The following is a 55,830-nucleotide window of genomic DNA, read 5'->3' on the forward strand; positions in this document are numbered from 1 at the left end:
AACTCCGATCCCTGCGCCTTGTGCACGGTCATCGCGAACGCGCCGGTATGCGCGGGCAGCGACGCTGGATGGAAACCACGCACGCCCTCGGGCCCACCCGCGAACCAGGCCACGGGAATGCCCGCATCGTCGTGCTGGCAGACGCCGATGTCGCCGTTGAACAGGCCGTGGCGGTAGCTGTTCTCGGTGACCAGCACCAGGCGGCCATGAAAATACGGATCGCGCTGCGCGCCGGCGAGCGCTTCCTCGATGCGCTGGTTCAACGACGACGCGCCCTGCGCGCCATCGCGCAATGCGGTGAGAACGCGCAGCTTCGCGGCGTGCTTCAGCGCCACATCGGGATCACGCAGCGCCGACAGTGCGCGCCACGGCGCCAGCAACGTCTCGCGCGCAGCGCCGGCAAGCGGGTCGGCCACGTCTTCGTGGAAGCGCACGCCGGCCGGGCCTTCGCGCAACAGATGCAGCACCGTGTCGGCATCGCCGGCCCGCATCGCATCGGCGAGCGGCGCGAGGTCGAGCGAACGCGCCTGCCGATAACCGCGCTGCAACTGCACGCGATGACCGGACAGCGGCGCAAGCGCGGATTCCGGCAAGGACGGCACCTCTCCCAGCAACGGCGACAGCGCGCTCGACAGCGACGCGGGCAAAGCATCACCGTCGCCAGCGGCATCGGTGATCGCGGCCAGCACGTCACCGGCTTCCACCGACGGCAGCTGGTCGCGATCGCCGAGCAGGATCAACCGCGCACCCGGCGCGACCGCTTCGACCAGCTTGCACATAAGCGGCAGGTCGACCATCGATGCTTCGTCGACGACGATCGCATCGAACGGCAGCGGATGATCCGCGTCGTGACGGAACCGCGTGCTGTCGGGAATCGTGCCGAGCAGTCGATGCACGGTGCTGGCCGAATCGGGCAAGGCATCGCACCACGCTGCATCGATGCCGTCGCAGGTGCGCAGACCTGCGGTCGCGGCGCGCAGGCTTTCGGCCATGCGTTCGGCGGCGCGGCCAGTCGGCGCGGCCAGCGCGATACGCGGCGCTGCGTGGCCAGCCATGCGCGCCTGCGCGATCAGCAGCAGCAGGACGCGCGTGATGGTGGTGGTCTTGCCGGTGCCAGGTCCGCCGGTCACCAGCAGTAGCGAGCGCAGCAGTGCGAGCGCCGCGGCACGCGCCTGGCGGTCGCCTTCGCGCGCGGCCGGGAACAACGTCGCGAACAACGGTGCCAGCACGTGCAGGTCGCCGACGTCGGCCGGCGCCTCGGCGATGCGGCGCAGACCCGAAGCGAGGCGGCGTTCGTACTCGCGATAGCGGCGCAGGTAGAGCATCCCCCGCTCGATCGCGAGCGGAGCCTGCACGCTCACGGTGGCGGCGTCGGGTTGCGCGACCCAGTGCGAGGCGCGCAGCACGGTTTCCCATTCGTCGGCGCTCGGCCACTCGACCGCCGCGTCGCACACGCGCTGCGGCTGTGCGAGTTCGACACCGGCATGACCCTGCGCGACCGCCGACGACGCCAGCGCGGCTGCGACCAGCACGCGGTCGTCGACCTCACCACCGTCGAGCCGGCGCAGGCTCTGCGCGAGCGCATGGTCGATCGGGCGCAGCGCGCCTTGCCGCAGCAATGCATCCAGCAGGCTCATGCCGTTGCCTCCGTCCGCGCATGCGCGCCGTGGCTCATGAGCGCATCGAGTTCATCGATCAGCGTGCGTGGCGGACACCACGCGTGCACGCCCGGCGCTTCTTCGTCGGAGGGGTCGAGGCCGCGACAGAACAGGTAGCGCACGCCACCGAAGTGCGTGTCGTAGTCGTACTCGTCGCCCATCCGGAAGCGCAGCCACCGGTGCAGCGCGAGCGCGTACAGCAACGCCTGCAGCGTGTATTCGCTGTCCTCCATCGCCTGCGAAAGCGCATCGTGTTCGTAGCGCGGCAGGCGATTGGACTTGTAGTCGAGCACGTGGAAGCGACCGTCGTGCGCGTACACGAGGTCGATCTTGCCGGTCATCAGTCCTTCCAGCCGTTGCCGCGCGCCGAAGCCTTGGCGCTCGGTCAGTACGTCGTGGCGGTGCAGTAGCGAGAGCAGGTCCTGCGTGGATGTCGCACGCAGCGCGAAGTGGAACTCCATCTCCGCCAGGCGCGCATCGTGCGGTACGTCGCATAGACGCGCGCCCTCGGGCAACGGAACGGCGAGGGTGTTGCCAATCAGCGGCACGAGCACGTCGACGCCATCGGCGATGTCTTCGTCGCCGTAGCCTTCTGCATGGAGCGCGGCGCGCAGGTGCGTGAGCTCGCGTTCGTCCGGCGCTGCGTTCGGCCATCCGGCCCATGCCGAGAAGTCCACGCGCTCCAGCGCTCCGTGCAGCACGTTGCCGAAGCGACTTCCGGCAAAACGCGGATCGCCGTCGGGCACCACGGGCGCGGGCTCGTCGCGTGCGCCGCCCTCTTCCGCGATCGCGCGCGGCGCGGCTTCGACCGTACCCGGCGCTTCATTGGCGAGCTGGGTGAAGCTGTACACCCACCAGTCGCGCGACACGGTTCGCGCAGCGGCGCGCGCCGCCGCGACCCGCGCGTCGTTATCGGGCGGCAGCGATTCCGGCAACGTCAGCGGCCACGCAATGCGCCGAAGCTCGAACGCGTCGTCGAGCGCGTCCGTCAAAACATCGGTGTCGTCGAGCATCGCCGCAAGCGGGCTCAGCTCAGCCTGCGCGAACGGGCCGGTCGCCAGCCACAACGTATGACGCGCACGGGTCAGTCCGACGTAGAGCAGGCGCGCGTCCTCGCCGCGCTCCTCCTCGTCCTGTTGCACCTTCGCGTTGCTCCATGCCGCGCTGTGTTCCGGCGTGGCCTCGCTGCGCAGCTGCAACACGCGACCATTGCCGTCGTGGTATTCGCACAGCGCACCGTTGCGGCTGTCCCGGCCGATGGCCGCGAACGGGAGGAACACGAACGGATACTCCAGGCCCTTGCTCTTGTGCAGGGTCAGGATCTGAACGCACTGCGCATCGGATTCCAGACGCAGCTGTTGCGCTTCGTCGCTGTCGTCGGCCTCGGCGATCTGCACGCGCAGCCAGTCGACCAGGCCGTGCTCGCCGACCGCGCGCATGTCGGCTTCCTGCAAGACTTCGGCGAGTTGGAGCGTGTTGGTCAGGCGACGCTCTCCGTCGACCAGCGCGAGCACGCGCGGCGCCTGTTCGGCGCAGACGTCGTTGAGCATCGCCAGCGGTCCATGCCGCTGCCAGCGATCGCGCCATGCGAGCGCGCGCAGCTGCCAATGGCGATGCAGCGCCGGATCGTCGTCGAAGCGCGCGAGCGTTGCGGCGTCGAGGCCCACCAGTTGCGTGGCGAGCGCGCCGCGCAGGCGCGCATCGTCGTCGGGTCGCAGCAGCGCCTCGAGTAACACGAGCGTGTCGCTGGCCTGTTCGGTCGAGAACAGGCTGCGCCGACCCGCGGCGACGGCAGGCACGCCGGCCTGTGCCAGCGCCTCGCGCATCAGCGTGGCTTCAGTGTGGTTGCGCACGAGCACGGCGATGTCGCCCGCGCACGGTGCGCGCTCGCGCCCCTTCTCGCGCATGACGGCGCGGCCTTCGCGCGCATCCAGCAGCAAGGCATGGATCGAGGCGACGCAAGCCAGCGCGGCGAGCTGGCGCGCTTCGCCGACGCGCCATTGCGCGCGCGCGCGGCCGTCGTCGGGCGGCGGCAGCGTGCACACGGTGAGTGCGGGCGCGGTACGGTCGTCGCGGCGGAAATCGTCGTCGGCGACCTGTCCGCCCGGCTCGACGTCGCGGAAACGTATGCGCGCATCGACGAAGGCCTGTTCTCCGGCGCGTTCGTACAGTGCGGCGATGGCGCGCAACAAAGACGGCCGCGAACGGAAATTTCGATCGAGTGCAGGCGCCGCCTGTGCGCGTGAGGCCGCATCGAGGTAGGTGTGCACGTCGCCGCCGCGGAAGCGGTAGATCGCCTGCTTCGGATCGCCGATCAGGAACAGCGACGGCTCACCTCCCTCACCGTCGCCGAACACGCGGTCGAAGATGCCCCACTGGCGCGGATCGGTGTCCTGGAATTCGTCCACCAGCGCGAATGCGTACTGCGCACGAAGGCGCTCGACCAGGCGTGCACCGTGCGGGCCGTCGAGCGCGTTGGCGAGATCGGCGATGAGGTCGTCGAAGGTCTGCTCGCGGCGCAGGCGCTTGAGCGAAGCGAGACGACGCGCGGCATCCTCGCGGACGCGGTGCACCAGCGCGATGCGATGCCCGGCCAGCCAGCGTTCGCGCGCCTGCGCGGCGTCGATGTAGTCGGCGACCGCCGCGAACAACGGCGATTCCGGGGCCTTCAACGGCGCACCCTTCTTCGGCTTGTTGGTCTTGTCCGCAAGGACGTGTGGCGTCAGGCGATCCAGCCGGTCGTGGATCGGCGCGGTCGCATCGCCGTGCTCGCACCACTGCGCGAGCGCCCGCGTCACGTCCGCAGGCAAACCCTTGCGATACACGGTGCCGTTGAGGATCTTCGCTTCGATCGCCGCGTCGAGCGCGGCGCAGGCGTCGTCGCCATGCACATGGAATGCGGCGCGCAGGGCATCGGCCGCTTCGTGCAGTCGCGGGGTCGGATCGGGCGAATCCGCGGGTGGTGGCGGTGCGAGACGCGGGACGTACAACAGCTTGTACAGATCGCCGGCGAGTTCCTCCGGCGTGCGCCATTGCGACTGCAGCAGTTCGGCGTCGCGCGCGTCCGCGCCGAGCGAGCGCCACAGGTCGGTGGCGACGGCATCAATCAGTTCGCGTTCGCTGCCGATCAGCTCGGGCGCGAGCAGCGGTTGGCCCGCTTCGACCGCGTGCTCGGCCAGCGCACGCGCGCAGAATCCATGAATGGTGAAAACCGACGCGAGATCCATCTCGCGCGCAGCCTGGCGCAGGCGACGCGCGAGCGCGACCGGATCCTCATGTCGCGCCTGGCGCTCGATCAGAGCGCGCGTGACCGCGGCCTCGCCATCGTCGTCGAGCGTGGTCGGCATCAGCGCGACTTCGTTCGCCACGCGGGCGGCGAGATCGAGGCGCAGGCGCAGGCGTTCGCGCAGTTCCTGGGTCGCCGCCTCGGTGTAGGTGACGGCGAGGATCTGGCCGACGCGCAGACCGCGTTCGATCACCAGTCGCGTGACCAGCGTCGCCAGCGTGAAGGTCTTGCCGGTACCGGCGCTCGCCTCGATCAGACGCACGCCGTCCAGCGGCAGGTCCAGGAATCCATTCACAGGTGCGTTCACGCGTCGCCTCCGCTGCGTGCGTGCACGACGGCGTCGAACAGGCGCGTGGCGAGGTCACGGAAACGAGCGCCGTCCGCATCGTCGAGGAAGGGATCGCGCCCGCGCAGGGCGAGCTGCACGGCGGCGTTGTTCACTTCGCCCCAGCGTCGATCATCGCCGAACCATTGCTGCCGCGCGGCCTTCCACGCCGCGTGTTCGGCCGCATCGTCGCCGCGCGGCGCGGAGTACCACAGCCATGCCGAGCGCGCCTGCACCGGCAACGGTTCGCGCAGCCCCTCGCGTCGCAACGCGAGCAGCGCGCGCAATGCAGCGCGCGCGCGCTCGGGCGACGCCGCTTCGCGCAAACGCACCGCGGCGCCCTCCTCCCATTGGGCGAGCTGCGCCAGCGGACGCGCATCGCCCAGCGCGGACAGCACCAGCCAGTCTAGGCCGTGCGCGATCTGCGCGGGGCCGTGCAGGGCGTCGAGGCGCGTGCGCAGCGCGCCGTGCGGGTACAGGCGGTCGAGGTGCCCGTACAGGCGCACGCCGTCGAGGTCGAGTTCGAACGCGCGCGTCTGCGCTTCGCCTTCGCGCCAGCGTCGCAGCGCGGCGGCGTAGGGCTGCACTTCCGAGACCAGTGCCGCCAACTGGCGCTCGCCCAGCGGGCCGGACGGCAGCAGCGCGCGCGCACGAAGCCGCCGTGCGAGCGCGTCGGTGTCGCCCTCCACGCACGCATCGAACACGACCTGCTGCAAACGCCAGCGGTCCAGTCCGCGCGCGGGCGCGGTCAATGGATCGAGGTCGTCGCCGGCTTCGATCTCGTCGGGCAGGCGCAGGCCCATGCGCGTGCGCAGGAAGTGGCCGGCCGGATCGACGAGGAAACGCCGCAGCGCGACGAGCGCCAGTTCGCTTTCCGGTTCGGCCTGAGTCAGGACGTCGCTGAACCACGGACCGGGCTCTTCGCGCGGACGACGCAGTGCGTCGGCGGCGGGATGCCATTGGCCCTGGTAGCTGAAGTGGCGTGGATCGTCGCCGTCGCTGAAGGCGCGCGGCGAGAACGGCTGCAGCGGATGCTGCACCACGAGGTCGCGACGTGCGTCGGCATCGTGATGGCACGCAGCCGCGGCATCGAGCAGCTCCGACACCAGCACCGACGGTTCGCGCGCACTGCCGTCACGCGGATCGGCGCCGAGCCAGCTCAGGTGGAACACCTCGCCCGCCGACGTGAACAGCTGCAGGAACAGGAAGCGGTCGTCCTCGCGCAGCGAGCGGTCGCCGTAGCGGCGCGACGGCGTCGCCAGTTCCTGCGCCATGCGGTTGAGCCCACCGTCGGGATCGCGTCGTGGATAGTCGCCGTCGTTCATGCCGACCACGCAGATCACCCGGAACGGGATCAAGCGCATCGGCACCATGCGCGCGAAGCTGACGCCGCCGGTGAGAAGCGGCGCGCGCGTGTCCGATTCCGACAACGCCTGCTGGAAATGCGCACGCACGACGTCCGGCGGCACCGGCTTGTCGAAGCCGGCCTCCTCGGCGCTGGTCGCGAAGGTGTCGATGTGGCGGCGCAGGCGATCGAGCGCGCGCTGGTCGGCGATCGCGCGCGGATGTTCCGGCAGCAGAGCGTCGAGCAGCGCGAACAGGACGTCGCGCCACTGCGCGGGCGGCATCGCCCGACCAAGCACGCGCTCGTGGCGTGCGAACACGCGCAACACGCGGATCAGTGCATCGAGCGCGTCGAGCGCGCTGCCTTCCAGTTCGGTCCACGGCGCGACACCGGCGATGTCCTCGTCGTCGCCGCTGGCGTGGCCGAGCAATAGACGGTCGAGGGCGAAGCGCCACGTGTAGGCGTCGTCGGCCGGTGCGTCGTGGCGCGCGCGATGGTCGGGGTCCAGGCCCCAGCGCGCGCCGGCCTCGTGCAGCCAGCCGCGCAGGCGTTCGATGCCGGGCGCGTCCAGGCCGGCGGCCTCGGCGAGCGCGGGCGTCGCCAGCAAGTCGAGGACTTCGCCCACGCCGAAGCGCGCGATCGGCAGCGACAGCAGGCGCAGGAAGACTTCCGCGAGCGGTTCGCCGGCGAGCGGACTCAGATCGGCCAGCGCATAGGGAATGTAGTCGCGACGTCCGCCGAGTCCACCGAAAACCGCTTCGATGTGCGGACGGTACGGATCGATGTCGGGCGCTAGCACCGCGATCTCGCGCGCCTGCAATGGCGGGTCGAAGCGACGGCCTTCCGGCAGCGCGTTGTCGAGCAGCGCGCGCAGCCGATCGTGCAGCACCTGCACTTCGCGCAGGCGCGTGTGGCACGCGTGGACCTGCAGGCTGGGGTCGTCGCGATCGACGCGCGCGCGCCACGGCCGTGGCGCACGACGGTGCAGCAGGTCGCGCTGCAGGCGGCCGAGCAGGCTGTCGCGTTCGGGCTCGTCGTCGTCCAGCGCCTCGGGATCGGCATAGCGTTCGACTTCGAGCGAGGGATGCACCACCTCGTAGCTGCCGAGCACCGCCATGAAGTCGCGACCCGCCGCGCCCCAGTTGGCCAGCAGCGGGTTTTCGTCGTCGCCGGCGGTCGGGTCGTCGCGCAGGCGCTGGCCCCAGGTCGGCAGGTCGCCCCAATAGCGGCGCGACGGTGTGGGCACATAGAAATGCAGCGTGCCGGCGCGGGCCTGGGTCGAGATCACGCGCAGCACGTCGGGCGAGATGTTGAGCGTGGCGAAGGCGAACAGCCGCTTCGGCATGCCGGCCGGCAACGGGCCGGCCGGCGCGCCGAAGCGCGCGAGGTAGTCGTCGATGCGGCGCGCGCGATGGCGCCGGCCGGCGGCCACGCGTCGCCACAAGGCCGCCTGCGCGTCGTCGCCGTCGCGCGCGCTTTCCCACGACAGCAGCCAGTCGCGGCGCCAGGCCTGGTACTTCTCGAAGATCGAGGCGAGTTCGCCCGACAGCGCCCACGGCTTGAGCGGATCGCCGCCGCGCAGGTACTCGCGCAACGGCGCGAAGGCGCGTCCGCCAAGTGCGGCCGGATCCGACAACTGCGCGTACAGACGCCATTGCAGCGCGGCCGCATCGAGGTCGTCGCTGGCGCCGGTGACGTTGGCATCGAGCGCCTCGCGCACGAATTCGCCCGGGGTGAGGAAGCGCAGGTTCGCCGCCACGCCCTGCCGCTGCGCCAGGGTCGACTGCAGCCAGCGCCGCATCGCGACCTGCGGGATCAGCACCACGTCGGGCGCCAGCAGCGGCCGTCCGGGCACCGGCTCGCGCAGGTGTACCGCCAGCAGCTCGGCCAGCACGTCCAGTGCGTTGGAATGGTAGAGACGGAAGTCGGGGCGGCCGGGCATCGCGGCTATCTTGCCGGAGCGCCGTCGCGATAGCCGAGACGGGGCGTGGGCACGATTAAGACCGCCCCAAAATCCGCGCCCGAGAATCCCCCGGGAAATCGGCGAGTTGCTCGACGTTCGGCGCGGATGCCGGCGAAGGTCGAGCCAACTCGCCGAACCTGCCACAATGTCGTCTTCCGGTTCCCGTTCAGCCACCTCCGGCCAAGCTGCCGCACTTCGTTCCGGCAGCCCGGTTGCCTACGTCCAGCGCGCATGACCCAAGAAGGTCCCATCGTCCGGCTCAGCCAACTCCGCCTCGATCGTGGCGGACGCACCGTGCTGCGCGACATCAACCTGGACGTGCCACGCGGAAGCATCGTCGCGGTGCTCGGTCCGTCGGGCAGCGGCAAGTCCACCCTGCTCTCGGCGCTGACCGGTGAACTCACGCCGGCGTCGGGCACGGTCGAAGTGCTCGGCCAGCCGGTGCCGCAGGGCCGTCGCGCGCTGCTCGAACTGCGCAAGGGGATCGGCGTGCTGCTGCAGGGCAACGGCCTGCTGACCGACCTCACCGCGGCCGAGAACGTCGCCCTGCCCCTGCGCGCGCACACGAACCTGCCCGACGCGGTGATCCGCCGGCTGGTGCTGATGAAGCTGCACGCGGTCGGCCTGCGCGCCGCCGCGGACGCTTTCCCGCGCGAGCTGTCCGGCGGCATGGCCCGTCGCGTCGCGCTGGCGCGCGCGCTGGCACTGGATCCGCCGCTGATGATCTACGACGAGCCGCTCACCGGCCTGGACCCGATCGCCTCCGGCGTGGTGATGGACCTGGTGCGCCGCCTCAACGACACCCTCGGCCTGACCAGCATCGTGGTGACCCACCACGTGCACGAAACCCTGCCCGTCGCCGACCACGCCATCGTGATCGCCAATGGCGCGATCGTCTTTTCCGGCACGCCGGCTCAGCTGGAAACCAGCGACGATCCGCTGGTGCGCCAGTTCCTCAAGGGCGAACCGGACGGTCCCATCGCATTCGATGCCGCACCGCGCACTCCGGAGGCCGCCTGATGCCTTTCGTCGCCGCCACCCGTTCGCTGGGCCGCGCCGGCCTGTTCTCGCTGTCGGTCCTGCGCGCCTCCAGGCCGACCGCCGACTTCTGGCGTGAGCTGATCCGCGAGATCTACAAGATCGGTGCACGTTCGCTTCCGATCATCGCTGTTGGCGGCGCCTTCGTCGGCCTTTCGGTGACGCTGCTGGGCTATCGCGCGCTCGAAACGTACGGCGCGACGGCCCAGGTCAGCGCCCTGCTCGGCCTGGGTCTTTACCGCGAACTCGGCCCGGTCCTGACCGCCCTGCTCTTCATCGGCCGCGCCGGCAGCTCGATCGCCGCCGAACTGGGCCTGATGCGCGCCACCGACCAGATCACCGCGCTGGGCCTGATGGCCATCGACCCGGTCGGCAAGGCCGTCGCGCCGCGCTTCTGGGCGGCGGTGCTGTGCGTGCCGCTGCTGACCGGTTTCTTCTGCAGCCTCGCGATCACCGCCAGCTACTTCGAATCGGTCCACGTGATCGGCCTGGACAACGGCACGTTCTGGCAGGTGCTGCGCGACAGCGTCGATTTCGTCGACGACTTCGTGATGGCCTTCGTGAAGTCGGCGGTGTTCGGCGGCACGGCGGCGCTGGTGGCGGCCTACGTGGGCTTCCACGCCGAGCCGACCATCGAGGGCACGTCGGTCGCGACGACCCGCGCCGTGGTCAACGCTTCGCTGCTGGTGCTGATGTTCAACTTCGTCATGTCCGCTTTCCTGTTCCAGTAAGACTGATCAGTAAGGCGACTTCCAGGAATCCCCGCATGAGTTCCCGCGCTCCCCGTATCGAATTCGCCGTCGGCGCCTTCCTCCTGCTGGCGCTCGCCTCCCTCCTCGTACTCGCGCTGGCCTCCACCAACGGGCGCTGGGGCATGGGTGGCGATACCTACGAATTGACCGCACGTTTCTCGACGATCGGCGCACTTCGACCCAACGCCCCGATCAAGATCGGTGGCGTGTCGATCGGACATGTCGCCCGGATCGACGTAGATCCCGTCAAGTTCGACACCGTTGTGACCCTGGCCGTGAACAAGCGCTACGACAAGCTGCCCGCCGACACCGCGGCCAGCATCCTGACCAGCGGCCTGCTCGGCGAGAGCTACCTGAACCTGGCGCCGGGCGGCGACCCGGAGAACCTGAAGCCGGGCGACGAGATCTACCTGACCCAGTCGGCCGTGGACCTGATCCAGCTGGTGGGCAAGTACATGTTCAGCGGCGGTGGCGCCAAGCCTGCCGACAATGCCGCGCAGGGCGCCGGCCAGGCCGATGTTCCCGACTACCTCCAGGGCGAAGCCGCCCCCAAGGACGAGACCAAGTAACCATGACGCGTACTCCCCACCGTTCGCTGACCCTCCTGATCGCCGCCGCGCTGGCCGTGGCCGCCCCGGCCGCCGTGCTCGCGCAGACCGCGCCCGCCGCCGCCGCGACCACCGCCCCGGCCGGCTCGCCGAGCCAGCTGGTGCTGAGCAACAGCACCCGCATCCTGGCGACGCTGGAGTCGCGCCGCGCCGAGTTCACCCAGAACCGGGCCGCGCTGCGCGAGTTCGTCGCCAGCGAGTTCAACAACATGTTCGACCGCGACTACTCCGCGCGCATGGTGCTGGGCGTGCACGCTCGCGGCGCGTCGGACGCCGACGTGAAGGTCTTCGCCGATGCGCTGGCCGACAGCCTGATGCAGCGCTACGGCTCCTCGCTGCTGGACCTCAACAGCAAGCTCAAGGTCCGGGTGAAGTCTGAAACCCCGCTGCGCGGTGGCGCGATCGTGAAGGTGTCCAGCGAATACCTGCGCCAGGGCAACGAGCCGGTGCCGGTCGACTACCTGATGCGCAAGGTCGGCACGCAGTGGAAGGTGTTCGACGTGATGGTGGAAGGCGTCAGCTTCGTGCAGACCTTCCGCAACCAGTTCGATGCACCGCTGAAGCAGAAGTCGATTCCGCAGGTCGCGGCCGACATCAAGGCCGGCAAGCTGCAGGCCGAAGCGGCCAGCAACTGATCATGGCCACGGTACGCCAGGACGGCGACACCCTCGCCTTCGCAGGCGCGCTCGATCGCGCCTGTGTCGTCGCGCTGTGGCCGCAGGTCCGCAACGCGTCGGCGCGCCGGCTCGACCTGACCGCCGTGGACACCGTCGACAGCGCCGGCCTGGCCCTGCTGGCCGAGTTGTGCGAACGCCTGGGCATCGCCGAAGTCGTCGGCGAGCCTTCCGGCCTGGCCGAACTGCGTACCGCATACCGCCTCGACCGCAATCTCGCGTTCGCCGGCTGATCCTGGCGACACTCCGTTCCGGTCGTGGCCGCATGCGGCGCGGCCGGGCGCCCCCCGAGCCCCTTACACTGCGACCATGCGCCCCCACGCACCCCTACTCGCGTTCGTGCTCGCCAGCGTGCCGCTGATCGGCGACGCGCAGATCCTCGTTCGTCCGTTGTCGGGCCAGCAGCGCGAGGCCTTCGAGCGCTGCATGAAGGAAGCCGGGCAGGACGCGGCCAAGGTGCGCGAGTGCGCGAAGATGACGTTGGACGGCGAGACCACGCCGCGTACGCCGGAAACGCCCACGACGACGCAGCCCACGCCTGAAACGCCGGTTGCGCCGCCCCCGGAACAGCCGACGCCGGTCGAACCGCTGCCGCCCGATGCGCCGCGGCCGACCGATATCCCGCCGACGCCAGTGCCGCCGACGGAGCCCGAACCGAGCCCGCCTGCGCCGCCGGAAGACACGCGCACGCAGGCCGAGCGCGACTACGACGCGATCTACGGCGCCGAGCAGGACTACGGCGATCCGAACCTGCCCGAGCCCGTGTCGACGCCCAAGAGCTACGACCCCTGGGAGCGCTACAACCGGCAGATGCACCGCTTCAACAACGCGGTCGACCGCACCGTCGCGCGACCGCTCGCGCGCGGCTACGTGAAGGTCGTGCCGCGTCCGTTCCGCCTGGGTGTGAGCAACTTCTTCAACAACCTCGGCCAGCCGGTCTCGGCGATCAACGCGCTGCTGCAGGGCAAGCCCAAGCAGGCCGGGCAGTCGATGGGCCGCTTCCTGCTCAATTCGACGCTGGGTATCGGCGGCATCTTCGATCCGGCCTCCGACGCCAAGCTGCCGAACAAGAGCGAGGACTTCGGCCAGACGCTCGGCACGTGGGGCTGGAAGAAGTCACGTTACTTCGAGTTGCCATTGTTCGGCCCGCGCACGCTGCGCGACACCTTCGGCATGGTCGGCGATGCGCCGCTGAGTCCGATCCGCCAGATCGAGGCCGACAAGACGCGCATCCCGCTGCAGGGTCTGCAGCTGGTCGACGTGCGCTCGCAGCTGCTCGCCACCGACAGCTTCCGCGAAGGTGCGGAGGACGATTACGCACTGGTGCGCGATGCATGGATCCAGCGCCGCGATTACCAGATCTTCGGCGACCGCATGAAGGAAGACGACGACTCGCTGCCGGATTACCTGCGCGACGACACCAATCCGCAGGTGCCGGTCGACGCGATGCCGGTGATGCCGACCGACGGCGGTTGAGCGCTACGAACGAGTAACGAAAAAGCCCCGGCAATGCCGGGGCTTTTTTTATCGCTGCGTTCCGGGGCAGGGCGCCCGCGGATCAGTCGTTCGAGGCCGGCCGCTCCAGCGGCAGCGGCAACTCCGGCTCGTCCGGTGTCAGTTCCGCCGAAAGCACCTTCTTTCCCTTCACGCCCAGCTCGACCAGTCGCTGCGCGCGCGGGATGACCGCGTGCTTGGACTCGGACAGCTTGCTGCGCGCATCGGTGAACGCGGTATGCGCATCGGTGAGCTTGCGACCGACCACGTCGAACTCCGTCACGAAGCTCTGCAGCGCATCCAGGACCAGTCCGCCGGCCTTGCTGATCTCGATGGCCTGGCGCTGGACCTTGTCGCGCGTCCACAAGCGCTCGATCACGCGCAACACCGCCATCAGCGTATTGGGCGAGGCGAACACGATGCCGCGCGCGAACGCATCGGTCTGCAGTTGCGCATCGGAACCCAGCGCGGCCGACAGCGCGCCTTCGATCGGCACGAAAGCGACGGTGACCTCCAGCGCGGAATCGCCGACGGCGCGCGGGTAGTTCTTGTCAGCCAGGTCCTTCATGTGCTGGCGCAGCGCGACCGCGTGGCGACGCAGCGCGTCTTCGTGCTCTTCCGGCGTCTCGGCGTTCATCGCCTGCTGCCAGTCGATCAGGTTGACCTTGCTGTCGACCACGATGCGGCGATCGCCCGGCAGGCGCACCACCACGTCCGGGCGCAGCTTACGGCCTTCGTCGTCCTCGCTGGTGGCCTGTCGTTCGTAGTGCGTGCCTTCTTCCAGCCCGGAACCGCGCAACACGCTTTCCAGCATCAGTTCGCCCCAGTCGCCACGGACCTTGGCGCTGCCCTTGAGCGCGCGCGACAGGGCAGAGGCCTGCGTCGCCATGTCCTGGTTCAACGTCTTCAGCTCGTTCACCGCGCCGGCCAGCGCCGCACGCTCCTTCGCTTCTTCGCCGTACACCGTGTCGACGCGGGAGCGGAATGCGTTGAGCTGGTCCGCGAACGGCTTGAGCAGTGTTTCGATGTCGGACTTCGACTGCTGCGTCGCGGTGCGCACGTTGCTCTCGAACTGCGCACCACGCTCCTCGAAGGTCTTGCCGGCGAGTTCGGCGAACGTCGCCGAGAGCTTCGACTGCGCGTGTTCGAGGAAGCCCTTGACCTCGGCCTTTGCCTGTTCCGCGTGGACCAGGTTCGCTTCGGTCTGGGCCTGGCGTTCGCGCAACTGCAGCAGCTCGCTGCGCATGCGCGCCAGTTCGTCGCGATCGGCAGCGAGGCGCGACTGCGCATCGAGCAGCTCGGCGTCCTTCGCGCGCAGTCCGGCCGACAGTTCGGCGCTGGCCGTGGTGTGTCGTTCGGCCCGCAACTGGGCTTGTTCGAGTTCGCCGTTGAGGCGCGCGACCTCGCGCGCGCTGGCGTCGAGGCCGGCCTCGCGCTCGGACAGGCGCACGCGCAGCGCGCCGAGTTCGATCGCCTTCTCGCGTTCCATCTCGCGCAGGCTGGCCAGCTCGGCGTGCGGAGTGTCGCCGCCCTGTCGGCCGCCCAGGCGCAGCAGCAACCAGCCGACCCAGGCCAGCATGAGCACGATGGCGGCTGCCGCCACGTAGATCGCTGTGTCCAAGGATGCCGCCTCTATTCGCCGTTGATGCTGGCGTCCAGTGTATCGACACGCGTCTCAGGTGGTGAGACGCGTGCGTGCTGGAGAGTGCGAACGTGCCGCGCGCTCAGTCGAGCACGCGGCAGAACACCGCCTTGAGGTAGCGAGATTCCTGCACCTGCGCCAGCCACGGATGATCGGCGCCGGCGCCGGACACCTTCAGCACCTGCACGGTGCGGCCGGCGTAGTAGGCGGCGCGGCGCAGCATGTCGAGGAACTGTTCCTCGCTGACCAGACCGGTGCACGAGAACGTCGCGAACAGTCCGCCCGGCTTGACCACGCCGAGCGCGAGCTTGTTCATGTCCAGGTACTTCTTCAGCGCCGGGATGATCTGCTCGCGGTCGCGCGTCATCTTGGCCGGGTCGAGGATCACCACGTCGTACTGGTCGCCGCGGATGCCAGCGTCGCGCAGCCACGGGAAGATGTCGGCCTGCACGAAGCGCGGGCGCACGTTGTTGAGCTTCGCGTTGGCCTTGGCGATCTCGATCACGTCCGCGTCGATGTCCACGCCGATGACCTCGTCGGCGCCGCGCACGGACGAATACACGGCGAAACCGCCGGTGTTGCAGCACAGGTCGAGCACGCGCTTGCCTTCGACCTGCTGCGACAGCCATTCGCGGTTCTCGCGCTGGTCGGCGAAGAAGCCGGTCTTGTGCGCGCCGGCCGGATCGGCGCGGAACTTCACGCCGTACTCGGTGATGACCGCCGGCTGCACCGGTTCGCTGCCGCGGAAATCGAAGCTTTCCTGCTTCTGCACGTGTTCGTCGGCGAAGCTGTAGAAACGGCAGCCCGGGAACTGCTGCTTGAGTGCGTCGTAGATCCACTCGCGATGGCGGAACATGCCGGCGCTGAAGAACTCGACCACCAGCAGATCGCCGTAGCGGTCCACGACCAGGCCGGACAGGCCGTCGCCTTCGCTGTGCACCACGCGCCAAGCATCGCTGATCGCATCGAGCTTGAGCACGTCGCGACGCAGCGACACAGCCGCGGCGATCTTGCGCGCGAACCAGCCGGCGTCGACCTCGACCTCGGGATCGGTTTCGAGGATGCGCACGGCGATGCGCGAGTGGCCGTTGTAGAAACCACGGCCGATCCAGTCGCCTTCGACGCCGTAGACGTCGACGATGGCGCCGGGCTTGGGCCGCTGGGCAGGTTTGTCGACGAGGCGCTGGAAGATCCAGGGGTGGGTGGATTTCCAGGCGTTCTTGAGGCGTACGGCGGGGAGGGGGGCGTTCATCGCGACATTTTACGTGCGATGGCCCGCCAGCCGCGGAAGCCCACCATTGGGACATTCAGGCCCGCGCCGGGCGGCTTGTTTTCGCGCGGGGAGGGCGCAATCTGCCTCTCATGCACCTGCCCACGCCCGAAGCCGTACCCGATACCCCGGCCCAGCGCTCGGCCGACAAACGCCGCTGGCTGCGCGCGTTCAACCTCAGCCTGGCCTTCGTGCTGCTGCTGGTGGCCGTATTCAGCGCGCAAGGGCACTTCGACGTGAGCCCGTGGACCGTGCAGCCGTGGTCCGTCGAAGGGCTGCTCGGCGTGCTGACCGCGCCGCTGCTGCACGGCTCGTTCGAGCACGTCGCCGCCAATTCGATCGCGCTACTGATGCTGGGCACGCTGGCGCTGGGGCTCTACCCGCGCGCGACCGTGCGGGCGCTGCCGCTGCTGTGGCTGGGCTCGGGCCTGGGCGCGTGGCTGCTCGGCGATCCGGGCACCCGCCATCTGGGCGCCAGCGGCATCACCCACGGGCTGATGTTCCTGGTGTTCGTCTTGGGCCTGCTTCGCCGCGACCGCGCCAGCATCGCCGCCGCGATGCTCGCCTTCATGTTCTACGGCGGCATGCTGCTGACGATCCTGCCGCGCGAGCCGGGCGTGTCCTGGCAGGCGCACCTGGGCGGTGCGGTCGCGGGCGTGGTCGCCGCGTGGCTGCTGCGCCGCACCGACCCGCTGCCGCCCCGCAAGCGCTACAGCTGGGAGGACGAGGAGGAGTCGATGGTCCCGCTCAACGCGGAGTTGGAGCACGACCAGTTCGAGCCCCCGCGCCCGCGCGATGTGCCGGTGCTGTGGAACCGCCCAGAGCGCGCGCGTGGCGTGGTGGTGCGCTTCCCGCCCCGTGACGAGCGCTGACGGCCCCACCAACGACACTGGCAGCGGCCGCCAACAGTGCTAGCGTCCCGGCTTTCGACCGAGCCGGGACCACCCATGCGCCACCTGACGCTGCTCAGCCTTGCCCTCCTGCTGGCCGCCTGCCAGCGCGAAGCGCCGCCGACCGCCGCCACACCGGCAAAGGAAACCTACGACGCCAGCGCCAGCGCCGACGCGCGCCGTATCGAATCCGACGTGCGCTTCCTCGCCGACGACCTGCTCGAAGGCCGTGAGGCCGGCACGCGCGGCTACGACCTGGCCTCGCTGTACGTGGCCCAGCGCTTCCGCGCGACGGGCCTGGCGCCGGCCGGCGACGACGGCAGCTATTTCCAGCGCGTGCCGATGCTGCGTGGCGTGACCCAGGCCGAAGGCAACGAACTGGCAGTGACGCGCGACGGCAAGACCCGCACGCTCGCGTTCCGCGACGAGTTCCTGCCCGGCACCAACTTCAACGAAGCCGACGCCCGCGTCGAAGCGCCGGCGGTGTTCGTGGGGCAGGGCGTGCATGCGCCGGAACTCGGCCATGACGATTTCGCCGGTGTCGACGTGAAGGGCAAGATCGCGGTCGCCTTCAACGGCGCGCCGGCGAAGTTCGACAACGACCGCCGTGCGTTCTATTCCTCGCGCCGGACCAAGGCCGAGGAGCTGGTGCGGCGCGGCGCGATCGGCCTGGTCATGATCCAGACCGACGACGACGAGAAGCAGTCGCCGTGGGCGCGCGGCGCGCGCAACTGGAACCGCCCGGCGATGCGCCTGCGTGGCGAAGACGGCAAGGGCATCGATACCTGGCCGCAGCTGCGCGCGAGCGCGTTCGTCAGCGCCGCCAGCGCCGGCGCGCTGCTCGACGTGCCGGGCCATGACGCCAAGCAGCTGTTCCAGGCCATGCGCGACGGCAAACTGCGCGCGTTCGACCTGCCCGGTACGGTGCGCCTGGCCGCGCGTACGGCGATCACACCGGTGGAATCGCGCAACGTCGTCGCGCGGCTCGACGGCGGCGACGCGGCGAAGAAGAACGAGTTCGTCATATTCAGCGCGCACCTGGACCACGTCGGCATCGGTACGCCGGTGAACGGCGACGCGATCTACAACGGCGCGCTCGACAACGCACTCGGCATCGCGGTGATGCTGGAGGCCGCCAACCGCCTCGCCCACGACCCGGCGCCGACGCAGCGCTCGCTGCTGTTCGTGGCGGTGACCGCGGAGGAGAAGGGCCTGCTCGGCGCGGAGTGGTTCGCGCGCAATCCGACGGTGCCGCGCGAGGCGATGGTCGCAAACGTCAACATGGACATGCCGATGCTGCTGGCGCCGACGAAGGACGTCGTGCCGATCGGCCTGGAGCATTCGAGCCTGCAGCCGCTGGTCGCGCAGGCGGCGAAGGAGATCGGCGTCGAGCTGTCGCCGGATCCGTCGCCGGAGGAAGTGGTGTTCGTGCGCAGCGACCAGTACGCCTTCATCCGCGCGGGCGTGCCGGCGGTGTATCTCGATGGCGGCTACAAGGGCGTGGACGGCGACGCGAAGGCGATCCAGGACGAGTTCCTGGGCCAGCGCTACCACCAGCCGGGCGACGACCTCAGCCAGCCGATCCACTACGGCGACGCCGCGCGACTGGCGAAGCTCAACGCGCGCATCGGACGGCTGATCGCCGATGCTCCGCAGCGTCCTCAGTGGAATGCAGGCGATTTCTTCGGCGAGAAGTTCGGCCGCAAGCCGGCGAGCCAGTAAGGGCCGGATGCTCCGGTTGAGCCTGCCCGCGCTGCATCCGTGGTTCGACCAGCGCGGGCGCACGTTGCTGCGGTCGCGGCCTTCCGTGCGCGAGGGCGCGGCGTGGGTGGCGGCGCTGTGCGGCGTCGCAGCCCTGCTGTCGCTGACCGGCACGGCGTCCGCGCTGCTGCGCGTGGCCGCGGCGTTGCCGGGCCCGAGTGCGGTGCTCATCGCACTGATCGTCGGCACGCTCGCTTCGCGGCGGTTGTTGTTGCTCGCGGCGGAACTGCGCACGGGCTGGTTCGCGGCGTTGCCGATCTCAACGACGCGCGCGCGTGGCACGCTCTTCGTGGTCGCGCTTGGTCATCTGCTGGCGGGTATTGCCGTCTGGTGCGCGATTGTGGCGTTCGCGTGGTTCGATTCCCGCGCGTTCGTGTCCGGATCGTTCGTGCCGTGCGCGACCGGCGTCGGCGCCGGGATGGCGCTGGCGCTGTGGCGCGCGCTGCGCCCTGCACGCGCGCTTCCCGAGCAGCGGGCAGGTCGGCGCGAACCCGCCTTCACGCTCAACACGTCGGCGCCGCTGTCGGCGGTGTTGCAGTGGCAGCGCCGCGCCGTCGTGCTGCAGTGGCGGCTGGGGCAGGGCGGGCATTTCTGGCTGGTCGGCGCGATGCTGGTGCTGTTGCCGGACCGGATGGGACTGATGCTCGCGGCGGGCGTGCTGCTGATGGTCGTGCCGTGGCTGTGGGCGAGTCTCGCGTTGCGCGTCTCCCTGCAAGCCGCAGTCGAGGCGCTCCAGTTGCTGCGCGCGACGCCGATGGACGCGTCGGCCGCGCGCAAGGCCCTGCTGCGCTACCCGCTGATCGCGCTCGCATGCGCGACGGCGACTGCATTCGTCGGAAATCTGCTGCTCGGGTTCTCATGGATTCGCCTGCTGGCGTGGGCAATCGCGCTCGCGGTCGTGTGCGCGCCATCGGCATGGCGGATGTCGCATGCATTGAGGAACCCCCACGCATGAAAGCGCTGCATGTCGAAGGCCTGCATTACAGCGTAGATCGCCAGCCGATCCTGCGCGGCGTCGAGCTGTCCCTGGCGCCGGGCGAGTTCGCGGCGCTGATCGGACCCAACGGCGCGGGAAAGACGACGCTGCTGCACTGCCTCGCCGGCGTGGTCGCGGCCGACAGCGGCCGCATCCTCGTCGGTGATGCGGACCTGCGGATCGAGCCACTGCGCGCCAGGCATCGGCTCGGCCTGTCGATCGATCCATCCCGCCTGCCGGCGCTGCTCAGCGTGCGCGAGTGCATGAAGCTCTTTACCGATGCGCGCGGCCTGCCCGCGATTCCGCCGTCCACGCTCGCACTGTGCGACGCGCTGGCACTGACGCCTGTGCTGGATCGGTGGGTCGGCCAGTGTTCGCTCGGGACGCGACAGAAGGTCGGCATCGTGCTCGGGCTGCTCGGCGAGCCCCCATTGCTGATCCTCGACGAACCGCTCAACGGCCTCGATCCGCTCAGTGCGTACGCACTCAAGGAACACCTGCGCCGCCTGTGCGGCGAGCACGGCGCGACGGTGCTGCTGGCGACCCATTCGCTGGACATCGCGGAACGCTTCATCGACCGTGCGATGCTGATGGTCGACGGCCGCATCCGTCGCGACTGGTCGCGGCACGACCTGGACGCGATCCGCGCGCATCCGGATCGTTCGCTGGAGCGGGCGATGATCGAGGCGATGGCCTGAGGAGTTCGCCATGAAGACGCTGGGCCTGATCGGTGGCATGAGCTGGGAATCCACGGTTCCGTACTACCGGCTGATCAACCAGACGGTGAAGGAACAGCTCGGCGGGCTGCACTCGGCGCGCCTGCTTCTGTACAGCGTCGATTTCGCGCAGATCGAAAGGCTGCAGCACGCCGGCGACTGGGATGCGGCCGGCGAAGTGCTCGCCGGCGCGGCGCGCGCACTCAAGGCCGGCGGCGCGGAGCTGCTGGTGATCTGCACCAACACCATGCACAAGGTTGCCGGCGCAGTGGAAGGCGCGAGCGGCCTGCCGTTGCTGCACATCGCCGATCCCACCGGCGAGGAGATTCGTCGCGCGGGTCTGCAGCGCGTCGGCCTGCTCGGCACACGTTTCACGATGGAGCAGGATTTCTACCGCCAGCGCCTCGCCGAACGGCACGGGCTGGAGGTGCTGGTTCCCGATGCCAGCGAACGCGACATCGTGCATCGCGTGATCTACGACGAACTGTGCTTGGGTGTCATCCGCGAGGAATCGCGCGAGCAGTACCGGCGCATCATCGCCTCGCTCGTCGCACGCGGCGCGCAGGGCGTGATCCTGGGCTGCACGGAGATCGGCCTGCTGATCGGCGATGGCGATGCGGACGTGCCGCTGTTCGACACGACGACACTGCATGCGCGCCACGCGGCGCTGGCGGCGCTGGCGTAAGCACGCGGGATCAGCGCTTCGGTCGTCCGTCGCGGCAGAGTGCGGCGGTATCGCCGCGGGTGAAATCGGCGGTCCAGTTGGTCTCCCACGTGCGGCCGTCGTAGGAGAACGCCTGTTCCCAGCGCGCGTGGTCGGCATCGCGCTTGTCCCAGCGGTAGCGCACCTTCACTGGTCGATCGCCGTCGCGGTCCTCGCCATAGAACTCACCGCGGGTACCGTCGAAGCCGCCCACCACTGGCGGTTCGAGCACACCGCGCTCGCTGCTCACCCAGTAGATCGACCACTGCCGCTTCGCACGATCGAAGGTCCGTACGGTCAGACCCGCCCAGCCCTTGGTCGGGAAGTACAGCTCGTCCACCGTCGCCACGCCATCCAGGTGCGGCTGCATGCACAGCGTTGCGGGGAATTCCTCCCACGCGTCGCTGCCCACGCCGCGCGCCTTGAGGCGCCGCTGGTGCGTGGTCCATGCGCCGGCGAAGTAATCGAAATCGCCGACGTTGCCGGTGCGCGCGGTGCTGTAACCGGGGGGCAGGGCGGTCGACGATGGCGCGGCGGCGGCGATGCCGTGCGCGACGAGCAGTATCACGAGAACAGCGCAGCCGGTCCGCATGGGGCCTCCACGGTGGTGTCCGTCGCGGCAGTACAGCGCGCGGTGACCGGGCGCGGCAGTGCCAAACCTCATGGACGCGTGCGCGCCAATGACCTCCAGCCGATGCGGTGCCACGCACCGTCGTTACACTCGCGGGCTCGACCCCACGCAGGACCTCGCCATGACCCAGTGGTACTTCGTTTCCGCCGGCAACTCGCAGCGCGTCGGACCGCTCGACCCCGAGGCCGCGCAGACGTACGCGCGCCAGCATCCCGACCACCTGTGCTGGCGCGAAGGCCTGTCCGGCTGGCAGGCGGTGAAGTCGCAGCCCGAATTCGCCGAGGCCAGCGGTGCGGCGCAGATGCACACGCCGCCACCGCCGCCGAGCGGGCGCAGCCGCAGCGACGACATCGATTACCGCATCGTCGGCAACGACATGCAGTTCGTCGAAGTGGAACTCGATCCCGGCGAAAGCGCGATCGCCGAAGCCGGCGCGATGATGTACAAGGACGCCGCGATCCAGATGGACACCGTGTTCGGCGACGGACGCCACACGGGGCAGGGCGGCGGCCTGATGGACAAGATCTTCTCCGCCGGCAAGCGCGTGCTCACCGGCGAGAGCCTGTTCACGACGATGTTCACCCACACCGGCAGCGGCAAGGCGCGCGTCGCGTTCGCCGCACCGTATCCGGGCACGGTGATGGCGATGAAGCTGGACGAGCACGGCGGTCGCCTGATCTGCCAGAAGGACAGCTTCCTGGCCGGTGCGCGCGGCGTGTCGGTCGGCATCTTCCTGCAGCGCAAGATCCTCACCGGCCTGTTCGGCGGCGAAGGCTTCATCATGCAGAAGCTCGAAGGCGACGGCTGGGTATTCGTGCACGCCGGCGGCACGGTGATCGAGCGCGAACTGCGCGCGGGCGAACGCCTGGACGTCGACACCGGCTGCGTGATGGCCTTCCACGACAGCGTGTCGATGGACGTGCGCCCGGTCGGCGGCATCAAGAGCATGCTGTTCGGCGGCGAAGGCGTGTTCCTCGCGACGCTGACCGGCCCGGGCAAGGTGTGGCTGCAGTCGCTGCCGTTCTCGCGCATGGCCGGCCGCATGCTGGCCGCGGCGCCGCAAGGTGGTGGACAGGCGCGTGGCGAAGGTTCGGTGCTCGGCGGCCTGGGTCGCATCCTCGACGGCGACAACAGCTTCTGATCGCACGATGAGCGGCTACTCCGGCACGCCGCTGGCGAAGAAGCTCGGCCTGCGCGAGGGGATGACCGTGTGGACGCTGGCGGCGCCGGCGCATTACGCGGACATCCTCGCGCCGCTTCCGCGCGGTTTACGCTTCGCGCCGCGCTTGATGGGCGCGGTGGACCTGGTGCATCTGTTCTGCCGCGACCGCGCGACGCTGGCCGTGGCCCTGGCCGACTGCCGCCGCGTACTGGCGGCGGATGCGGTGGTCTGGGTGTCCTGGCCGAAGAAGTCGGCGAAGGTCCCCACCGACATCACCGAGGACACCGTCCGCGAAATCGCCCTTCCGCTGGGCTTTGTCGACGTGAAAGTGTGCGCGGTGGACGAGGTGTGGTCAGGTCTCAAGCTCGTGGTACGCAAGGCCCTGCGTGGGCCCTCTCCCGCCGGATGAACGCCGCCGAAGCCGCGCGATGGTCCGCGATGGCGCGCCGCAACCGGCGCTCCGGGCGCGTGTATGCTGCGCCGCTGATCGACCACCACTCCATCGCGTCCCGCCGACCATGACATCGCTTCGTTCGCTCCGCCCCCTGCTCCTGGCTTCGCTCGCCGTTGCGCTGGCCGCCTGTGGCGGCGAAGCCGTCAAGCCGACCTTGCCGACGACGACCGTGGTGACACCGCCGGTGGCGGCGCCGAAGGTGCGCATCGGCATCGCACTGGGCGGCGGCGCGGCGAAGGGCTTCGCCCACATCGGCGTGATCAAGATGCTGGAGGCCAACGGCTTCCAGCCGGAGGTCGTGTCGGGCACCAGCGCCGGCAGCGTGGTCGGTGCGCTGTATGCCAGCGGCATGGATTCGTTCGCGATGCAGAAGCAGGCGTTCGCGCTGGACGAAGCGTCGATCCGCGACGTCAGCCTGTTTTCTGGCGGCCTCGTTAAGGGCCAGAAGCTGCAGGACTATGTGAACCAGCTCGTCGGCGGCAAGTCGATCGAGCGCATGCGCCGGCCGTTCGCGGCGGTCGCCACCCAGCTGGAAACCGGCGAACGCACGGTGTTCGTGCGCGGCAACACCGGCCAGGCGGTGCGTGCGTCGAGCAGCATCCCGGGCGTGTTCGAGGCGGTGCCGATCGGCAAGTACCACTACGTCGACGGCGGCGTGGTCAGTCCGGTGCCGGTCGACGCGGCGCGCCAGCTCGGCGCGGACATCGTCATCGCCGTGGACATCTCCAGCAAGGCCAGCGGGAAGAACCCCGGCAGCGTGCTTGGCAACATCAACCAGTCGATCACCATCATGGGCCAGAAGCTCGGCGCGCTCGAACTTGCGCGTGCGGACGTGGTGATCCGGCCGAGCGTCAACGAGATCGGCCCGGCCGATTTCGAGCAGCGCAACAACGCGATCATGGAAGGCGAGCGCGCCGCACTGGCGGCGATGCCGCAGATCCGTGCGAAGGTCGCGCAGTGGCAGAAGGCACGTGTCGACGAGGCTGTGGCTGCGCGCCGCGCCGCCGATCGCGCCGCCGAACAGGCGAAGCTGCAGGCGCAGTGCGCCGAGTCCGACAAGAAGTGGATGTCGAAGCTGCGCCGCGATCCGCAGTGCGAGGCGCTGGCCAACCAGGGCGCCATCGCGACGCCCTGATCGTCAGGCGGTCACGTCCGTAGCCCGGGTAAGCGCAGCGCACCCGGGTTGATGGCTCGACAGCTCCCGGGTGCGGCCTTCGGCCTTACCCGGGCTACCGATCCGGATCACGCCGCGTCGGAGCTCAGCACCAGCGGCGCCGTCTTGCGCGGACGGCTCGGGAACGCGTGGCGCAGGATGCGCCAGATCACCTGGCCGAACTGCTTCGGCAACGAACCGGTGTTGTAGTGCTGGCCGTAGCGCGCACAGATGTCGCGCACTTCCGGTGCCATCTGCGCGTAGCGGTTGGCCGGCACGTCCGGATAGAAGTGGTGCTCGATCTGATGGCTCAGGTTGCCCGAGAGCACGTCGATCAGGCGGCCGCCGCCGATGTTGGACGAACCGCGCAGTTGGCGCAGGTACCAGTGGCCGCGCGACTCGTTGCGCACCGATTCCTTCGGGAACGTCTCCACGTCCGCGGTGAAATGTCCGCAGAAGATGATCATGTACGTCCACAGGTTGCGCAGGATGTTCGCAACCACGTTGCCCAGCAGCACCGGCAGGAAGAACGGACCGGCCAGGAGCGGGAACACCACGTAGTCCTTCACGATCTGCCGCGCCATCTTGCGGCCGACCGGCACGAACTTGCGCCACATCTGCCTGTGCGTGGTCTTGCCCGCGATCCAGCGGCCGAGCTTGAGGTCCTGGATCGCCACGCCCCACTCGAACAGGATCGCGAAGACCACCGCGATCACCGGCTGCGCCAGATAGAACGGACGCCAGCGCTGCTCCGGGAAGATGCGCAGCAGGCCATAGCCGATGTCGTCGTCCATGCCGCGCACGTTGGTGTACGTGTGGTGCTTGTAGTTGTGCGTCCTGCGCCACGCATCGGCGGTGCCGACGATGTCCCACTCGTAGGTCTTGCCGTCCAGGTGCGGGTCGCGCATCCAGTCGTACTGGCCGTGGATGACGTTGTGGCCCAGTTCCATGTTCTCGAGGATCTTGGACAGGCCCAGCACCAGCGCGCCGAGCGCGCACAGCGGCCACAGCAGCGCCGGCGCGAACAGCAGCGAGAACGCGCCGACATACAGCAGCACGCGACCGGCGACTTCGGTCCAGCGCACCCACGCGACGATTCGGCGGATGTAGTTGGCGTCGCGCTGGCCGAGGGTGGCGACCGTGCGCGCGCGCAGGGCGTCGAGTTCCTCGCCGAAACGGTCGAGTTCGGCCGGCGTCAGTGCACGATTGCGGATGCGGGAGCTCATTGCGGGGTTCACAGGTCCAGTACAAGGTCGGAAGCGGCGGCACTCACGCACAGGCGCAGCGCGGACACCGGCTCCGCCGTGGACTCGCCGGTGTGCACGTGCCGGCTGGTGCCGGAGGACTTGCCGCAGGCGCAGGTGTTGCAGATGCCCATGCGGCAACCGGAGGCCGGTTTGATTCCCTGCTCCTCCAGCGCAGTCAGCAGCGACTGACCGCGCGGCACGGTCAGCGTGCGGCCGCTGCGTTGCAGGGTGATGATCGCTTCGCCGCTGTCGTCCAGACGGCTCGGCGGCGGCGTGAACGCTTCGGCATGGAAGCCGCGCGCCTGGCCGTCGACCAGCGCGCGCGCCGCTTCGACGAAACCGCCGGGACCGCAGGCGTAGACGCGACGCGATGCGAGATCGGGCACGTGCGATGCGAGCTGCGCGGCGTCGATGCGGCCATCCGGCGCCGCGCCGTCGGAAACCTCGCGGGTGAGCATGCAGTGCACGCTGAAGTTCGGGTGCGCATCGGACAACGCCAACAGTTCGTCGGCGAAGCACAGTTCCTGCCGCGTGCGCGCCCAGTACAGCAGCGTCAGCGGTGTCGGCATGCCGCGTGCAGCGTGTTCGCGCACCAGCGCCATCAGCGGCGTGATGCCGCTGCCGGCGGCGAGGAACAGCCATGCGCCGTCGTCCTGCGTCCACGTCATGTCGCCGAAGGCCTGCCCGATCGCGAGCACGTCGCCGACGCAGGCGCGCTGGAACAGGTGATTGCTGAAGCGGCCGCCCTCGATGCGCTTGACCGTGATCGCCAGACGCCCGTCCGCGCGCGGTGCATCGCTCAGGCTGTAGCTGCGCGTGACCGCGCCGCCGTCGATCTCGACGCTGAGGTTGAGGTGCTGGCCGGCGCGGAAGCCGCGCCAGTGGCGGTTGGGCTGCAGCACGAGGGTGATCGCGTCGGCCGATTCGGCTCGGCGTTCGACGATGCGCGCCAGCGGCCGCTCCCAGGACCACATGGGGTCCACCTTGGCGGCCCAGAAGTCGAAGACATCCGGCGCGATGCAGGAGCGGAGCAGGCGTTTGAAGCCGCGAGGGGGCGCGGCACGGACTACGGCGTTCATGGTCGCTACTATACAGGCATCCGCACAGTCGTCTATACGACTGTATAGTAATTATGACAGCGACCCCGATATGATGCCCACCCGACCCGCCGCCATTCCGTGCCCGCGCCCGTGAGCCCCAGCCCCGATATCCATGCAGACGCCGAGCACGCGGTAGGCCGCAAGGCCACGATCTCGCGTGAAGATCTGCTGGCGGCCGCGCTCAAGCTGATCGGCCCGCATCGCAGCGTGTCGACGCTGAGTCTGCGCGAGGTCGCCCGCGAGGCCGGCATCGCGCCGAACAGCTTCTATCGCCAGTTCCGCGACATGGACGAACTGGCCGTGGCCCTGATCGACCTGGCCGGCCGCTCGCTGCGCAAGATCGTCGGCGAGGCGCGCCAGCGCGCGACCACCGACCGCAGCATCATCCGCGGCTCGGTCGAGGCGTTCATGGAGCAGGTCCGCGCCGACGACAAACTGCTGCATGTGCTGCTTCGCGAAGGCACGGTGGGTTCGGACGCCTTCAAGCAGGCGGTCGACCGCGAACTGAGCTTCTTCGAAGAGGAGCTGCGGGTGGACCTGATCCGCCTCAACGCGTCCCAGGGCATCGCCCTGCGCGAACCGGCGCTGGTGGCCAAGGCGATCACCCGACTGGTCTTCGCGATGGGCGCGACCGCAATGGACCTGCCGCCGGAAAAGGACCCGGACCTGATCCGGCAGCTCACTCTGATGGTGCGCATGATCATTGCAGGTTCGCGGACGTTGGCCGGAGAACCGGCGATTTCACCTGATTCCAGGAGCTAGCGCACCGGCAGCGGCATCCCCCGAGACGCCTTCACCGTGCGCAGCACGAAACTCGAATTCACGTCCGCCACGCCGGCCTGGTTGAGCAGGCGATCGAGCAGGAACCGCGAGAAGTGGTCCAGGTCCTGGACCACGATCTGCAGCAGGTAGTCCATGTCGCCGGTCAGGGCGTGGCAGGCAACGACCTCATCCCAGGCATTCACGAAGTCGCCAAAAGCAGCGATCGCGTCGGCATCGTGCCGGGAAAGCTGCACGCGGACGAAGGCCTGGAGTCCGAGACCCAGACGTTCGGGATCGACCTCGGCGCGATAGCCGGCGATCACGCCTTCCCGCTCGAGCCGCTGGACGCGTCGCAGGCAGGCCGAGGCGGACAGATGGATACGCTCGGCCAGCTCGGCATTGGTCAGGCGACCATTGCGCTGCAACTCGGCGAGCAGGGACAGGTCAGTACGATCCAGCTCCACGGCGGCCATTGATTGCGTCCTTTCTGACTTTTACGCAAGAAGATTGCGCCACTCCGCCACCAGCGCGCAACAACGCAAGCCTATTGCGCGATTCGGCCGCTAGAGTCGAGATCCGACACTGGAGTCCGTCCCCCCATGAACCTCGGCACCCCCAACCGCGTGGAACACCAGCTCACCGACAAGGGATATGTGCCGGTGTACACGACCGCGGTCGTGGACCAACCCTGGAGCAGCTATACCTCCACCGACCACGACGTCTGGGCGACCCTGTTCAAGCGCCAGCGCGAGATCCTCGTGGGCCGCGCCAGCGACGAGTTCCTGCGCACGCAGGAAGCGATGGGCATGGCGGCCGACCGTATCCCGAAGTTCGACGAGCTCAACCGCACCCTGCGCCGCGAGACCGGCTGGGAACTGGTCGGCGTCGAAGGCCTGCTGCCCGAACTCACCTTCTTCGACCACCTCGCCAACCGCCGCTTCCCGGTGACGTGGTGGATCCGCAAGCCCGAGCAGCTGGATTACCTGGCCGAACCGGACCTGTTCCACGATCTGTTCGGCCACGTGCCGCTGCTGATGAACCCCGTCTTCGCCGACTACATGCAGGCCTACGGCCGCGGCGGCGTGAAGGCGCACGGCATCGGCCCGGAAGCGCTGGTCAACCTGACGCGCCTGTACTGGTACACGGTCGAGTTCGGCCTGATCAAACAGGACGACGGCCTGCGCATCTATGGCAGCGGCATCGTCTCGTCCAAGGGCGAATCGATCCATTGCCTGGAAAGCGCCGCGCCAAACCGCATCGGGTTCGACCTGGAGCGCATCATGCGCACGCGCTACCGCATCGATACGTACCAGAAGACGTATTTCGTCATCGACAGCTACGAACAGCTGATGGAAGCGACGCGCCCGGACTTCACGCCGATCTACGCGAAGCTTGCGCAGCAGGATTCGATCCCGGCCGGCTCGGTGCTCGCCACCGACACCGTGTTCAACCGCGGCACCGGCGAAGGCTGGGCGACCGACGGGGACGTGTGAGGCGAGGGCGGCTTCGCCAACCTCGCCACCTGACGCGCGATACCGCAACACTCACGGCCGCGCCAGCGCCTCCATTCCGCGCAGGATATCCGCACTCGCCCGTCGCTCCTGCGTGAGCAGCTGCTTCGCCAGCGCGCGCGCGGCGACGCGCAGTTCGGGCACCGCGGTGATTTCCCACAACTGTGCACGCAGCAACGGCCCGAGCGCATACAGCCCGCGCACCGGCGATCCCGCGCCGTCGAGCGCTTCGAAACGCGGTGAGGCCTCGATGCCCAAACCCAGCGGATCGGCGGTGATCAATCCCGAATCCCGCAGCTGCGCGATCAGCGGATGGCTGGTGCGATCCACGTCGGTGTCGAAACCGGTCGCGCGCACCACGACGTCGTAGTTTTCGCGGCTCGCATGGGCGAAACCACGATCACGGATCAACACCTCGACCGATTCGCCGGCCCAGCGCGCGCGCAGCAGCCGTCCCGCACGCACGCGCAGGCGTCCGCGCGTGCGCAGTTCTTCCAGCTCGCGCGACAGCGGCGGCGCCACGCGATGACGCAGGACTTCCCAATGCGAACGCAGGTGGCGCAGGAACTGAGCGCGGCTGGGCTGCGACAGCCCGCGCCAGAAGCCTTGCAGGTACGGGCGCAGCGCATCGATCAGGCTGCGCCAGTCCGGCACGATGGGCGTGAGCGCGCGCAATGCGCGTACCAGCTCGCGGAGATCATGGGTGTTGAGCGCATGCAGCACCGTCGGTGGCAACGCGATCGGGTCGGAAGGCTCCTCCACGTGCGACTGCGGCAACAGCCCGTGGCGCGACAGCGCGGTGATCGCACCGCGATGGCCGCGCCGGTGCAGCGTCGTCACCACATCGGCCATCGTCAGGCCGGTGCCGATGATCAGCACGCGCTGGCTCGGCTCGATGCGGTCGATGGCGCCGATGCCATCCAGTCCGTTCTGCCACGGCCAGGCGACGTAGCCCGGATGCACCGCCAGGCGGGGGCCGATGCCGGCCAGTGGCTGCGGCGGCAACGCACCGACCGCCAGCACCACGCGATCGCTGATGAAATCCGAGCCGTCGGCCAGGTGCACGCGGAACGCCGGACCTTCGCGATCGATCGCGATGGCTTCCTGCTCGATCCGGTTGAGCGCGGCCAGCGACAGCTGCGACGCCGCGACCAGTCGCGAATGCAGGTACTCGCCGTACACCAGACGCGGCAGGAATGTGGTGCGCGCGCGTTCGGTGAGGTTGAGCCAGTCGGCGAACTCGCCGGGATGGTCCGAGGTCGCGCCGAGATCGCGCGCACGCACGTTCAGCAGGTGCTCCGGTCGCGCCTCGCCATAGGCAACGCCGCGACCGTAGGTGTCGGACACGCCGACCAGCTGGATGTCCACGCCCTCCGGCGCCGCGCGCGCCAGTTCCGTGGCCAGGGCACAACCGCTGAAACCGGCGCCGATGATGCTGATCCGCATGTCGTCCACTCCCGCGTCGTCGTGCGCCTATTCGTAGGCGATGACGCGAGCGCGGAAGTAAACGGCCGGTTACGCGGCGGCGTTTTCCACGCAACGGATCGTCAGTGCGACATAACCGATCGGCATGTGGTTCACGCCACGCGCGCACGGGCGGGCGAGGGCACGCTCGGGGCCGACGGCGTCTTCGGCTTCCAGCGCCGGTCGAGCAGCACCTTGGCGACCACCGCCGCGCCGAGCGGTCCGAACCACGCCAGGTAATGCAGCACCGATCCGTCCACGCCCGGCAGCAGGCGCGGCAGACCGATACCGAGGAAGGCGATGTGCGTGGCGATGCCATTGCCGATCATCGCGGTGTAGTGCTCGACCATCCACCAGCGCGGCGGCGCCTCGTTGCGCACGTAGCGCCGACGACGGCGCAGCATGTCCGCGCCGGTGAGCAGGCCGACCGCCGAGAAGCCCATCAGCAACGGCGCGCCCACGCGCACGCCGAGCGCGAGGACGCCCGCTCCCGCGAGCAGCGACGACACCGCCAGCGCGACATACACCGGCCCCGCGAAGCGCACCGGCGCGGCCTTGTCGCGTACCGCCCGCCATGACGTCCACACGCCGGTGGCGGTGATGACGACGAGGTAGCCGAGGAACGCACCGGTCACCGGATGTCCGTCGACCACGCGCACGATCGCCATCGGCGCGCCCGTGACGACGATGCCTAGCATCGCCAGCAGATAGACCCGCCCGGTGGTGCGGTGCGCGGGCGTGCCCTTGCGCAGCCATGCGGCGGTCCAGAACGTGACCAGCGCGACCGCTCCGACCAGCACGTGGACGACAACCAGCAGCTTGTAGGCACTCATGGCACGGCTCCTGAGGACGTGCTGCCAGACTGCGTCGCGCGCCCGGCGGCTCGCAGTGCCCGCGGTCATCGCCGCGACCTGCCGGAAGTCACTTTCTGCGTCCGCGCCATTGCGGCGCCGCGCCCATCGCCGCAGCATGGCTGCATGCACGAACGTGTCCGCCAGGCGCTCCAGCCCCTCAACCTTGCGGCAGCCTTCACGCTGGCTGCGATCGGCTTCGGCCTGCGCTACGAAATCCCGGCGCAGCAGCAGCCTCTGGCATGGACGTTGATCGGCACGACCCTGCTGTCGGTCCTTGCACTGGACTGGCTACCGCGGCGGCCAGCGGCACGCGCGGCGCTGTACGCGTTGCAGGCCGTATGCGGCTTCGTGCTGATCTCGATGGCCCCGCGCACCGGCATCGCACCGGTGGTGCTGGTGATCCTCATCGCCGAGCTGGCGATGGAGTACCGTCCGCGCGTGGTGCTCGTGCTGGCGGTAGTACTCAACGCAGTGCTGTACGCATTGCTGGCGCGCGGCGGCCACAGCGCACCGCACGTCCAGATCGCGCTGTACATCGGCTTCCAGGCGTTCGCCGCGCTGACCACGCACTACGCGCGCACCGCGGAGGAAGCACGCGATCGCCTCGCCCGGGTCAATGCCGATCTGCTGGCGACGCGTGCCTTGTTGGCCGACAGCGCGCGCGACAACGAACGCCTGCGCGTGGCGCGCGAGCTGCACGATGTCGCCGGCCACAAGCTCACCGCGATGACGCTGAATCTGCGCGCGCTCGCCGCCGATCCCGCGTTCGCCGGACGGCAGGAGATCGCGCTGGCGCAGCAGCTGTCGAGCGAGCTGCTCACCGACATCCGCGGCATCGTGCAGGCGATGCGCCACGATCGCGGGCTCGACCTCGGTACGGCGCTGCGCGCGCTGGCCGCGCCGATGCCGCGTCCGGCCCTGCAGCTGCACATCGCCGAGTCGGTGCACGTCACCGATCCCGCCGTCGCCGAAGCCGTGTTGCGCCTGGTGCAGGAAGCGCTGACCAACAGCGCGCGCCATGCCGACGCCGACGTCGTACAGGTGTGGCTGGACTGTGCGGACCGGCGTCTGCACATCCGCGTCGAGGACGACGGCCACGTGCGCGGCGCGCTGCGCGAGGGCAACGGCCTGTCGGGCATGCGCGAACGCGTCGCCGGTGCGGGCGGCGAGCTGGCGCTGAGCACGTCCGAGCGCGGCGCCCTGCGCATCGATGCGAGCCTGCCTGCATGAGCGACGCGCCGCTTCGCATCGCACTGGCCGATGACCAGGCCATCGTGCGCGCTGGCCTGCGCGCGCTGCTCGAGCGCCACGGCATCGTCGTCGCGCTGGAGGCCGACGACGGTGCGCAGTTGTTGGAACGCCTCGCGCAGACGCCGGTGGACGTGATCCTGAGCGACATCCGCATGGCCGGCATGGACGGCATCGAGGCGCTGCGCCAGCTGCGCGAACGCGGCGACGCCACACCGGTGCTGCTTCTCACCACCTTCGATGAAAGCGAACTTCTGCTGCGCGCGCGCGAAGCCGGAGCGCAGGGGTTCCTACTCAAGGACGCCGCGCCGGAGGACCTGCGCGATGCCATCGCGCGCGTGGCCGCGGGCGAGACGCTGCTGCAGCCGGTGAGCACCGAACCGGTGCGCGCGCGCTACCAGTACCACGCGCAGGAGGCGCCGCGCGAAACCTTCACCGAGCGCGAGGTCGCGATCCTGCGCCTGCTCGCCGGCGGCTATTCGAACAAGGAGATTGCGCGCGCGATGTTCCTCGCCGAAGGCACGGTGAAGAACTACGTGTCGGTGATCCTGGAGAAGCTCGGCACGCGCGACCGCACGCGTGCGGTGCTGAAGGCCATCACGCTGCGGGTGATCTGATCACGATGCCAGCGCACGCACGGTCATCAGGCCGAGCACGGTCATCGCCAGCGAACCGAGCAGGTGCAGCGCGATGATCGCGAACGCCCAGGCGTAGTCCTGGCGTTGCAGCAGGGCGACCGTTTCCGCCGAGAACGTCGAGAAGGTGGTGAGTCCGCCGAGCAGGCCGGTGATCACGAACAGCCGCCATTCCGGCGCCAGTCCCGACCATTGCCCGAAACCGGCCACGGCCAGTCCAACCAGGTAGCCGCCGACCAGATTGGCCGCGAGCGTACCCATCGGCACCGCGTGATGCACGTGGTTGAGCGCCAGGCTCAAGCCCCAGCGGGCCCAGGCGCCGAGCGTGGCGCCGGCGGCGATGGCCAGCAGCGAATAGAACATGGGATGCCTCCGTCAGCTGCCGTCAGGGTAATCCAGGCGCGCGCGCACGGACCGCCAGCCGGCGCAAAGCAGATTCCGTGGTAGCGAGAATCCCCTTCATCACGTGGAGGACTAGACTGCGGTTCTCCCCCAAGCGTCGCCCCCCGCCATGAGTGACCGTATCCGCCACGCCGGCCTGCGCGAGAAGCGCATGAGCGCCGAGCAGGCCGCTGCCCTGATCCATCCCGGCATGACCGTCGCGATGAGCGGCTTTACCGGCGCCGGCTATCCCAAGGCCGTGCCGCAGGCGCTGGCCGCGCGCATCGACGAAGCCCACGCACGCGGCGAAGCCTTCCGCATCAACGTCATGACCGGCGCCTCCACCGCGCCGGAGCTGGACGGCGCGCTCGCTCGCGCGCACGGCATCGAACTGCGCCTGCCTTACCAGTCCGACCCGAACCTGCGCGAGCGCATCAACGCCGGCGAGCTCAACTACATCGACATGCACCTCAGTCATGTCGCGCAGTACACATGGTTCGGCTATTTCGGCGCGGTCGATGTGGCCGTGGTCGAAGTGACGGCGATCGACGAGGCCGGCCATCTGGTGCCTTCGTCGTCGGTCGGCAACAACAAGACCTGGCTGGAGCAGGCCGACAAGGTGATCCTCGAGGTCAACCACTGGCAGCCGGACGCGCTCGACGGCATGCACGACGTGTACTACGGCACCGCGCTGCCGCCGAACCGCAAACCCATCCCGCTGGTCCATCCGGACGACCGCATCGGCGAGCCTTACCTTCGCTGCGATCCCGACAAGGTGATCGCGGTGGTCGAGACCAGCGCGCCGGACCGCAATTCGCCGTTCACGCCGCCCGACGCGGCGTCGAAGCAGATCGCCACGCACCTGCTCGACTTCCTCGCCCACGAAGTCCGACGCGGCCGACTCACGCCGCAGCTGCTGCCGTTGCAGTCGGGCGTGGGCAACATCACCAACGCCGTGCTCGCCGGTCTGGGCGAAGCCGGCTACCGCGACCTCACCGCGTTCACCGAGGTCATCCAGGACGGCATGCTCGACCTGCTCAAGCGCGGCGTGCTGCGCATGGCGTCGGCGACGTCGTTCTCGCTCAGCCCCGAGGGGATCGACGAGTTCCTGGCAAACGTCGATTTCTACCGCGACCGCATCGTCCTGCGCACGCAGGAGATGTCGAACCATCCGGAGCTGGTGCGCCGACTGGGCTGCATCGCGATGAACGGGATGATCGAGGTCGACCTCTACGGCAACGTCAACTCGACCCACGTCGCCGGCACGAAGATCATGAACGGCATCGGCGGCAGCGGCGATTTCGCACGCAATGCGTACCTGTCGGTGTTCATGTCGCCGAGCACGGCGAAGAACGGCGCGATCTCGTCGATCGTGCCGATGGCCAGCCACGTCGACCACACCGAACACGACGTGATGGTGATCGTCACCGAACAGGGTCTCGCCGACCTGCGCGGCCTGGCCCCGCGCCAGCGTGCGCAGCGGATCATCGACCAGTGCGCGCATCCGGATTTCCGCCCGATGCTGCAGGACTACTTCGATCGCGCCTGCCGCGAGAGTTTCGGCAAGCACACGCCGCACCTGCTCGGCGAGGCGCTGTCGTGGCACCAGAGGTTCGTGGAGACCGGCTCGATGCGGATGTGAGTTGGCTGCGGCATCAGCCCCTCACCTGTCGTTCTGCTTTTTTGCCTTTCCTTCTCCCCTTGCGGCGACCGGAGGGAGTGCAGAGCTGAGAAGGTGCCCGAAGGACGGAAGAGGGGTCGCGCGTAGCGCGCTCAGGCACGAGCAGGCGCCACACCCCTCTCCCTGGCGCTTCGCGCCTGTCCCTCTCAGCTCTGCACTCCCTGCGGTCGCCGCAAGGGGAGAGGGGCCGAACGCTACGAGCCACTCACCGCTTTCATGTAGGCCTCGAGACCACGTTCGCGCGTTTCGATGAACGTCTCGCCGGTCGGCGCGTAGTCGACGATCCGGTCCGGGCGGAAGTTGCGGAAGTCCTTGCGCAACCGGCACCACGCGCCGAGCGTCCAACTGCCGCCCCAGAACGCCAGGCACAGCGGTTCGATCTCGCGCTCGGTCGGACGCGCGTCGTTGTCGCGATAGCTCATCCGCAGCACCTGCGCCGTGGTCACCGCCGCGTGCAGGTCATCGATCAGCCCGCTGTTCTCCAGCCGGTCGACCTCGGGCGCGAAGATGCGTGTGCGCGAGCTGCGTTCGCGCAGTTCCTGCGGCAGCACCGCTTCGATCTTGAGCAGCGCCGCCGCCGCTTCGCGTCCCAGCCGCTTGCCGCCGAAGGCGCGCACGAACCGCGTGCCGACGACCAGGGCTTCGAGCTCGTCGGGCGTGAACATCAGCGGCGGGATGTCCGATCCCTTGCGCAGCAGATAGCCGACGCCGGCTTCGCCCTCGATCGGAACGCCCGAGCGTTGCAGGTCGGAGACGTCGCGATACACGGTGCGCAACGACACGCCGAGCGTATCGGCGAGGCTTTGCGCGGTGAGGGCGGAACGGCGTCCACGCAGGGCATGGATCAGGAGGAAGAGGCGGTCGGCGCGGCGCATGCGACATGATCGCGCGGCGCGGCGGCGCGCTCAATCCGCACGCCGACGAACGGAGCGGTCATGCGCGCAGCTCCGAACGTGCCGTCGGCGACAGGCGCATGCGCTGCGGCGGTTGCTTCAATCCATGCAGCAGCGCCTGCGCGACCGCGGTACGCCATGCGCCGTCGCCGAGCAGCGCGACTTCATAGCGGTGATGCGCATCGGTATCGTCGAAACGCGCGAACCACACCAGCATCGGCTCGCCCTCGCGCACTGGAAGGCGCGGGAACGTGTTCTCGCTGGGATCGGTGATGTACACGCCGATCAGCTCGGCGCCGGCGGCGCGCAGGCGCGGCGCGAGCTGCGCTTCGAAGCGTTCGATGAAGCCGTCTTCAGCGGGCGCATCGAGCGCGCACAGACCGGCTTCGATCAGGCCGCCCTCCGGCGGCACAACGCCGACGGCCGCGCGCGTTCGCGACGCGGCAGGGAAACCGGTGTCGTCGCGCGCGGGGCGCAACAGCAGCACGTTGTCGCTGTCGATCATCGTCGCGTTGGCGGCGTTGCGATGCTCTTGCCAGGTCGGTCCGGTGTAGAAGCCCGCCAGCGATTCGGCGCGCGCGGCCATGTTCGGGAATCCACGCATCCACACGAAGCGATCGGGTGCGTCGAGATCGCGGAACTGGCCGATCACGTGCATGCCGACGGATTCCTGCGGTTCGACGAACTCGCGATCGAACAGCTCGATCAGCTCGTCGCGACGACCGGGCTGCATCGCGTACTGGCGCAGTTCGATCACGCCGTCGTCGTGCAGCAGCGTGCCGTCCTCGCCGGTGCGGCGGAACCACATGTGCCAGTTGGTTTCCCAGCTCTCCCCGCCGTCGATGGAGAATGCCTGTTGCCAATGTGCGGTGTTAGCGCTCGCGTGCGTCCACTGGAAGCGTACCTGCACCGGGCGGCCGTCGTGTTCGAGCGTCCCGAGGAATGTGCCGATGCCGTCCGCGAACGCGCCGGTCATCGGCGCTTCGAGCACGCCGTCGTGGTTGCCGGCCCAGTAGATGTTCCACTGCCGCGACTCGGTCTGGAACAGGCGCAGCGTCATGCCGATGAAGCGCTCGCTCGCGCCCGGACGCGTCCACTCGCTGATGAACTCGTCGATGTTGCCCATCCCGCCGAGCAACGGCTGGCAGAACTGGGTCGCGCCGAAGACCTCCCAGTCGGTTGCGCCGACGAGACGCTGCTTGAGCCGCTCGCTGCGGATGCGCCAGTGGCCGTGCAGGAAATCGAAATCGTGTCGGCCGTCGTGGCCGGTCGCTGCGTTCATCGCGGTCGTTCCTTCGTGGGGGCGGGCGCGCGCGTTCGCGCGCCACGGCAGCAGCCAGGCGGTCTGCGCGACGCCGGCCCATTGCAGGAGCAATCGGCGCTGGCGCTGCCAGGCGGGTTTCAGGACGGTATCGAGCGGTGTGCCCATGACAGGGGTCTGCGAACGTGCCGATCGCACGCTCGCAGGATGCGCACCCGCTCCTGACAGGGTCCTGTCAGCAGCCCGCGTCAGGCGGCGGGGAAGAACACCGTCACCGCCAGCCCGCGGCCGTCGAGGCCGTCGGAAACGTCGATCCGCGCGTGGTGCGTGCGGGCGATCCGCGCCACGAGCGACAGCCCGATGCCGCTGCCACGCTCGGCACCACCGTTGGCGCGATAGAAGCGGTGGAAGATGCGTTCGCGGTCTTCGTGCGGCACGCCCGGGCCATCGTCGGCGACGCACAGCGCCATTCCCGCCAGGCCATCACGCAGCTCGGGCTTGCACGTCACGGCGATGCGTCCGCCTTCGCCGGCGTAGCGCACCGCGTTGTCGAGCAGGTTGCGGATCAGGATGCCGAGCTGGTCCACGTCGCCGAGGATGCGTCCGTCTTCCGTGCACAGACTGATGCGCTGGCCGCGCTCGCGCGCGAGCGTCTCGAAGTCGCGCACCACGATCACCAGTAGCGGCGCCGGCTCCACGGGCACCAGTGCGGGCGAGGTCGCGTCGGCATCGAGGCGGGCGAGGTCGAGCAACTGTTCCGACAATCGCGCGGCGCGTTGCACGCCGGCGCTCAGGCGGCGCAGCGCGGCGTCGCGTTCCTCGCCGGTTGCCGCACGACGGGCGAGGTCGGCGTGCGCGCTCAGCACCGCAAGCGGCGTGCGCAGTTCGTGCGCCGCGTCCGCGATGAAGCGGCGTTCGTTCTGCAACGCCTGATCGACGCGGTCGAGCTGGTCGTTGAACGCGCCGACCAGCGGCGTGAACTCGCTCGGCAGGCGCGGCGCGTGCAGCGGCGTGAGATCCAGCGGCGGCCGCGCCTGCAGCGTCTGGCGCAGCGCGGTGAGCGGACGCAGAGAACGTCCGATCACCACCCACACGGTGAGCATGAACAGGCCCAGGATCAGCCCCGCCGCGAGCAGGCTCATGCCGATCCAGGTGCGCAGTTCGTTGGCGATCATCTGCTTGGATCGACCGACCTGCACCACCAGGTTCCGGCGTGGATCGGACAGGCTGTAGACGTGCCACGCCTCGCTGCCGATCTCGCGTCGCGCGAAGCCGTCCTGGAAATCCGGCTTGAGCGGTACGTCGGGCGCGGCTGCCGAATACACCACGTTGCGTCCGTTGGCCCAGACCTGCCAGCTCATCTTGTGGTCGCGCAGGTGTTCGGTGCCCGGCGCGCGCGGGCGCGACGGCAGCCGGTCGAGGCCGTCGGGCATCGAGGCGAGGATCTGCGCGGCGATCTCGCGCTGCGACTCGTCCCAGAAACCGTAATGCGAGCGCGACAGTTGCCAGATCTGGCAGCCCAGCCACACCAGCCACGCGACCAGCACGCATTTCACCGACGTCCAGGTCAGGCGCCAGCGCATCGAGCGTGTCCTCACGGCGACGCTCCGTTGATGCGATAGCCCTGCCCGTGCACGGTGACGATCAGTTGTTCGCCGAGCTTGCGCCGCAGTTGGTGCACGTACACGGCGATGGTGTTGCTCTCGATCGTGCCGGAGCTTCCGTACACCGCTTCTTCCAGCTGTTCGCGCGTGACCACGCGACCCTGGCGTTCCATCAGCATCAGCAGCGTGCGGAACTCGTGCGCGCTCAGCGCGACCGCGGTGCCGTCGCGCGTGACTTCGCGCCGCGCGGGATCGAGCACCACACCGTGATGGCTCAGCACCGGCGAAACGCGGCCCTGGCTGCGCCGCATTACCGCGCGCAGGCGCGCGTAGAGCTCGTCGGGCTGGAACGGTTTGACGATGTAGTCGTCGGCGCCCGCGTCGAGTCCGGCGATGCGATCGCTGAGTTTGTCGCGCGCGGTGATGATCAGCACCGGCGTGGCGTCGTAGCGACCGCGCACGAACGACAGCACGCTCAGGCCGGAACTGCCCGGCAGGCCGAGGTCGAGCAGCACCGCGTCGAAGTCGTGGTCCACGAGCGCGGTACGGGCCCGCGCCGCATCGCCCGCGGTGTCGACTTCGAAGCCATGTTGGCGCATGCCCGCGCACAGGGCTTCGGCCAGCATCGTGTCGTCTTCCACCAGCAGCAGCTTCATCGCCGGGTCCGTTGCATTTTCGTCATGTGGCCAGTGTCGCCCGCCACGTTTAAAAACTTCTTAAAGACGGGCGCTCAGCCTGTGTCCACGGTGGCGTGTCCTCGTCGACGCCATCGTACCGGCGACTCCCCCACGGCGCCGGCCCGCTGCGGCGGTCCGGCGCTTCCTTCGTCCCGCGGTGAATCCATGAACGCCAACCCGCTCGCCCTGCGCATCTCGCCGGTCGCCCCGTTCCCGACGGTGGCCGCGGTGACCCGCGCCGATGCCGACCTGCTGCTGCAGTTGTGCCGAGAACAGGCCGCACTCGACGGCCGCGGCACGCCGTCGCGGAGCCTGCTCGAGTTCCACGAAGCCCTGTTCGAGCCGCCGCTGCGCGCGTGGGCATGGCTCGGCCATATCGACGGCGAACTGGCCGGCTATGCGGCCGCGACGGTGGGCTTTTCGTGGCCCGACCAGGGTTACCGCTTCCAGCTCGATGCGCTGTACGTGCGTGCGCCGTGGCGCGAATGCGGCGTCGAACGGGCGCTGTTCGGCGAAGTCCGCGCGATGGCGCAGCGACTGGGCTGCGTCCAGCTGCAATGGAACGCGGGTGCCCTGGACGCAGCGGCCCATCGCTTCGATCGCGACGCGCACGCGACCGACTGCGTCCGCTACACGCTCCCGCTGCCGGCGAAGGCCGGCTGAATCCATGTCGCGCCGCCTCCTGGTTCCCACCCTGATGACTACCGGTTTGCTCGCTGCCTGCAGCACGTCGCCCTACGAACAGTCGCCGCAGTTCCGCGACGGCGGTTTCCGCAACGCGGTCGCGCCCAAGCAGGCGGGCTGGAAGGAATTGCCGCGCATGCTGTGGCGGTTCGCCTTCGACAAACCCGACGACGCTTCGCCGGATGCCGCCGTGCCCGTGCAGTCGCTCACGCGCGCGCAACTGCTCGCCGCGCCGGATGGAACGCTGTTCCGGCTCGGTCATTCGACCGTGCTGTTCAAGCTCGCGGGCGGCTTCTGGCTGACCGACCCGGTGTTCTCCGAACGCGCTTCGCCGGTGCAATGGGCGGGGCCGCGGCGTTTCCATGCACCACCGATCTCGCTGGACGCGCTCCCGCCGATCGAAGGCGTGATCCTCTCGCACGATCACTACGACCATCTCGACCGCGCGGCGGTACTCGCGCTCGCACGGAAGACGCGTTACTTCGTCGCACCGCTGGGCGTGGGCGACCTGCTCATCGAGTGGGGCGTGGATCCGGTGAAGGTGCACCAGTTCGACTGGTGGCAGGAAGCGCAGCTCGGCGGCCTGCGTCTGGTCGCGACGCCGGCGCAGCATTTCTCCGGACGCGCGCCGTTCGCCGACAACCCGACGCTGTGGGCGTCGTGGGTGATCGAGGCCGACGGCCTGCGCGTGTTCTTCAGCGGTGACAGCGGTTACTTCGACGGCTTCAAGGCGATCGGCGACCGCTACGGGCCGTTCGACCTGACCCTGGTGGAATGCGGCGCCTACAACGAGATGTGGAGCGGCGTGCACATGCTGCCGGAGCAGACCGTGCAGGCGCACCTGGACCTGCGTGGCCGCTGGCTTCTGCCGGTCCACAACGGGACGTTCGACCTGGCGCTGCACGGTTGGCAGGAACCGTTTACACGGGTCGGTCGCGCGGCCGAAGCGCAGGGTGTGCAGCTCACCACGCCCGGCTTCGGTGAACCGGTGGCCATCGCGAACCCGCCGTTTTCGCAGTCGTGGTGGCTGCCGAAGCCGTAGCCATCGGCGACAATGGCGGCCCCGTTCCACAGCGCGGCGCCGCCCATGACGAATACATCGCAGTCGATCTCCCTCACCCGTTACCTGATCGAGGAGCAGCGCGAAGGCCGCATCAACGCCGACCTGCGCCTGCTGATCGAGGTGGTCGCGCGCGCGTGCAAGACCATCTCCATCGCGGTCGGCAAGGGCGCGCTCGGCGGCGTGCTGGGCGATGCCGGCACCGGCAACATCCAGGGCGAGGCACAGAAGAAGCTCGACGTGCTCAGCAACGAGATCCTGCTCGAAGCCAACGCCTGGGGCGGTCATCTCGCCGGCCTGGCATCGGAGGAAATGGACACCTCGCAGCCGATCCCCGACGTCTATCCGCGCGGCAACTACCTGCTGCTGTTCGATCCCCTCGACGGTTCGTCGAACATCGACGTCAACATTTCCGTCGGCACCATCTTCTCCGTGCTGCACGCGCCCGACGGCGTGGTCCAGGCCAAGGACGAGGATTTCCTGCAGCCGGGCACGGCGCAGGTTGCGGCCGGTTACTGCACCTACGGGCCGAGCACGATGCTCGTGCTCACCGTCGGCAACGGCACCCACGCGTTCACGCTCGACCGCGAGATCGGCAGCTTCGTGCTCACCACACGCGGCATGCGCATTCCCGAGGAAACGAAGGAGTTCGCGGTCAACATGTCGAACCAGCGTTTCTGGGAGGCGCCGATGCAGCGCTACGTCGGCGACCTCCTCGCCGGCAAGGAAGGTCCGCGCGGCAAGGACTTCAACATGCGCTGGGTCGCATCGATGGTCGCCGACGTGCACCGCATCCTCACCCGCGGCGGCATCTTCAGCTATCCGCTCGACAGCAAGTGCGTCGCGAAGGGCGGCAAGCTGCGCCTGATGTACGAAGCCAATCCGATGAGCCTGCTGGTCGAACAGGCCGGTGGCGCGGCGAGCACCGGTCGGCAGCGCATGCTCGAAGTGCAGCCCGATGGCCTGCACATGCGCGTTCCGGTGTTCATGGGCTCCAAGAGCGAAGTCGAGGCCGCGGTGCGTTACCACCAGGAGCACGATCGTTTGGAGCGCGACTCGGCCGCGTGATGCCATCGCTCGCGTTTTCATGATTGAGGCGCGAGCGAACCTCCATCACGAAGGTGAATCGCGTTGGCGCGTTTCATGTACCGTGCCGCGCGCAGCCCTCCCACGTACTTCGTTCGTTTTTGACCGCTCATCGTCGGACGGCCCGTTGAATACACTGCGTAACTCCTCGCAGTGGCAGCATCGGCTGCCTCGGACACGTCGGGGTCGAAGATGCCGATCGATGGAACGCAGGAAGCGGACGTCGCGAACGTCGACGCCCGTGAGCTGATCTACGTGACCCGAGGCGGCGCCGGCCGGGTGCTGGCGCTGGGCGGTCTGCAGCAGCTCGGCTGGAACCTGCGCCGCGCACCCGACGCACGCAGCGTGCTGCGCATCCTGCAGCGCGAACCGCGTCGTCCGCACGCGGCGCTGCTCGATCTGCGCGAAGGATTCACCCAGCAGGACCTGGCCGAGTTCGGCAGCGCGCTGTCGGCCGGCAACGTGGGCTGGGTCGCGGGCATCGATGCACGCCAGCTCGACGACGCGCCGGTGCGCGACCTCATCCGCGACTACTGCTACGACTACCTCACCCTGCCGTGCCCGGAGGCCGTGTTGAACACGGTGATCGGCCACGCGCACGGCATGGCGGGTCTGGCCTGCGAACGCGGCGACGCGACCAGCGAGGCCGGTTTCGACGGAATGATCGGTGAGAGCCCGTCGATGCGCACGTTGTGCCGCACGCTGCGCAAGGCCGCGCTGACTGAAGCGCCGGTGTTCATCGCCGGCGAAACGGGCACGGGCAAGGAGCTCGCGGCGATGGCCGTGCATCGCCATTCGCGCCGACACGCGCATCCGTTCGTGGCGATCAACTGCGGCGCGATCCCGCACAGCCTGATCCAGTCGGAACTGTTCGGTTACGAGCGTGGTGCGTTCACCGGTGCGCAGCAGCGCAAGCTCGGCCGCATCGAGATGGCCAACAGCGGCACGCTGTTCCTCGACGAGATCGGCGATCTTCCGCTGGAGAGCCAGGCCTCGCTGCTGCGCTTCCTGCAGCAGGGCAGCATCGAACGCCTCGGTGGACACGAGCAGATCCCCGTCGACGTGCGCATCATCTCGGCCACACACCACGATCTCGATGTCGCCGTCGCCGAAGGACGCTTCCGCGCGGATCTCTACCATCGCCTGTGCGTTCTGCGACTTCAGCAGCCGCCGCTGCGCGAACGCGGCAGCGACATCGACCGCATCGCCGAGTACGCGCTGCAGCGCTACTCGCAGGAAGGCCACCGCACGCTCAAGGGCTTCGCACCGTGCGCGAGGCAGGCGCTGCACAGCCACACGTGGCCGGGCAATGTGCGCGAACTGATCAACCGTGTGCGCCAAGCGGTCGTGATGGCGGAGGGGCGTTTGATCACCGCCGCCGACCTGCACATCGAAAGCGCGCTCACCACGCCACCGCCGACGCTGGACGAAGTGCGCGATGCCGCCACGCGCGCGGCGATCGAACGCTCGCTGCACCGCAATCGGGGTCGGCTCGTCGATGTAGCCCGCGAGCTGGGCGTCTCTCGCGTCACGCTGTACCGGCTGATGCTGCGCCACGGCTTGCGCGCCCACGATCCGGAATCGCCGAACACCATCCACGTGGCGTGATCCGCGTCCGCTTGCATCGCGCCCCCGTCGTGCGAGGATGGGCGTCCGCCGGCCTTCCCCTTTGCGCATGAACGCAGACGCCGCCCACGGTCCCGCCGTCGTCCACGACTTCATCGAGGTCTTTCCCGACGCGCTCGATCGCGCGCAGTGCGATGCCCTCGTCGCGCGCTTCGCGGCCAGTCGCGAAGCCGTTCCGGGTCGCATCGGCGGCGGCGTGATGCCCGAGCTCAAGGACAGCCGCGATCTCACCATCACCGCCCGCGACGAATGGCGCGATGCGGATGCGATGCTCAACCAGGCGGTGTTCCGCGGGCTCATGGCGTACCTGCGCCGCTACCCGCACACGCTGATCGCACCGCTGATGCTGGAAGTTCCCGGCGCAGACGGGGCACGCCATCGACTCACGCCCGAACGCATGGCGGCGATGGACGACGCAGAACTCGCGCCGGTCGTGCAGACAGTGCTACGCCCCGGTGCGATCAACCTGCAACGCTACACCGCCGATCGCGGCGGCTATCCGTACTGGCACTGCGAGCTGTATCCGCGCGATGCGCATGCGGAAACGCTGCATCGCCATCTGCTGTGGACGATGTACCTCAACGACGGATTCGAGGAAGGCGAGACGGAATTCCTCTACCAGCAGCGCCGGATCGCACCGCGCGCGGGCAGCCTGTTGATCGCGCCGGCGGCGTTCACGCACACGCACCGCGGCAATCGTCCGAAAGGCGGGGACAAGGTGATCGCGACCAGCTGGATCCTGTTCCAGCGTGCGGAACGTCTGTTCGCGACGGAGTGAGCGCGCGTGGTCAGACGTGGCGCGGGTGGTTGAGCACCAGCCAGTACAGACCGACCTGCTTCACCGCCCACACGAACTGCTCGAAATCCACTGGTTTCTGGATGTAGCTGTTGACGCCAAGCGCATAGCTGGCCTCGACATCGAACGGTTCGGCGCTGGTGGTCAGCACCACGACCGGCAGCGTGCGCGTGGCTTCGTTGGCGCGTACCGCCTGCAGCACTTCGCGTCCGTCGACCTTGGGCAGGTTGAGGTCGAGCAGCATGATCGAAGGCAAGTCGTCGGGGTCGCGATCGCTGTGCTTGCCGCGTGCGAACAGGTAGTCCAGCGCTTCGGCACCGTCGCTTACCACCACGAGGCGATTGGCGATCTTCGCTTCGTCGAAGGCGATCCGCGTCAGCTCGACGTCGTCGGGATTGTCCTCGACCAGCAGGATTTCCTTGTGCATCAGGCGCGTTCCTCCGCCACGGCCGGTGCGGCCGGCAACTCGAGGGTGAAGGTGGAGCCGGCCTCGGGACGCGCCTGGGCGCGTACGCTGCCGCGATGGCGTTCGGCGATGCGCCGGACCATCGCCAGGCCCAGACCGTGACCTCCCCCTTGATCCGGTCCGTGCAGCCTCTGGAAAGGCTCGAACAGCTTGTGAGCATAGCGCATGTCGAAACCGATGCCCTGATCACGGATTTCGACGCGCAGCAGAGCGCCATCGCGGTGGCCGCTGACGTCGATGCGGATCGGTTCGCGCTGGCGGGAGAACTTCCATGCGTTGCCCAGCAAGTGGCTCAGCATCAGCTTGAGCAGGCGTTCGTCGCCGACCACGCGCAGGCCTGGCTGCACGCGAATCTCGGCCCGGCATTGCGGCTCGGCGTCCTGCAGTTCGGCGCCGACCCAGTCGGCCAGCAGGCTCAGGTCGACGTCGCCCGGCTTCAGTTCGGTGCGGGTGACGTAGGACAGGTCATTCAGCGCGCTCAGCAGGCTGCTCATGCGCGCGGCGGCCGAACGGATGCGCGTGAGGTAGTCGTGGTCGGTTTCGTCGAGGCGATCGCTCGCGCGATCGGCGAGCAGCGCAGAGAAGCTTTCGATCGAGCGCAACGGTGCGCGCAGGTCGTGTGCCACCGCATCGGCGAACAGCTGCAGTTGTCGATCGGAAAGATCGCGCGCGGCGTGCTCGGCGTCGGCGCGCGATTGCAGCGCGATTTCGGCGGCGTGCTGCGCGCTCACGTCGCGCAGTTGTGCGAGCAGGTACAGCGGCTCGCCCTGGTCGTCGCGCATCACCGAAACGTTGACGTTCACCCACACGGTTTCGCCGCTGCGATGCAGGTAGCGCTTCTGCGCGTCGAGCAGCGGGATCGAACCGTCGAGCAGGCCGCGCAGGTAGTTGCGGCTCAGCGTGATGTCGTCGGGATGGGTGAATGCCAGCGCCGGCAGGCCGATCACCTCGGCGGCGCTGTAGCCGAACATGCGTTCGAAGGCCGGGTTGACTTCGACCCAGCGGCCTTGCAGGTCGACGATAGCCATGCCGATGCCCGACGCATCCATCGCAAGACGGAAGCGGTCGACGCCGGTCTCCAGGCTTACGGTGTCGCTCATCGAAGACGTGACTCTTGCTCCTTTCGCTGGCGAAATTGTAGCCAAGCACGTCGTGACGGTGTGGTGCAGGGTCGGCCGCGCGGTGCCGTCCGAGCGGTACAGGAGCTTAACTGTGCGCCGCGTCGCGGTGCTGATGTTGGCCTTTGGCGGCGATCAGAACAACTCACCCTGCGGCGACGGCTTGCGCGGCGCGACGAACTGGCTGGTGTCGAGCGCCGGCGCACGACCGAAGCCAAGCCGGCGATGGGCTTTGGCGAAGCGTTGTGCGATCAGCTGCGCGAACGGCCCTTCGCCGTGCATGCGAGTGCCGAATGCACTGTCGTAGTCCTTGCCGCCGCGCATCTGCTGGATGAGGCTCATCACGTGCGCGGCGCGGTCGGGGTAATGCAGCTGCAGCCACTCGCGCCAGACCTGCTTGAGTTCGTGCGGCAGGCGCAGCAGCACATGGCCGGCCCACGTGGCGCCGTTCTCGCGTGCGGCTTCTAGGATGTGTTCGATTTCCGGGTCGTTAATCATCGGGATCACCGGCGCGACCATCACGCCCACCGGCACCCCCGCATCGGCGAGCGTGCGCATCGCCTTCAGGCGTGCGTGCGGCGCGGCGGCGCGCGGTTCCATGCGCGCGGACAGGCGGTTGTCGAGCGTGGTCACGGAGAACGCAACGCTGGCCAGGCCACGGCGCGCCATCGGCGCGATCAGGTCGATGTCGCGCAGCACGGCGGCGTTCTTGGTGAGGATGGTGAACGGATGCGAGGTGACGTCGAGCACCTCGATCACCGAGCGGGTGACGCGATAGCGGCGTTCGATGGGCTGGTAGGAATCAGTGTTGATCCCCAACGCGAACGGAATGCAGCGATAGCCCGGACGCGCGAGCTCCGCCTGCAGGCGCTCGGCGGCGTTGGTTTTGGCGAACAGGCGCGTTTCGAAGTCCAGGCCAGGCGAGAGGTCCAGGTACGCGTGCGAAGGCCGCGCGAAGCAGTACACGCAACCGTGTTCGCAACCGCGATAGGGGTTGATCGACTGGCTGTGCGAGATGTCGGGAGATTCGTTGCGGCTGATGATGCTGCGCGCGCGTTCCTCGGTGACGCGGGTCTGCGGACCGGGTGCCTCGGAGAGGTCTTCGTACACCGAACCCCAGCCGTCGTCCTCGCCGCGCGCGATCGTGACCGCATAGCGCCCGTCCACCTGCGAGGCGGCACCGCGACCTTTGATCGGAGCCTGGGCTTTGCGGGCGTCGTCCATCGGCTTTAGCCTACGCCCGGTTCGTCGCAGTCCCTGAGACGACCCGCTGAACGGACGAGGGAGTGGCGCCCGGCATGCTCGAAATCCTCAACGAGGCGTGGACCGGCCTGTTGGCCATCCCGAATCTCGCGCTGTACCTGACGCTGGGCTGGCTCGGTTACCTGGTGTGGCTGGGCCTGTGGATCGTGCTGCAGAAGCGCGAACCGGTGGCGACGCTGAGCTGGCTGATCAGCCTGGCCGCGCTGCCCTACATCGGCTTCGTGATCTACTTCTTCTTCGGGCCGCAGCGCATCAAGCGCCAGCGGCTTCGACGGGTGCGCGCGCGCGCCTCGCTGCCGCCGCCGCCGGAAGGGCTGCATCCCACACCGGAGGCGATCGAGCTGGCCCGCCTGGCGCAGGCGACAACCGGCCTGCCGCCGATCACTGCCACGCGCGCGGACCTGCTGGTCGATGGCGCGGCCAAGTACGCCGCGCTGCTGGAGGCGATCGCGAGCGCGCGCGAACACATCCATCTGGAGTACTACATCTACCTGCCCGACCGCACCGGCACCGCGCTGCGCGACGCGTTGATCGAGCGCGCGCGGGCCGGTGTGCAGGTGCGGCTGCTGCTGGACGCGGTGGGCTCCGGCAAGACCAAGCGGCGCTTCCTGCAACCACTGGTCGATGCGGGTGCGGAGGTGGCGTGGTTCCATCCGATGAAGCTGCAATGGTTCTGGAAGCGTCCGTGGCTGAACCTGCGCACGCATCGCAAGATCGTGGTGATCGACGGGCAGGTCGGCTTCACCGGCGGCATCAACATCACCGATGAGGAAGACGAACGGCTGCGCAACGACGCTTACCGCGACCTGCATCTGCGCCTGGAAGGCGACGTGGTGCGCGAGCTGCAACTGGTGTTCATCGAGGACTGGGCATACGCGACCGGACAGCCGCCGCTGAAACTGCACAATCCGGCACCGGTGCGCGGCTCGATCGCCGCACAGGTGCTGGTCTCGGGTCCGGATTCGACCTGGGAAGCGATCCATCGGCTGCACGTCGCCGCGATCCATTCCGCGCAGCGACGCGTGTGGCTGGCGACGCCGTATTTCGTGCCCGGCGAGGCGGCGCGCATGGCGCTGACCTCCGCCGCGCTTGGCGGCCTCGACGTGCGCCTGCTGGTGCCGAAGGTGTGCGACAGCCGCCTGGTGACGCTAGCGGCGCGTTCGTACTTCGATGAACTGGTCGAGGCGGGGGTGAAGATCCACGAGTACGGTCCGCGCATGCTGCACAGCAAGGCCCTGCTGTGCGACGACGAGCTGGCGATCATCGGCAGCGCGAACTTCGATCACCGCAGCTTCCGTCTGAATTTCGAGGTGTCGGTGATGTTCCGCGACAAGACGCTTGCGGCCGAGCTGGCGCAGCTGATCCAGGGCGAGTGCAGCCAGGCGCCGCGTGTCCGCCCCGACCGCGCCCAGCCGTTATGGGGAACACGTGTTCCAGAAGCGCTGGCGCGGCTGGTTTCGCCCTTGCTGTAACGTGAAAACGTGTTGTGCGTCCCGCCTGACCGGCGGTCGCTGGCAGTGGGCAATCGGCCAGTGACCGCGCGGACCCCGCGCTAAACTGCCGCCGCTTTGGCAATCATCCGAGGGTGTTCCCATGCAATGGCTCTTCCTGCTGGTGGCAATCGCTGCGCTTGCAGTGGCGTTCAAGACGACGTCCGTGCTGGTACTGGTGCTGAGCCTGCTCGTGTCCCTGGGGCTGTTCCTGGCCTGGATCATGAAGCTGCTCGCCTCGCGCGTGGACAGCCAGAGCCGCGATACCTCGATGATGCTCGACCCCGCCGAGCTGCGCCGCCTGCGCGAGCAGGCCGAGGCGCGTCGTGCCGCCACCGGCAATCCGCCGGGTCCCGCGGGCACCTGAGATCTCGCCGGGCACTGACGCGCGCCGCGCTAGTATCGGCGCGCCGGTGTCCCCACCCGGGACCTAGCGTTTCCTGATCCGCACCCGCGCCCACCGGCGACGCGGGCGTGCAGGAGATCGCCATGAAAGCTCTTGCTCTTCCGCTCGCGTCGCTGTCGCTGGTGGCGCTGGGCGTGTGTGCGCAGCCAGCCAATCCACCCGCCGCGACGCAATCCGAGCCATCGACGGGTTGCGGACGGGTCAGCGTGTTCGATGTCGCGCCGCGCACGCGCGATATGTTCCGCGCACGGCTGATAAGCATCGATGGGCAACTGCCCGGTCCTGCCGGTTCGCGCAGCTTCCGCCTGGACGCCGGATCGCACGAGCTCGAAGTGGCCGAGCTGATCGACACCAACCAGTTCGACGACGTCCAGTTGCGCCAGCGCGACCAGAAGTCCGGTGCGTACAAGAAGCTGCGACTGGACGTGGCGGCGGACACGACCTACCTTCTTGGCGCGCATCTGATCGATGCCCACCGGAACGAGATCCTCAGTGGTGCGTACTGGGAGCCGGTGATCTACAGCCAGAACAGCGAGCCGTGCCGATGATCCAGCACCGTGCCGCGACGCCGCGCAAGGGCGCCGCGTCGTGACCGTCCTCAGCGTCAACGTCAACAAGATCGCGGTCCTGCGCAATTCGCGCGGCGGCGGCGAACCCGACGTGGTGCGTGCCGCCCACGCGTGCCTGGATGCCGGCGCGCACGGCATCACGGTGCATCCGCGTCCCGATGCGCGCCACATCCGCGCCGACGACGTGCTCGCGCTTGCGGAGCTCACCCGCGCGCGTGGCGTCGAGTTCAACCTCGAAGGCAATCCGTTCGCGCCGCCGCGCCCGGGCTACCCGGGTTTCCTTGCGCTGTGCGAGCAGGCGCGACCGGCGCAGGCGACGCTCGTGCCGGACGGCGACGCGCAGCTCACCTCCGATCACGGCTTCGAGTTCGTGCGCGATGCGGCGACATTGCGGCCGCATGTCGATGCGTTGAAAGCGTTGGGTTGTCGCGTCAGCCTGTTCGCCGATGCGCACACCGAAGCCGGCCGCATGGGCATAACGCATGCGGCCGATGTCGGCGCGGATCGCGTCGAGTTGTACACGGGGCCGTACGCGGAAGGTTTCGCCAGCGGCAGCGGTACGGCGATCGCGGCGCAGTTCGCCGAAGCGGCGCGACGTGCGCGCGATGTGGGGCTCGGGGTCAATGCCGGCCACGACCTCAGCCAGGAGAACCTCGGCTTCTTCCTGCAGCACGTGCCGGGCGTACTCGAGGTGTCGATCGGACACGCGCTGATCGGCGAGGCCCTGTATCAGGGCCTCGCCACGACGGTGCGTTCGTATCTGGAAATCCTGAGCGGGCGGCGTTAAACGACCGCCAAGGCGGCTACTTCCACGCAATCTCACGCACGCCGCTGCGCTGCGCTTCGGCCAGCATCCATGCGAAGTGTTGGTAGTCGGCGTCGGCGTTGGCCGCGATCTCGACGATCGTGCGCGGATCCTTGCGGGCCAGGTCTTCCAGAGCGGAGGGCAGGTCGGTGCGCCCCATCGACACGCCATCGAGCTGGAACTGACCGGAGGCGTCGACGCTCAGCTGCACGCGCGGCGGCGGCTCGAGCGGTCGGGCTTGATCCGTCGACTGCGGGATGCGCATATCGATCTGCCCGCTCAGCACGGGCGTGGCGACCATGAAGATGATCAGCAGGACCAGCATCACGTCGACCAGCGGCGTGATGTTCATCTGCGCCATTTCGGCGTGGTGGGAACGGTGGGAGTCGTGGAACGCGGAGACGGCCATGCGCAACCTCCTTGGGGCCCCATGCCCGACTCCACGCTACGCCGGCTCCTCGCCCCGATGCAACCGGCCAAAAAAAAACGCCGCCCGGAGGCGGCGTTTTTCTCGACGGTAAGTGTCACTACATCAATCGTTCTGGACGAAACCAATCTTTTCCATATTGGCGTTCTTCGCATGCGCCAGCACCTTGGCCAGGATGCCGTAATCGGCGTCCGGGCTGGTGTCGATCTCGACCATGGGCTGGTTGGTCGGGTCACGCTGGACCTCGACTTCCATCATGTTCTGGATCGCGGTGATGGGCTGCGGAGCGTCGTTCCAGTACACCTGGCCGGAGGCGTCGATGCGCAGCCGGATCGGCGGCGGCGGTGTCTTCGTCTGCGGAGGCGGGTTAAGCGACTTCTGGGGCAGGTTGACGTCGATCGGGTACGTCAGAGGAGGCGCCGTCACCATGAAGATGATCAGCAAGACCAGCATCACGTCCACAAGGGGCGTGACGTTCATGTCCGCCATCGGACCGCCGCCGGAATTCGATGCAAATGCCATATCTGGATCTCCGGATCAGCGAGGTTCTTTGAGCGCCATGAAACCGACCTTGCGCATGCCCTGGGCCTGCGCAATCTGCACCACTTCAGACACGATGCGGTACTTGGTCGTCTTATCGCCGCGGACATTGATCGTCGGCTGCGGCACCTTCTGCGCTTCGATCGACAGACGGCTCTCGAGCAGATCCCTGGTGACCGGCTCATCGTTCCAATAGAGGTTGCCGTTGTCTTCCACCGCGATGTTGATCGGCGGAACCGGCGGAGCCGTATTGTCACGCTGGTCCAGATTGGCCTCTGGAAGATCGATCTTGACCTTATGCGACATCAAGGGCGCGGTGATCATGAAGATGATGAGCAGCACCAGCATCACGTCCACGAGGGGCGTGACGTTGATCTCGGCCATCGGGCCGCCGCTATCGCCAGTACTGAAGGCCATTACGAGACTCCAACCTACTGCAAGAGGATGTCGTTAGAACGTTCTTAGCGCTTTGCAGCCACTTCGCCGACGCGCGAGCCGGTGGCGAAGAAGTCATGCAGGTCGTGCGCGAAGGTGTCGAACTTGTTGTTCGTCACGCGGTTCAGGCGGGTGAAGAAGTTGTACGCCAGCACCGCCGGGATCGCGACGAACAGACCGATGGCGGTCATGATCAGCGCTTCACCCACCGGACCGGCAACGGCGTCGATCGAGGCCTGGCCGGTTGCGCTGATGCGGATCAGGGCGTGGTAGATGCCCCACACGGTGCCGAGCAGACCGACGAACGGAGCGGTCGAACCGACGGTGGCGAGCACGGTCAGGCCGGCTTCCAGCTTCGAGCTCTCGCGGGTCACACCCTGACGCAGGGCGCGATCGACGAACTCGGAACGGTTCAGCGACTCGACCAGGCGCGAACCTTCATGGCGCTGGTGGTGGGCAGCCGCCTGGGCGGCGTCGAGGGCGATCTTCGAGAACGGCTCGTAGCGGCCCTGCTCTTCCATGAAGCGAATCGCGTCCTGCGCGTTCGGGGTTTCCCAGAAGGTGCTGACGACGCGGTCCGAACTGGCGCGCAGGCGCAGGTTCTTCACGAAGTTCACCACGATCCAGTAGATCGACAGCACCGACATGATGGCCAGGGTAATGAAGACAACCCAGCCTACGAAGTCGAAGTTCTGCAACAGATGCGCAAAGCTCATCTGCTGAAGTGCCTGGGCGTTGGAGCCTCCAGCAGTCGCAGCGGTGGTGGTTTCCTGCAGCATGACGCTTACCTTTGAAATGTCGTGGAAAAGGGTGGGGTTACGGATTGCTTGCTACTGATCCCGTGACCCCGATCAGGTCGGCGGGACGAAATCGACCGGGACGCGGACGCGGCTGGTCACACCAACGCCGTTCTGCATTTCCGGGTTGAACTTCCACTTCCGGGCGGCATCCATTGCGGCGCGGTCGAGGTTGCGGTTACGGCTCGACTTCTCGACCGAGACGTCCAACACGTTGCCCGAGCCGTCGATGGTAATGATCAGCACGACCGTACCACCAACGCCCTGGCGGGCTTCGGTCGGCGGGTACTTCGGCGGATTCAGGCGCTTCGACGAGGGGTCGACGCTCGAACCGATCGTCGTCGCCGGGGCAGGCGGAGACGGCGGGCTCGGCGGCGGCGCGGCCACGTCGACCGGGCTCGGGTCGTCGACCAGCACCGGCGGCTCATCCGGCGGCGGCGGCAACGGCGTCGGCTGCGGCGGAGTCAGCTTCGGCGGCGGCTTCAGCTCCTTCGGCGGTTCCGGCGGCGGCGGCGGCGGCGGCGGGGGCGGCGGCGGCGGCTTGATGAGGTTCACGAACGTGACTTCTTCTTCCTGCTGCTGCTGGGCCGGAGGGGCCATAGGAGCGAGAAGGAGGAGCAGAGCCGCGACATGGAAGGCGATCGCGATCGTGATACCGGCGATACGCGCCCAGTTCAGACCATCGCGGTCGTCGTCATTTCTTGCGTGGATTTCGAGGTCTTGCGTCATGCGCCGTAGCTCGGGAAGTAATTCCGGACGCCAGGGCGCCTCGGGCCGTCAGATACGATTCCCGCAGCTCGTTCGAGTCGCGGGAACCTCCTAGCATATACCAAATTACCCACTTGAGACCAAGTGAGATTGGTCTGATTCGCTTGCCTTTTTTACTTCGCCGGCAGAGCGATGATCTTCTTGGCGTCGTCGGGCTTCTTCACGCCCTTCGCGATCGCCTGCTTGGCGGCTTCCTTGGCCTCGGGGATGCGGTCTTCCTGCCACAGAACACGAGCGAGGTTCAGGTACGCCTCGCCATCGGGAGCCAGCGGTGCGGCCTTCTTGTACGCGTCGATGGCCGGAGCGGCCTGGTCCGAGAAGTAATACGCCTGGGCCAGGGCCAGATAGGTCTGGTAGTCGGGCTTCACGATGCCCTTCTGCAGGCCGTCGTTGATGACACCGATGGCCTCCTTCTCCTTGCCGTCCATGTTCAGGTAGGTGGCGTAGAGCTGGCGGTATTCCTTCTCGTCGGTCAGCTGGCCGCTGGCGCGGAGCTTCTCGAGGACGGCGGCAGACTTGTCCAGCATGTCGCTCTGCTGGTAGACGGCGGCCAGGTTCATCTGGGCGCGCTTGTCGCTCGGGCTCTTGGCCGCGACGGCTTCGGCGAGCTTGGCGGCCTCGGCGGCGTTGCCGGACTCGGCGTAGGTGGCCATCAGCAGCTGCTGCCACTCGGGCTTCGGGTTCGGCGAGGCATCGATGGCCTGCTTCAGCACGGTCGCCGCTTCCGGGAAGCGCTCCAGGCGGTACAGCGCGTTGCCCTTGACGACCAGCTGCTCGGGCTTGGTGCTCTTGGTCTCGGCGAAGAAGCGGTCGAGCGTCTTCAGCGATTCGTTGTACTGCTCGTCCTGCAGCTGCAGCTGGGCGAGCGTGTACATCGCGGTGTAGTGGCCGTTGTTGTCCAGCGCGTCGAGATCGACCGCCTGCTGCAGGTACTTCTTGGCGGCCGCGCTGTCGTCCGCGTCGTACGCGATCTGTGCGGCCATCTGCGCAGCGAACGCGCGGTCGTAAGCGTTGAACGCCGTGTTGGCGACGATCTGGTCGGCGGCGGCGCGCGCCTCCGGAGCCTTCTCGTCGTCGTACAGCTTCATCATCTTCTGCAGCGCCGCGCCGCCCTTGGAGGACGCCTTCGCTTCCGGCGACGTGCGGGTGGCCTGCGGATACTGGTCCTCGACCTTGGCGGCACCGCCCCGTCCTTCGCTCTGGCGCGAAGCACGGCGCTCCTCGGCGCGCTGGTGGGCGTTCTGCGCGCTCACCTGGCTGACCGCGCCGAACACCAGGACGGCGCCGACGGCGGCGGCCAGGATGCTGCGCTTGCGGAGGGGGGAGTTGTTCATCAAGCACCTCAAATCTGCGGCCGCGCCGGAGCGGGGCGGAACGATGGCACGGGCCAAGGGGGCGTCACGCTATCAGAAACGCACCGGCCAGTGATACGGGGTTCTGTGTCGGTATTCCGGGTTCTTCAACCGCACTTGGGCGTATGGCCGCTGGCACGAGCCTGCTCGTAGGTCGGCATCAAGCTATCGGCACGCGCACCCAGTTCCTTGATACGTGACTGGGGATCCGGGTGGGTCGAGAGCCACTGCGGTGGCCGGCTGCCGCCGGCGCCGATCATGTTCTGCCACAGGTTCACGGCCTGGCGCGGGTCGAAACCGGCCTTGGCGGCGAGCTGCTGGCC

General features: G+C 68.5%; 54 protein-coding genes (2 of these 54 running past the window's edge). 28 read left to right on the forward strand and 26 right to left on the reverse strand.

Annotated elements, in window-relative coordinates; translation table 11 throughout:
* The 3 genes in view from recD to recC are tightly spaced (each overlapping or abutting the next) and all read right to left on the reverse strand, a layout consistent with a single transcriptional unit that may run on beyond the window.
* Positions 1-1,637 carry the 5' portion of an exodeoxyribonuclease V subunit alpha gene (gene recD / locus FOF45_RS06765; RefSeq protein WP_158983269.1) on the reverse strand. 184 nt of this gene lie to the left of the window's left edge, so the window shows 1,637 of its 1,821 coding nt (coding positions 1-1,637); the start codon lies at positions 1,635-1,637; its stop codon lies off the left edge, out of view.
* Positions 1,634-5,251, reverse strand: coding sequence for an exodeoxyribonuclease V subunit beta (gene recB / locus FOF45_RS06770; protein ID WP_158983271.1), 3,618 nt, complete (start codon positions 5,249-5,251; stop codon positions 1,634-1,636). Before recB ends, recD begins: the two co-directional genes overlap by 4 nt.
* Positions 5,248-8,556 (reverse strand): exodeoxyribonuclease V subunit gamma, encoded by a 3,309-nt coding sequence (gene recC / locus FOF45_RS06775; RefSeq protein ID WP_233264072.1) that lies wholly within the window; start codon positions 8,554-8,556, stop codon positions 5,248-5,250. The genes recB and recC overlap by 4 nt, the downstream gene beginning before the upstream one ends.
* A gap of 252 nt (positions 8,557-8,808) precedes the next feature.
* Here recC and FOF45_RS06780 point away from each other — a divergent pair, with 252 nt between their 5' ends.
* From FOF45_RS06780 to FOF45_RS06805, 6 genes are all read left to right on the forward strand, one after another.
* A complete protein-coding gene (locus FOF45_RS06780) occupies positions 8,809-9,597 on the forward strand; it encodes an ABC transporter ATP-binding protein (RefSeq protein WP_158983273.1) in 789 nt (262 codons plus the stop codon).
* The gene (locus FOF45_RS06785) at positions 9,597-10,346 is read left to right on the forward strand and encodes an MlaE family lipid ABC transporter permease subunit (RefSeq protein WP_158983275.1); all 750 of its coding nucleotides are present in this window, start codon (positions 9,597-9,599) and stop codon (positions 10,344-10,346) included. Before FOF45_RS06780 ends, FOF45_RS06785 begins: the two co-directional genes overlap by 1 nt.
* 35 nt (positions 10,347-10,381) lie before the next feature.
* Positions 10,382-10,936, forward strand: coding sequence for an outer membrane lipid asymmetry maintenance protein MlaD (gene mlaD, locus FOF45_RS06790; protein ID WP_158983277.1), 555 nt, complete (start codon positions 10,382-10,384; stop codon positions 10,934-10,936).
* A gap of 2 nt (positions 10,937-10,938) precedes the next feature.
* Positions 10,939-11,610: an MlaC/ttg2D family ABC transporter substrate-binding protein gene (locus FOF45_RS06795; RefSeq protein WP_158983279.1), complete on the forward strand. Its 672-nt coding sequence runs from the start codon at positions 10,939-10,941 to the stop codon at positions 11,608-11,610.
* Between the two features lie 2 nt (positions 11,611-11,612).
* Positions 11,613-11,882 (forward strand): anti-sigma B factor antagonist, encoded by a 270-nt coding sequence (locus FOF45_RS06800; RefSeq protein ID WP_158983281.1) that lies wholly within the window; start codon positions 11,613-11,615, stop codon positions 11,880-11,882.
* 241 nt (positions 11,883-12,123) lie between these two features.
* Positions 12,124-13,125 (forward strand): MlaA family lipoprotein, encoded by a 1,002-nt coding sequence (locus FOF45_RS06805; protein ID WP_158987300.1) that lies wholly within the window; start codon positions 12,124-12,126, stop codon positions 13,123-13,125.
* A gap of 82 nt (positions 13,126-13,207) precedes the next feature.
* On the opposite strand, the gene FOF45_RS06810 is transcribed toward FOF45_RS06805, so the two are convergent.
* Complete coding sequence (locus FOF45_RS06810) at positions 13,208-14,764, reverse strand: DNA recombination protein RmuC (protein ID WP_233264074.1); 1,557 nt, start codon at positions 14,762-14,764, stop codon at positions 13,208-13,210.
* 103 nt (positions 14,765-14,867) lie between these two features.
* Positions 14,868-16,037 carry a class I SAM-dependent rRNA methyltransferase gene (locus tag FOF45_RS06815; protein ID WP_158983283.1) on the reverse strand — a complete coding sequence of 390 codons (1,170 nt, stop codon included), beginning with the start codon at positions 16,035-16,037 and terminating at the stop codon, positions 14,868-14,870.
* Positions 16,038-16,147: 110 nt separating this feature from the next.
* Between FOF45_RS06815 and FOF45_RS06820 the strand changes: the two genes are divergently transcribed.
* From FOF45_RS06820 to FOF45_RS06840, 5 genes are all read left to right on the forward strand, one after another.
* Complete coding sequence (locus FOF45_RS06820; RefSeq protein ID WP_158983285.1) at positions 16,148-16,927, forward strand: rhomboid family intramembrane serine protease; 780 nt, start codon at positions 16,148-16,150, stop codon at positions 16,925-16,927.
* A 75-nt stretch (positions 16,928-17,002) separates the two neighbouring features.
* Complete coding sequence (locus FOF45_RS06825; protein ID WP_158983287.1) at positions 17,003-18,667, forward strand: M28 family metallopeptidase; 1,665 nt, start codon at positions 17,003-17,005, stop codon at positions 18,665-18,667.
* Complete coding sequence (locus FOF45_RS06830; protein ID WP_233264075.1) at positions 18,591-19,661, forward strand: hypothetical protein; 1,071 nt, start codon at positions 18,591-18,593, stop codon at positions 19,659-19,661. Before FOF45_RS06825 ends, FOF45_RS06830 begins: the two co-directional genes overlap by 77 nt.
* Positions 19,658-20,380, forward strand: coding sequence for an ABC transporter ATP-binding protein (locus tag FOF45_RS06835; RefSeq protein WP_158983291.1), 723 nt, complete (start codon positions 19,658-19,660; stop codon positions 20,378-20,380). Before FOF45_RS06830 ends, FOF45_RS06835 begins: the two co-directional genes overlap by 4 nt.
* A 10-nt stretch (positions 20,381-20,390) precedes the next feature.
* Positions 20,391-21,083: an aspartate/glutamate racemase family protein gene (locus FOF45_RS06840; RefSeq protein WP_158983293.1), complete on the forward strand. Its 693-nt coding sequence runs from the start codon at positions 20,391-20,393 to the stop codon at positions 21,081-21,083.
* Between the two features lie 10 nt (positions 21,084-21,093).
* Here FOF45_RS06840 and FOF45_RS06845 read toward each other — a convergent pair whose 3' ends face one another.
* Positions 21,094-21,693 carry a hypothetical protein gene (locus FOF45_RS06845; protein WP_199244447.1) on the reverse strand — a complete coding sequence of 200 codons (600 nt, stop codon included), beginning with the start codon at positions 21,691-21,693 and terminating at the stop codon, positions 21,094-21,096.
* Positions 21,694-21,853: 160 nt separating this feature from the next.
* Between FOF45_RS06845 and FOF45_RS06850 the strand changes: the two genes are divergently transcribed.
* From FOF45_RS06850 to FOF45_RS06860, 3 genes are all read left to right on the forward strand, one after another.
* Entirely contained in the window at positions 21,854-22,873 is a 1,020-nt protein-coding gene (locus FOF45_RS06850; protein ID WP_158983295.1) for a TIGR00266 family protein, read from the forward strand.
* A 7-nt stretch (positions 22,874-22,880) separates the two neighbouring features.
* A complete protein-coding gene (locus tag FOF45_RS06855; RefSeq protein ID WP_158983297.1) occupies positions 22,881-23,303 on the forward strand; it encodes a DUF3052 family protein in 423 nt (140 codons plus the stop codon).
* 109 nt (positions 23,304-23,412) lie between these two features.
* Entirely contained in the window at positions 23,413-24,483 is a 1,071-nt protein-coding gene (locus tag FOF45_RS06860; RefSeq protein ID WP_158983299.1) for a patatin-like phospholipase family protein, read from the forward strand.
* A 107-nt stretch (positions 24,484-24,590) separates the two neighbouring features.
* Here the strand turns inward: FOF45_RS06860 and FOF45_RS06865 are convergent, their stop codons facing one another.
* Together FOF45_RS06865 and FOF45_RS06870 are read right to left on the reverse strand one after the other, a co-directional pair.
* A complete protein-coding gene (locus tag FOF45_RS06865; RefSeq protein WP_158983301.1) occupies positions 24,591-25,727 on the reverse strand; it encodes a fatty acid desaturase family protein in 1,137 nt (378 codons plus the stop codon).
* A gap of 8 nt (positions 25,728-25,735) precedes the next feature.
* A complete protein-coding gene (locus tag FOF45_RS06870) occupies positions 25,736-26,827 on the reverse strand; it encodes a ferredoxin reductase (RefSeq protein WP_158983303.1) in 1,092 nt (363 codons plus the stop codon).
* Positions 26,828-26,956: 129 nt separating this feature from the next.
* Here FOF45_RS06870 and fabR point away from each other — a divergent pair, with 129 nt between their 5' ends.
* Positions 26,957-27,610 (forward strand): HTH-type transcriptional repressor FabR, encoded by a 654-nt coding sequence (fabR, locus tag FOF45_RS06875; RefSeq protein WP_158987306.1) that lies wholly within the window; start codon positions 26,957-26,959, stop codon positions 27,608-27,610.
* On the opposite strand, the gene FOF45_RS06880 is transcribed toward fabR, so the two are convergent.
* Positions 27,607-28,083, reverse strand: a complete 477-nt coding sequence (locus FOF45_RS06880; protein ID WP_158983305.1) for an Lrp/AsnC family transcriptional regulator — start codon at positions 28,081-28,083, stop codon at positions 27,607-27,609. The genes fabR and FOF45_RS06880 overlap by 4 nt on opposite strands.
* Positions 28,084-28,209: 126 nt before the next feature.
* On the opposite strand from FOF45_RS06880, the gene phhA reads away from it, so the two are divergent.
* Positions 28,210-29,103 carry a phenylalanine 4-monooxygenase gene (gene phhA, locus FOF45_RS06885; RefSeq protein ID WP_158983307.1) on the forward strand — a complete coding sequence of 298 codons (894 nt, stop codon included), beginning with the start codon at positions 28,210-28,212 and terminating at the stop codon, positions 29,101-29,103.
* Positions 29,104-29,154: 51 nt separating this feature from the next.
* On the opposite strand, the gene FOF45_RS06890 is transcribed toward phhA, so the two are convergent.
* On the reverse strand, positions 29,155-30,567 hold the full coding sequence (locus FOF45_RS06890) for an FAD/NAD(P)-binding protein (RefSeq protein WP_158983309.1): 1,413 nt from the start codon (positions 30,565-30,567) through the stop codon (positions 29,155-29,157).
* Positions 30,568-30,698: 131 nt separating this feature from the next.
* Positions 30,699-31,418, reverse strand: coding sequence for a DUF2306 domain-containing protein (locus FOF45_RS06895; RefSeq protein ID WP_158983311.1), 720 nt, complete (start codon positions 31,416-31,418; stop codon positions 30,699-30,701).
* A 144-nt stretch (positions 31,419-31,562) separates the two neighbouring features.
* Here FOF45_RS06895 and FOF45_RS06900 point away from each other — a divergent pair, with 144 nt between their 5' ends.
* Entirely contained in the window at positions 31,563-32,669 is a 1,107-nt protein-coding gene (locus tag FOF45_RS06900; protein WP_158983312.1) for a sensor histidine kinase, read from the forward strand.
* The gene (locus FOF45_RS06905; RefSeq protein WP_158983314.1) at positions 32,666-33,304 is read left to right on the forward strand and encodes a response regulator; all 639 of its coding nucleotides are present in this window, start codon (positions 32,666-32,668) and stop codon (positions 33,302-33,304) included. The genes FOF45_RS06900 and FOF45_RS06905 overlap by 4 nt, the downstream gene beginning before the upstream one ends.
* Here the strand turns inward: FOF45_RS06905 and crcB are convergent, their stop codons facing one another.
* Positions 33,305-33,685 (reverse strand): fluoride efflux transporter CrcB, encoded by a 381-nt coding sequence (crcB, locus tag FOF45_RS06910; protein ID WP_158983316.1) that lies wholly within the window; start codon positions 33,683-33,685, stop codon positions 33,305-33,307.
* 148 nt (positions 33,686-33,833) lie between these two features.
* Here crcB and scpC point away from each other — a divergent pair, with 148 nt between their 5' ends.
* A complete protein-coding gene (gene scpC / locus FOF45_RS06915; protein WP_158983318.1) occupies positions 33,834-35,345 on the forward strand; it encodes a succinyl-CoA:acetate CoA-transferase ScpC in 1,512 nt (503 codons plus the stop codon).
* A 233-nt stretch (positions 35,346-35,578) separates the two neighbouring features.
* Here the strand turns inward: scpC and FOF45_RS06920 are convergent, their stop codons facing one another.
* The 4 genes from FOF45_RS06920 to FOF45_RS06935 all read right to left on the reverse strand — a co-directional run bounded on the left by FOF45_RS06920 (position 35,579) and on the right by FOF45_RS06935 (position 39,798).
* Entirely contained in the window at positions 35,579-36,259 is a 681-nt protein-coding gene (locus tag FOF45_RS06920) for a helix-turn-helix transcriptional regulator (protein ID WP_158983320.1), read from the reverse strand.
* A 58-nt stretch (positions 36,260-36,317) separates the two neighbouring features.
* Positions 36,318-37,706, reverse strand: coding sequence for an NIPSNAP family protein (locus FOF45_RS18145; RefSeq protein ID WP_199244448.1), 1,389 nt, complete (start codon positions 37,704-37,706; stop codon positions 36,318-36,320).
* An 80-nt stretch (positions 37,707-37,786) separates the two neighbouring features.
* Positions 37,787-39,136: an ATP-binding protein gene (locus tag FOF45_RS06930; protein WP_158983322.1), complete on the reverse strand. Its 1,350-nt coding sequence runs from the start codon at positions 39,134-39,136 to the stop codon at positions 37,787-37,789.
* Positions 39,133-39,798 (reverse strand): response regulator transcription factor, encoded by a 666-nt coding sequence (locus FOF45_RS06935; protein WP_158983324.1) that lies wholly within the window; start codon positions 39,796-39,798, stop codon positions 39,133-39,135. The genes FOF45_RS06930 and FOF45_RS06935 overlap by 4 nt, the downstream gene beginning before the upstream one ends.
* Positions 39,799-39,984: 186 nt before the next feature.
* Between FOF45_RS06935 and FOF45_RS06940 the strand changes: the two genes are divergently transcribed.
* The 5 genes from FOF45_RS06940 (at position 39,985) to FOF45_RS06960 (ending at position 45,053) form a co-directional block, all read left to right on the forward strand.
* On the forward strand, positions 39,985-40,482 hold the full coding sequence (locus FOF45_RS06940) for a GNAT family N-acetyltransferase (protein WP_158983326.1): 498 nt from the start codon (positions 39,985-39,987) through the stop codon (positions 40,480-40,482).
* 4 nt (positions 40,483-40,486) lie between these two features.
* The gene (locus FOF45_RS06945) at positions 40,487-41,545 is read left to right on the forward strand and encodes an MBL fold metallo-hydrolase (RefSeq protein WP_158983328.1); all 1,059 of its coding nucleotides are present in this window, start codon (positions 40,487-40,489) and stop codon (positions 41,543-41,545) included.
* A gap of 45 nt (positions 41,546-41,590) precedes the next feature.
* Complete coding sequence (locus tag FOF45_RS06950; RefSeq protein ID WP_199244449.1) at positions 41,591-42,631, forward strand: class 1 fructose-bisphosphatase; 1,041 nt, start codon at positions 41,591-41,593, stop codon at positions 42,629-42,631.
* Positions 42,632-42,841: 210 nt separating this feature from the next.
* Entirely contained in the window at positions 42,842-44,257 is a 1,416-nt protein-coding gene (locus FOF45_RS06955; RefSeq protein ID WP_158983332.1) for a sigma-54 dependent transcriptional regulator, read from the forward strand.
* A 67-nt stretch (positions 44,258-44,324) separates the two neighbouring features.
* A complete protein-coding gene (locus tag FOF45_RS06960) occupies positions 44,325-45,053 on the forward strand; it encodes a 2OG-Fe(II) oxygenase (protein ID WP_158983334.1) in 729 nt (242 codons plus the stop codon).
* Between the two features lie 10 nt (positions 45,054-45,063).
* Here FOF45_RS06960 and FOF45_RS06965 read toward each other — a convergent pair whose 3' ends face one another.
* The 3 genes from FOF45_RS06965 to FOF45_RS06975 form a co-directional block, all read right to left on the reverse strand.
* Positions 45,064-45,498: a response regulator gene (locus tag FOF45_RS06965; protein WP_158983336.1), complete on the reverse strand. Its 435-nt coding sequence runs from the start codon at positions 45,496-45,498 to the stop codon at positions 45,064-45,066.
* The gene (locus tag FOF45_RS06970; protein WP_158983337.1) at positions 45,498-46,637 is read right to left on the reverse strand and encodes a sensor histidine kinase; all 1,140 of its coding nucleotides are present in this window, start codon (positions 46,635-46,637) and stop codon (positions 45,498-45,500) included. Before FOF45_RS06970 ends, FOF45_RS06965 begins: the two co-directional genes overlap by 1 nt.
* A gap of 153 nt (positions 46,638-46,790) precedes the next feature.
* On the reverse strand, positions 46,791-47,879 hold the full coding sequence (locus FOF45_RS06975) for a PA0069 family radical SAM protein (protein WP_158983339.1): 1,089 nt from the start codon (positions 47,877-47,879) through the stop codon (positions 46,791-46,793).
* A gap of 74 nt (positions 47,880-47,953) precedes the next feature.
* On the opposite strand from FOF45_RS06975, the gene cls reads away from it, so the two are divergent.
* The 4 genes from cls to FOF45_RS06995 all read left to right on the forward strand — a co-directional run bounded on the left by cls (position 47,954) and on the right by FOF45_RS06995 (position 51,170).
* Positions 47,954-49,390 carry a cardiolipin synthase gene (cls, locus tag FOF45_RS06980; RefSeq protein ID WP_158983341.1) on the forward strand — a complete coding sequence of 479 codons (1,437 nt, stop codon included), beginning with the start codon at positions 47,954-47,956 and terminating at the stop codon, positions 49,388-49,390.
* 121 nt (positions 49,391-49,511) lie between these two features.
* Entirely contained in the window at positions 49,512-49,775 is a 264-nt protein-coding gene (locus FOF45_RS06985) for a hypothetical protein (RefSeq protein ID WP_158983343.1), read from the forward strand.
* 122 nt (positions 49,776-49,897) lie between these two features.
* Positions 49,898-50,362, forward strand: coding sequence for a hypothetical protein (locus FOF45_RS06990; RefSeq protein ID WP_158983345.1), 465 nt, complete (start codon positions 49,898-49,900; stop codon positions 50,360-50,362).
* 40 nt (positions 50,363-50,402) lie between these two features.
* The gene (locus FOF45_RS06995; RefSeq protein WP_158983347.1) at positions 50,403-51,170 is read left to right on the forward strand and encodes a pyridoxine 5'-phosphate synthase; all 768 of its coding nucleotides are present in this window, start codon (positions 50,403-50,405) and stop codon (positions 51,168-51,170) included.
* 16 nt (positions 51,171-51,186) lie between these two features.
* On the opposite strand, the gene FOF45_RS07000 is transcribed toward FOF45_RS06995, so the two are convergent.
* The 7 genes from FOF45_RS07000 to FOF45_RS07030 form a co-directional block, all read right to left on the reverse strand.
* Positions 51,187-51,597, reverse strand: coding sequence for an ExbD/TolR family protein (locus FOF45_RS07000; protein ID WP_158983349.1), 411 nt, complete (start codon positions 51,595-51,597; stop codon positions 51,187-51,189).
* 123 nt (positions 51,598-51,720) lie between these two features.
* Entirely contained in the window at positions 51,721-52,137 is a 417-nt protein-coding gene (locus tag FOF45_RS07005) for an ExbD/TolR family protein (protein ID WP_158983350.1), read from the reverse strand.
* A gap of 15 nt (positions 52,138-52,152) precedes the next feature.
* Positions 52,153-52,572 (reverse strand): ExbD/TolR family protein, encoded by a 420-nt coding sequence (locus tag FOF45_RS07010; protein WP_158983352.1) that lies wholly within the window; start codon positions 52,570-52,572, stop codon positions 52,153-52,155.
* Positions 52,573-52,616: 44 nt separating this feature from the next.
* Positions 52,617-53,369, reverse strand: a complete 753-nt coding sequence (locus tag FOF45_RS07015; RefSeq protein WP_158983354.1) for a MotA/TolQ/ExbB proton channel family protein — start codon at positions 53,367-53,369, stop codon at positions 52,617-52,619.
* Positions 53,370-53,441: 72 nt separating this feature from the next.
* Entirely contained in the window at positions 53,442-54,116 is a 675-nt protein-coding gene (locus FOF45_RS07020; RefSeq protein ID WP_158983356.1) for an energy transducer TonB, read from the reverse strand.
* Between the two features lie 152 nt (positions 54,117-54,268).
* The gene (locus FOF45_RS07025; protein ID WP_158983357.1) at positions 54,269-55,489 is read right to left on the reverse strand and encodes a tetratricopeptide repeat protein; all 1,221 of its coding nucleotides are present in this window, start codon (positions 55,487-55,489) and stop codon (positions 54,269-54,271) included.
* A gap of 125 nt (positions 55,490-55,614) precedes the next feature.
* A protein-coding gene (locus FOF45_RS07030) for a M48 family metallopeptidase (protein WP_158983359.1) crosses the window boundary here: on the reverse strand, positions 55,615-55,830 show its end. The gene runs 591 nt beyond the window's last position; 216 of the gene's 807 nt are visible here — the last part of the coding sequence; its start codon lies off the right edge, out of view; it ends in the stop codon at positions 55,615-55,617.

Origin of the sequence: Lysobacter panacisoli, assembly GCF_009765165.1 — a bacterium.
GTDB lineage: Bacteria > Pseudomonadota > Gammaproteobacteria > Xanthomonadales > Xanthomonadaceae > Lysobacter_J > Lysobacter_J panacisoli.

Coding starts and splice junctions, on each gene's coding strand:
- recC (WP_233264072.1), bottom strand. CDS start 8,556: ATGCCCGGCCGCCCCGACTTCCGTCTCTACCATTCCAACGCACTGGAC.
- FOF45_RS06780 (WP_158983273.1), top strand. CDS start 8,809: ATGACCCAAGAAGGTCCCATCGTCCGGCTCAGCCAACTCCGCCTCGAT.
- FOF45_RS06785 (WP_158983275.1), top strand. CDS start 9,597: ATGCCTTTCGTCGCCGCCACCCGTTCGCTGGGCCGCGCCGGCCTGTTC.
- mlaD (WP_158983277.1), top strand. CDS start 10,382: ATGAGTTCCCGCGCTCCCCGTATCGAATTCGCCGTCGGCGCCTTCCTC.
- FOF45_RS06795 (WP_158983279.1), top strand. CDS start 10,939: ATGACGCGTACTCCCCACCGTTCGCTGACCCTCCTGATCGCCGCCGCG.
- FOF45_RS06800 (WP_158983281.1), top strand. CDS start 11,613: ATGGCCACGGTACGCCAGGACGGCGACACCCTCGCCTTCGCAGGCGCG.
- FOF45_RS06805 (WP_158987300.1), top strand. CDS start 12,124: ATGACGTTGGACGGCGAGACCACGCCGCGTACGCCGGAAACGCCCACG.
- FOF45_RS06815 (WP_158983283.1), bottom strand. CDS start 16,037: ATGAACGCCCCCCTCCCCGCCGTACGCCTCAAGAACGCCTGGAAATCC.
- FOF45_RS06820 (WP_158983285.1), top strand. CDS start 16,148: ATGCACCTGCCCACGCCCGAAGCCGTACCCGATACCCCGGCCCAGCGC.
- FOF45_RS06825 (WP_158983287.1), top strand. CDS start 17,003: ATGCGCCACCTGACGCTGCTCAGCCTTGCCCTCCTGCTGGCCGCCTGC.
- FOF45_RS06830 (WP_233264075.1), top strand. CDS start 18,591: ATGCTCCGCAGCGTCCTCAGTGGAATGCAGGCGATTTCTTCGGCGAGA.
- FOF45_RS06835 (WP_158983291.1), top strand. CDS start 19,658: ATGAAAGCGCTGCATGTCGAAGGCCTGCATTACAGCGTAGATCGCCAG.
- FOF45_RS06840 (WP_158983293.1), top strand. CDS start 20,391: ATGAAGACGCTGGGCCTGATCGGTGGCATGAGCTGGGAATCCACGGTT.
- FOF45_RS06845 (WP_199244447.1), bottom strand. CDS start 21,693: ATGCGGACCGGCTGCGCTGTTCTCGTGATACTGCTCGTCGCGCACGGC.
- FOF45_RS06850 (WP_158983295.1), top strand. CDS start 21,854: ATGACCCAGTGGTACTTCGTTTCCGCCGGCAACTCGCAGCGCGTCGGA.
- FOF45_RS06855 (WP_158983297.1), top strand. CDS start 22,881: ATGAGCGGCTACTCCGGCACGCCGCTGGCGAAGAAGCTCGGCCTGCGC.
- FOF45_RS06860 (WP_158983299.1), top strand. CDS start 23,413: ATGACATCGCTTCGTTCGCTCCGCCCCCTGCTCCTGGCTTCGCTCGCC.
- FOF45_RS06865 (WP_158983301.1), bottom strand. CDS start 25,727: ATGAGCTCCCGCATCCGCAATCGTGCACTGACGCCGGCCGAACTCGAC.
- FOF45_RS06870 (WP_158983303.1), bottom strand. CDS start 26,827: ATGAACGCCGTAGTCCGTGCCGCGCCCCCTCGCGGCTTCAAACGCCTG.
- FOF45_RS06880 (WP_158983305.1), bottom strand. CDS start 28,083: ATGGCCGCCGTGGAGCTGGATCGTACTGACCTGTCCCTGCTCGCCGAG.
- phhA (WP_158983307.1), top strand. CDS start 28,210: ATGAACCTCGGCACCCCCAACCGCGTGGAACACCAGCTCACCGACAAG.
- FOF45_RS06890 (WP_158983309.1), bottom strand. CDS start 30,567: ATGCGGATCAGCATCATCGGCGCCGGTTTCAGCGGTTGTGCCCTGGCC.
- FOF45_RS06895 (WP_158983311.1), bottom strand. CDS start 31,418: ATGAGTGCCTACAAGCTGCTGGTTGTCGTCCACGTGCTGGTCGGAGCG.
- FOF45_RS06900 (WP_158983312.1), top strand. CDS start 31,563: ATGCACGAACGTGTCCGCCAGGCGCTCCAGCCCCTCAACCTTGCGGCA.
- FOF45_RS06905 (WP_158983314.1), top strand. CDS start 32,666: ATGAGCGACGCGCCGCTTCGCATCGCACTGGCCGATGACCAGGCCATC.
- crcB (WP_158983316.1), bottom strand. CDS start 33,685: ATGTTCTATTCGCTGCTGGCCATCGCCGCCGGCGCCACGCTCGGCGCC.
- scpC (WP_158983318.1), top strand. CDS start 33,834: ATGAGTGACCGTATCCGCCACGCCGGCCTGCGCGAGAAGCGCATGAGC.
- FOF45_RS06920 (WP_158983320.1), bottom strand. CDS start 36,259: ATGCGCCGCGCCGACCGCCTCTTCCTCCTGATCCATGCCCTGCGTGGA.
- FOF45_RS18145 (WP_199244448.1), bottom strand. CDS start 37,706: ATGGGCACACCGCTCGATACCGTCCTGAAACCCGCCTGGCAGCGCCAG.
- FOF45_RS06935 (WP_158983324.1), bottom strand. CDS start 39,798: ATGAAGCTGCTGCTGGTGGAAGACGACACGATGCTGGCCGAAGCCCTG.
- FOF45_RS06940 (WP_158983326.1), top strand. CDS start 39,985: ATGAACGCCAACCCGCTCGCCCTGCGCATCTCGCCGGTCGCCCCGTTC.
- FOF45_RS06945 (WP_158983328.1), top strand. CDS start 40,487: ATGTCGCGCCGCCTCCTGGTTCCCACCCTGATGACTACCGGTTTGCTC.
- FOF45_RS06950 (WP_199244449.1), top strand. CDS start 41,591: ATGACGAATACATCGCAGTCGATCTCCCTCACCCGTTACCTGATCGAG.
- FOF45_RS06955 (WP_158983332.1), top strand. CDS start 42,842: ATGCCGATCGATGGAACGCAGGAAGCGGACGTCGCGAACGTCGACGCC.
- FOF45_RS06960 (WP_158983334.1), top strand. CDS start 44,325: ATGAACGCAGACGCCGCCCACGGTCCCGCCGTCGTCCACGACTTCATC.
- FOF45_RS06965 (WP_158983336.1), bottom strand. CDS start 45,498: ATGCACAAGGAAATCCTGCTGGTCGAGGACAATCCCGACGACGTCGAG.
- FOF45_RS06970 (WP_158983337.1), bottom strand. CDS start 46,637: ATGAGCGACACCGTAAGCCTGGAGACCGGCGTCGACCGCTTCCGTCTT.
- FOF45_RS06975 (WP_158983339.1), bottom strand. CDS start 47,879: ATGGACGACGCCCGCAAAGCCCAGGCTCCGATCAAAGGTCGCGGTGCC.
- cls (WP_158983341.1), top strand. CDS start 47,954: ATGCTCGAAATCCTCAACGAGGCGTGGACCGGCCTGTTGGCCATCCCG.
- FOF45_RS06985 (WP_158983343.1), top strand. CDS start 49,512: ATGCAATGGCTCTTCCTGCTGGTGGCAATCGCTGCGCTTGCAGTGGCG.
- FOF45_RS06990 (WP_158983345.1), top strand. CDS start 49,898: ATGAAAGCTCTTGCTCTTCCGCTCGCGTCGCTGTCGCTGGTGGCGCTG.
- FOF45_RS07000 (WP_158983349.1), bottom strand. CDS start 51,597: ATGGCCGTCTCCGCGTTCCACGACTCCCACCGTTCCCACCACGCCGAA.
- FOF45_RS07005 (WP_158983350.1), bottom strand. CDS start 52,137: ATGGCATTTGCATCGAATTCCGGCGGCGGTCCGATGGCGGACATGAAC.
- FOF45_RS07010 (WP_158983352.1), bottom strand. CDS start 52,572: ATGGCCTTCAGTACTGGCGATAGCGGCGGCCCGATGGCCGAGATCAAC.
- FOF45_RS07015 (WP_158983354.1), bottom strand. CDS start 53,369: ATGCTGCAGGAAACCACCACCGCTGCGACTGCTGGAGGCTCCAACGCC.
- FOF45_RS07020 (WP_158983356.1), bottom strand. CDS start 54,116: ATGACGCAAGACCTCGAAATCCACGCAAGAAATGACGACGACCGCGAT.
- FOF45_RS07025 (WP_158983357.1), bottom strand. CDS start 55,489: ATGAACAACTCCCCCCTCCGCAAGCGCAGCATCCTGGCCGCCGCCGTC.